Source organism: Nocardiopsis eucommiae (genome assembly GCF_965344335.1).
Lineage (GTDB): Bacteria > Actinomycetota > Actinomycetes > Streptosporangiales > Streptosporangiaceae > Nocardiopsis > Nocardiopsis eucommiae.
In genome coordinates, this window is sequence record NZ_CBDRIY010000027.1 from 1 (window position 1) to 55,285 (window position 55,285).

The 55,285-nt window shown below is 72.0% G+C and carries 56 protein-coding genes (1 of these 56 cut by a window edge); 24 read left to right on the plus strand and 32 right to left on the minus strand.

What is annotated here, in order from left to right; translation table 11 throughout:
• Positions 1-70 precede the first annotated feature (70 nt).
• The 3 genes from ACRWK8_RS17620 to amaB all read right to left on the minus strand — a co-directional run bounded on the left by ACRWK8_RS17620 (position 71) and on the right by amaB (position 2,768).
• Complete coding sequence (locus tag ACRWK8_RS17620) at positions 71-499, minus strand: organic hydroperoxide resistance protein (RefSeq protein WP_378740155.1); 429 nt, start codon at positions 497-499, stop codon at positions 71-73.
• 78 nt (positions 500-577) lie between these two features.
• Positions 578-1,063 carry a MarR family winged helix-turn-helix transcriptional regulator gene (locus tag ACRWK8_RS17625; RefSeq protein ID WP_431871589.1) on the minus strand — a complete coding sequence of 162 codons (486 nt, stop codon included), beginning with the start codon at positions 1,061-1,063 and terminating at the stop codon, positions 578-580.
• A 157-nt stretch (positions 1,064-1,220) separates the two neighbouring features.
• Positions 1,221-2,768, minus strand: coding sequence for an L-piperidine-6-carboxylate dehydrogenase (gene amaB, locus ACRWK8_RS17630; protein ID WP_378740151.1), 1,548 nt, complete (start codon positions 2,766-2,768; stop codon positions 1,221-1,223).
• 221 nt (positions 2,769-2,989) lie between these two features.
• On the opposite strand from amaB, the gene ACRWK8_RS17635 reads away from it, so the two are divergent.
• From ACRWK8_RS17635 to ACRWK8_RS17645, 3 genes are all read left to right on the plus strand, one after another.
• On the plus strand, positions 2,990-4,105 hold the full coding sequence (locus ACRWK8_RS17635) for a pyroglutamyl peptidase (protein ID WP_378740149.1): 1,116 nt from the start codon (positions 2,990-2,992) through the stop codon (positions 4,103-4,105).
• A 177-nt stretch (positions 4,106-4,282) separates the two neighbouring features.
• The gene (locus ACRWK8_RS17640) at positions 4,283-5,914 is read left to right on the plus strand and encodes a polysaccharide deacetylase family protein (RefSeq protein ID WP_431871592.1); all 1,632 of its coding nucleotides are present in this window, start codon (positions 4,283-4,285) and stop codon (positions 5,912-5,914) included.
• A 139-nt stretch (positions 5,915-6,053) separates the two neighbouring features.
• Entirely contained in the window at positions 6,054-6,782 is a 729-nt protein-coding gene (locus tag ACRWK8_RS17645; RefSeq protein ID WP_378740145.1) for a polysaccharide deacetylase family protein, read from the plus strand.
• Between the two features lie 5 nt (positions 6,783-6,787).
• On the opposite strand, the gene ACRWK8_RS17650 is transcribed toward ACRWK8_RS17645, so the two are convergent.
• Complete coding sequence (locus ACRWK8_RS17650; RefSeq protein WP_378740143.1) at positions 6,788-8,197, minus strand: aldehyde dehydrogenase family protein; 1,410 nt, start codon at positions 8,195-8,197, stop codon at positions 6,788-6,790.
• Positions 8,198-8,256: 59 nt separating this feature from the next.
• On the opposite strand from ACRWK8_RS17650, the gene ACRWK8_RS17655 reads away from it, so the two are divergent.
• Entirely contained in the window at positions 8,257-8,898 is a 642-nt protein-coding gene (locus ACRWK8_RS17655; protein ID WP_378740141.1) for a TetR/AcrR family transcriptional regulator, read from the plus strand.
• Positions 8,899-8,910: 12 nt separating this feature from the next.
• Here ACRWK8_RS17655 and ACRWK8_RS17660 read toward each other — a convergent pair whose 3' ends face one another.
• Positions 8,911-9,141 (minus strand): hypothetical protein, encoded by a 231-nt coding sequence (locus ACRWK8_RS17660; RefSeq protein ID WP_431871594.1) that lies wholly within the window; start codon positions 9,139-9,141, stop codon positions 8,911-8,913.
• A 421-nt stretch (positions 9,142-9,562) separates the two neighbouring features.
• Between ACRWK8_RS17660 and ACRWK8_RS17665 the strand changes: the two genes are divergently transcribed.
• The 3 genes from ACRWK8_RS17665 (at position 9,563) to ACRWK8_RS17675 (ending at position 12,968) form a co-directional block, all read left to right on the plus strand.
• Entirely contained in the window at positions 9,563-10,318 is a 756-nt protein-coding gene (locus ACRWK8_RS17665) for a VOC family protein (protein WP_431871596.1), read from the plus strand.
• 217 nt (positions 10,319-10,535) lie between these two features.
• Positions 10,536-11,807, plus strand: coding sequence for a glutaminase (locus ACRWK8_RS17670; protein ID WP_431871598.1), 1,272 nt, complete (start codon positions 10,536-10,538; stop codon positions 11,805-11,807).
• A gap of 90 nt (positions 11,808-11,897) precedes the next feature.
• Positions 11,898-12,968 carry an Rv2578c family radical SAM protein gene (locus ACRWK8_RS17675; protein ID WP_378740133.1) on the plus strand — a complete coding sequence of 357 codons (1,071 nt, stop codon included), beginning with the start codon at positions 11,898-11,900 and terminating at the stop codon, positions 12,966-12,968.
• A 150-nt stretch (positions 12,969-13,118) separates the two neighbouring features.
• On the opposite strand, the gene ACRWK8_RS17680 is transcribed toward ACRWK8_RS17675, so the two are convergent.
• On the minus strand, positions 13,119-14,363 hold the full coding sequence (locus tag ACRWK8_RS17680) for an MFS transporter (RefSeq protein WP_378740131.1): 1,245 nt from the start codon (positions 14,361-14,363) through the stop codon (positions 13,119-13,121).
• A 124-nt stretch (positions 14,364-14,487) separates the two neighbouring features.
• On the opposite strand from ACRWK8_RS17680, the gene ACRWK8_RS17685 reads away from it, so the two are divergent.
• Positions 14,488-15,024: a CGNR zinc finger domain-containing protein gene (locus ACRWK8_RS17685; protein ID WP_378740128.1), complete on the plus strand. Its 537-nt coding sequence runs from the start codon at positions 14,488-14,490 to the stop codon at positions 15,022-15,024.
• A gap of 95 nt (positions 15,025-15,119) precedes the next feature.
• On the opposite strand, the gene ACRWK8_RS17690 is transcribed toward ACRWK8_RS17685, so the two are convergent.
• The 10 genes from ACRWK8_RS17690 to ACRWK8_RS17735 form a co-directional block, all read right to left on the minus strand.
• A complete protein-coding gene (locus tag ACRWK8_RS17690) occupies positions 15,120-15,776 on the minus strand; it encodes a DNA alkylation repair protein (protein WP_431871689.1) in 657 nt (218 codons plus the stop codon).
• Positions 15,777-15,918: 142 nt separating this feature from the next.
• Entirely contained in the window at positions 15,919-16,452 is a 534-nt protein-coding gene (locus ACRWK8_RS17695) for a hypothetical protein (RefSeq protein ID WP_431871601.1), read from the minus strand.
• Between the two features lie 199 nt (positions 16,453-16,651).
• A complete protein-coding gene (locus ACRWK8_RS17700) occupies positions 16,652-17,587 on the minus strand; it encodes a sigma-70 family RNA polymerase sigma factor (protein ID WP_431871603.1) in 936 nt (311 codons plus the stop codon).
• A 10-nt stretch (positions 17,588-17,597) separates the two neighbouring features.
• Positions 17,598-18,785, minus strand: coding sequence for an NAD(P)/FAD-dependent oxidoreductase (locus ACRWK8_RS17705; RefSeq protein WP_431871605.1), 1,188 nt, complete (start codon positions 18,783-18,785; stop codon positions 17,598-17,600).
• A 100-nt stretch (positions 18,786-18,885) separates the two neighbouring features.
• Entirely contained in the window at positions 18,886-20,241 is a 1,356-nt protein-coding gene (locus tag ACRWK8_RS17710) for a hypothetical protein (protein WP_431871607.1), read from the minus strand.
• 372 nt (positions 20,242-20,613) lie between these two features.
• Positions 20,614-21,828: a fumarylacetoacetase gene (fahA, locus tag ACRWK8_RS17715; RefSeq protein WP_431871609.1), complete on the minus strand. Its 1,215-nt coding sequence runs from the start codon at positions 21,826-21,828 to the stop codon at positions 20,614-20,616.
• Positions 21,829-21,855: 27 nt separating this feature from the next.
• Positions 21,856-22,698, minus strand: a complete 843-nt coding sequence (locus tag ACRWK8_RS17720) for a hypothetical protein (RefSeq protein WP_431871611.1) — start codon at positions 22,696-22,698, stop codon at positions 21,856-21,858.
• The gene (locus ACRWK8_RS17725) at positions 22,695-23,912 is read right to left on the minus strand and encodes a homogentisate 1,2-dioxygenase (protein WP_378740115.1); all 1,218 of its coding nucleotides are present in this window, start codon (positions 23,910-23,912) and stop codon (positions 22,695-22,697) included. The genes ACRWK8_RS17720 and ACRWK8_RS17725 overlap by 4 nt, the downstream gene beginning before the upstream one ends.
• Before the next feature lie 44 nt (positions 23,913-23,956).
• Positions 23,957-25,597 carry an FAD-dependent monooxygenase gene (locus ACRWK8_RS17730; RefSeq protein ID WP_431871613.1) on the minus strand — a complete coding sequence of 547 codons (1,641 nt, stop codon included), beginning with the start codon at positions 25,595-25,597 and terminating at the stop codon, positions 23,957-23,959.
• A gap of 59 nt (positions 25,598-25,656) precedes the next feature.
• Entirely contained in the window at positions 25,657-26,619 is a 963-nt protein-coding gene (locus tag ACRWK8_RS17735; RefSeq protein ID WP_378740111.1) for an MBL fold metallo-hydrolase, read from the minus strand.
• A 207-nt stretch (positions 26,620-26,826) separates the two neighbouring features.
• On the opposite strand from ACRWK8_RS17735, the gene ACRWK8_RS17740 reads away from it, so the two are divergent.
• Genes ACRWK8_RS17740 through ACRWK8_RS17750 form a run of 3 tightly spaced genes read left to right on the plus strand, consistent with a single transcriptional unit; the run spans position 26,827 to position 29,288 of the window.
• The gene (locus tag ACRWK8_RS17740; protein ID WP_378740109.1) at positions 26,827-27,366 is read left to right on the plus strand and encodes a MarR family winged helix-turn-helix transcriptional regulator; all 540 of its coding nucleotides are present in this window, start codon (positions 26,827-26,829) and stop codon (positions 27,364-27,366) included.
• Positions 27,367-27,379: 13 nt separating this feature from the next.
• Positions 27,380-28,216 carry a phosphotransferase enzyme family protein gene (locus tag ACRWK8_RS17745; protein WP_431871616.1) on the plus strand — a complete coding sequence of 279 codons (837 nt, stop codon included), beginning with the start codon at positions 27,380-27,382 and terminating at the stop codon, positions 28,214-28,216.
• A 31-nt stretch (positions 28,217-28,247) separates the two neighbouring features.
• Positions 28,248-29,288 carry an aminotransferase class V-fold PLP-dependent enzyme gene (locus ACRWK8_RS17750; protein ID WP_431871618.1) on the plus strand — a complete coding sequence of 347 codons (1,041 nt, stop codon included), beginning with the start codon at positions 28,248-28,250 and terminating at the stop codon, positions 29,286-29,288.
• 55 nt (positions 29,289-29,343) lie between these two features.
• Here the strand turns inward: ACRWK8_RS17750 and ACRWK8_RS17755 are convergent, their stop codons facing one another.
• Entirely contained in the window at positions 29,344-29,799 is a 456-nt protein-coding gene (locus ACRWK8_RS17755; protein WP_378740101.1) for a nitroreductase family deazaflavin-dependent oxidoreductase, read from the minus strand.
• A 209-nt stretch (positions 29,800-30,008) separates the two neighbouring features.
• Complete coding sequence (locus tag ACRWK8_RS17760) at positions 30,009-30,635, minus strand: TetR/AcrR family transcriptional regulator (RefSeq protein ID WP_431871620.1); 627 nt, start codon at positions 30,633-30,635, stop codon at positions 30,009-30,011.
• 73 nt (positions 30,636-30,708) lie between these two features.
• Here ACRWK8_RS17760 and ACRWK8_RS17765 point away from each other — a divergent pair, with 73 nt between their 5' ends.
• Entirely contained in the window at positions 30,709-31,581 is an 873-nt protein-coding gene (locus ACRWK8_RS17765; protein WP_431871622.1) for a ketopantoate reductase family protein, read from the plus strand.
• Between the two features lie 89 nt (positions 31,582-31,670).
• On the opposite strand, the gene ACRWK8_RS17770 is transcribed toward ACRWK8_RS17765, so the two are convergent.
• The 3 genes from ACRWK8_RS17770 to ACRWK8_RS17780 all read right to left on the minus strand — a co-directional run bounded on the left by ACRWK8_RS17770 (position 31,671) and on the right by ACRWK8_RS17780 (position 34,184).
• Positions 31,671-31,973, minus strand: coding sequence for a hypothetical protein (locus ACRWK8_RS17770; RefSeq protein ID WP_378740095.1), 303 nt, complete (start codon positions 31,971-31,973; stop codon positions 31,671-31,673).
• Positions 31,974-32,063: 90 nt separating this feature from the next.
• On the minus strand, positions 32,064-32,813 hold the full coding sequence (locus tag ACRWK8_RS17775) for a metal-dependent hydrolase (RefSeq protein WP_431871624.1): 750 nt from the start codon (positions 32,811-32,813) through the stop codon (positions 32,064-32,066).
• An 87-nt stretch (positions 32,814-32,900) separates the two neighbouring features.
• Positions 32,901-34,184, minus strand: a complete 1,284-nt coding sequence (locus tag ACRWK8_RS17780) for a GNAT family N-acetyltransferase (RefSeq protein WP_378740091.1) — start codon at positions 34,182-34,184, stop codon at positions 32,901-32,903.
• A gap of 164 nt (positions 34,185-34,348) precedes the next feature.
• Here ACRWK8_RS17780 and ACRWK8_RS17785 point away from each other — a divergent pair, with 164 nt between their 5' ends.
• On the plus strand, positions 34,349-35,326 hold the full coding sequence (locus ACRWK8_RS17785) for an N-acetylglucosamine kinase (RefSeq protein WP_378740485.1): 978 nt from the start codon (positions 34,349-34,351) through the stop codon (positions 35,324-35,326).
• Positions 35,327-35,399: 73 nt separating this feature from the next.
• Positions 35,400-36,245, plus strand: a complete 846-nt coding sequence (locus ACRWK8_RS17790; RefSeq protein WP_378740088.1) for a siderophore-interacting protein — start codon at positions 35,400-35,402, stop codon at positions 36,243-36,245.
• Between the two features lie 7 nt (positions 36,246-36,252).
• Here the strand turns inward: ACRWK8_RS17790 and ACRWK8_RS17795 are convergent, their stop codons facing one another.
• Positions 36,253-37,611, minus strand: coding sequence for a dihydrolipoyl dehydrogenase family protein (locus tag ACRWK8_RS17795; RefSeq protein WP_378740086.1), 1,359 nt, complete (start codon positions 37,609-37,611; stop codon positions 36,253-36,255).
• 238 nt (positions 37,612-37,849) lie between these two features.
• Here ACRWK8_RS17795 and ACRWK8_RS17800 point away from each other — a divergent pair, with 238 nt between their 5' ends.
• Entirely contained in the window at positions 37,850-38,482 is a 633-nt protein-coding gene (locus ACRWK8_RS17800) for a trimeric intracellular cation channel family protein (protein WP_378740083.1), read from the plus strand.
• A 9-nt stretch (positions 38,483-38,491) separates the two neighbouring features.
• Here the strand turns inward: ACRWK8_RS17800 and ACRWK8_RS17805 are convergent, their stop codons facing one another.
• Both ACRWK8_RS17805 and ACRWK8_RS17810 read right to left on the minus strand, forming a co-directional pair.
• Positions 38,492-38,896, minus strand: coding sequence for a VOC family protein (locus ACRWK8_RS17805; protein WP_378740080.1), 405 nt, complete (start codon positions 38,894-38,896; stop codon positions 38,492-38,494).
• A 117-nt stretch (positions 38,897-39,013) separates the two neighbouring features.
• A complete protein-coding gene (locus ACRWK8_RS17810; protein WP_431871628.1) occupies positions 39,014-39,919 on the minus strand; it encodes a LysR family transcriptional regulator in 906 nt (301 codons plus the stop codon).
• A gap of 120 nt (positions 39,920-40,039) precedes the next feature.
• Here ACRWK8_RS17810 and ACRWK8_RS17815 point away from each other — a divergent pair, with 120 nt between their 5' ends.
• Positions 40,040-40,963, plus strand: a complete 924-nt coding sequence (locus ACRWK8_RS17815; protein WP_431871630.1) for a threonine/serine dehydratase — start codon at positions 40,040-40,042, stop codon at positions 40,961-40,963.
• A gap of 139 nt (positions 40,964-41,102) precedes the next feature.
• On the plus strand, positions 41,103-41,774 hold the full coding sequence (locus ACRWK8_RS17820; protein ID WP_378740071.1) for a lysophospholipid acyltransferase family protein: 672 nt from the start codon (positions 41,103-41,105) through the stop codon (positions 41,772-41,774).
• Between the two features lie 73 nt (positions 41,775-41,847).
• On the opposite strand, the gene ACRWK8_RS17825 is transcribed toward ACRWK8_RS17820, so the two are convergent.
• Positions 41,848-43,107, minus strand: coding sequence for an MFS transporter (locus tag ACRWK8_RS17825; RefSeq protein ID WP_431871632.1), 1,260 nt, complete (start codon positions 43,105-43,107; stop codon positions 41,848-41,850).
• Positions 43,108-43,182: 75 nt separating this feature from the next.
• Between ACRWK8_RS17825 and ACRWK8_RS17830 the strand changes: the two genes are divergently transcribed.
• The 3 genes from ACRWK8_RS17830 to ACRWK8_RS17840 all read left to right on the plus strand — a co-directional run bounded on the left by ACRWK8_RS17830 (position 43,183) and on the right by ACRWK8_RS17840 (position 44,870).
• Positions 43,183-44,112, plus strand: coding sequence for a LysR family transcriptional regulator (locus tag ACRWK8_RS17830; RefSeq protein WP_431871634.1), 930 nt, complete (start codon positions 43,183-43,185; stop codon positions 44,110-44,112).
• Between the two features lie 69 nt (positions 44,113-44,181).
• Complete coding sequence (locus ACRWK8_RS17835; RefSeq protein WP_378740065.1) at positions 44,182-44,475, plus strand: ArsR/SmtB family transcription factor; 294 nt, start codon at positions 44,182-44,184, stop codon at positions 44,473-44,475.
• Positions 44,472-44,870: a VOC family protein gene (locus ACRWK8_RS17840; RefSeq protein WP_431871637.1), complete on the plus strand. Its 399-nt coding sequence runs from the start codon at positions 44,472-44,474 to the stop codon at positions 44,868-44,870. Before ACRWK8_RS17835 ends, ACRWK8_RS17840 begins: the two co-directional genes overlap by 4 nt.
• Before the next feature lie 290 nt (positions 44,871-45,160).
• On the opposite strand, the gene ACRWK8_RS17845 is transcribed toward ACRWK8_RS17840, so the two are convergent.
• The 5 genes from ACRWK8_RS17845 to ACRWK8_RS17865 all read right to left on the minus strand — a co-directional run bounded on the left by ACRWK8_RS17845 (position 45,161) and on the right by ACRWK8_RS17865 (position 49,162).
• A complete protein-coding gene (locus tag ACRWK8_RS17845) occupies positions 45,161-45,685 on the minus strand; it encodes a copper chaperone PCu(A)C (protein WP_431871639.1) in 525 nt (174 codons plus the stop codon).
• Positions 45,686-45,714: 29 nt separating this feature from the next.
• Positions 45,715-46,947: a Dyp-type peroxidase gene (locus tag ACRWK8_RS17850; protein ID WP_431871641.1), complete on the minus strand. Its 1,233-nt coding sequence runs from the start codon at positions 46,945-46,947 to the stop codon at positions 45,715-45,717.
• Positions 46,944-47,549 carry an SCO family protein gene (locus tag ACRWK8_RS17855; RefSeq protein ID WP_352388501.1) on the minus strand — a complete coding sequence of 202 codons (606 nt, stop codon included), beginning with the start codon at positions 47,547-47,549 and terminating at the stop codon, positions 46,944-46,946. Before ACRWK8_RS17855 ends, ACRWK8_RS17850 begins: the two co-directional genes overlap by 4 nt.
• 62 nt (positions 47,550-47,611) lie before the next feature.
• Positions 47,612-48,178, minus strand: a complete 567-nt coding sequence (locus tag ACRWK8_RS17860) for an RNA polymerase sigma factor (protein ID WP_378740056.1) — start codon at positions 48,176-48,178, stop codon at positions 47,612-47,614.
• A gap of 417 nt (positions 48,179-48,595) precedes the next feature.
• Positions 48,596-49,162, minus strand: a complete 567-nt coding sequence (locus tag ACRWK8_RS17865) for a hypothetical protein (RefSeq protein WP_431871644.1) — start codon at positions 49,160-49,162, stop codon at positions 48,596-48,598.
• 120 nt (positions 49,163-49,282) lie between these two features.
• Between ACRWK8_RS17865 and ACRWK8_RS17870 the strand changes: the two genes are divergently transcribed.
• Positions 49,283-50,650, plus strand: coding sequence for a hypothetical protein (locus tag ACRWK8_RS17870; protein WP_431871646.1), 1,368 nt, complete (start codon positions 49,283-49,285; stop codon positions 50,648-50,650).
• A gap of 58 nt (positions 50,651-50,708) precedes the next feature.
• Positions 50,709-51,674, plus strand: coding sequence for an NAD-dependent epimerase/dehydratase family protein (locus ACRWK8_RS17875; protein ID WP_431871648.1), 966 nt, complete (start codon positions 50,709-50,711; stop codon positions 51,672-51,674).
• A gap of 147 nt (positions 51,675-51,821) precedes the next feature.
• Here the strand turns inward: ACRWK8_RS17875 and ACRWK8_RS17880 are convergent, their stop codons facing one another.
• Positions 51,822-54,053 carry an NACHT domain-containing protein gene (locus ACRWK8_RS17880; RefSeq protein WP_431871650.1) on the minus strand — a complete coding sequence of 744 codons (2,232 nt, stop codon included), beginning with the start codon at positions 54,051-54,053 and terminating at the stop codon, positions 51,822-51,824.
• Positions 54,054-54,174: 121 nt separating this feature from the next.
• Positions 54,175-54,474: a hypothetical protein gene (locus tag ACRWK8_RS17885; RefSeq protein WP_431871691.1), complete on the minus strand. Its 300-nt coding sequence runs from the start codon at positions 54,472-54,474 to the stop codon at positions 54,175-54,177.
• Between the two features lie 57 nt (positions 54,475-54,531).
• Between ACRWK8_RS17885 and ACRWK8_RS17890 the strand changes: the two genes are divergently transcribed.
• On the plus strand, positions 54,532-55,149 hold the full coding sequence (locus ACRWK8_RS17890; protein ID WP_431871693.1) for a hypothetical protein: 618 nt from the start codon (positions 54,532-54,534) through the stop codon (positions 55,147-55,149).
• A 71-nt stretch (positions 55,150-55,220) separates the two neighbouring features.
• Positions 55,221-55,285: the start of a GTP cyclohydrolase II gene (locus ACRWK8_RS17895; protein WP_431871652.1), read on the plus strand. Its footprint extends 577 nt past the window's final position; only the first 65 of its 642 coding nucleotides appear in the window; the start codon lies at positions 55,221-55,223; its stop codon lies beyond the right edge, outside the window.

The window sequence follows — 55,285 nt, forward strand, 5'->3', positions numbered from 1 at the left end:
GAACACGGGGGGGCCGGGCAGTGGGGGTAACCGCCCCCCGCTTCGTGTGACCCTGGTTCCCCTCGGGGCCTCAGGCGGTCTTCGTGGTGAGGGTGACCTCGATGTTGCCGCGCGTGGCGCGGGAGTAGGGGCACATCTGGTGGGCGGCCTCGACCAGCTTCTCGGCCTCGGCCTGCTCCAGGCCGGGGAGGGTGACGATGAGCTCGACCGCGATGTCCAGGCCCTCCTCGGACTTGCCGAGGCTCACCTTGGAGTCGATGGTGGAACCGTCGACCTTGGTCTTGGCCTGGCGGGCGACGTTCTTCAGGGCGCCGTGGAAGCAGGCGGCGTAGCCGACGGCGAAGAGCTGCTCGGGGTTGGTGCCGGGGCCGTCGTCGCCGCCCACGCCCGCGGGCACGGAGAGGTCGACGCTCAGACGGCCGTCGTCGGTCTTGCCCGAGCCCTTGCGGCCCTCTCCGGTGACACTGGCGTTGGCGGTGTAGAGAACGTTGTAGGCCATGTTCGATCCCTCTCTGTGGCCCGGCGACGCCGGGCCCACGTGTGGCGTTGTGGGGTGGTGAGGTGGTGCGGACGCGCCTCAGTTGCCCGGGTCCGGACCGGACGCGGTCGTCCGGCCCGCGGCTCCGGCCACTGAGCGCGTGACGTGGTCGAGCAGGCCCCGGAGCTCCTCGATCCTGCTCACCGGGAGGTCGGTGGCGCTCAGGACCTGGTCGGGGATCCCCCGGGCGAGTTCGCGCAGGCGGCCACCCTCGTCGGTGACGCTGACGTGCACGATCCGTTCGTCCTCGGGCCCGCGCCTGCGGGTGAGCAGGCCGGCGCCCTCCATCCTGCGCAGCAGGGGCGAGAGCGTGCCCGAGTCCAGGCTGAGCGCGATGCCGAGTTCCTTGACCGGCAGGGTCCCGCGTTCCCACAGCACCAGCATGACCAGGTACTGCGGGTAGGTGAGTCCCAGGTCGGCCAGGATCTCCCGGTAGAGACCGGTCAGGGCCCGGGAGGCCGTGTAGAGGGAGAAGCACAGCTGCCGGTCCAGGGCGAGGGGGTCGCCCCCGTCGGTCTCCGTCATGTTCGCTCCTCCCCTCGACGTCCCGATCACGGTAACAGTAAATGGTTGTGCACAACAGGGTTGCCCACAACTCTTTTGGAGCGAAGCGTCCACGGACGCGCAAGGCACGACGGGGCCCGGGTCCGCGGACCCGGGCCCCGTCCCGGCCGACGCGCTCCTACAGGAAGCGCACGCCCTGGGCCAGCGGCAGCTCACCGCCGTAGTTCACCGTGTTGGTCGCCCGGCGCATGTAGGCCTTCCAGGAGTCCGACCCCGACTCCCGACCCCCGCCGGTGTCCTTCTCCCCGCCGAAGGCCCCGCCGATCTCCGCGCCCGAGGTGCCGATGTTGACGTTGACGATGCCGCAGTCGGACCCGGCCGCCGAGAGGAAGCGCTCCGCCTCGGCCTGGTCCTGGGTGAAGATGGCCGACGACAGCCCCTGGGGAACCCCGTTGTGCAGCTCCACCGCCTCCTCCAGGGTGCGGTAGGTGAGGACGTACAGGATCGGCGCGAAGGTCTCCGTGCGCACGACCTCGGTCTGTGCGGGCATGCGCACCACCGCGGGCTCGACGTAGTAGGCGTCCTCGGCGTCCTTCTCCAGGCGCCGCTCACCGCCCACCAGCACGTCGCCGCCGTCCGCCCGGGCCTGCTCCAGCGCCTCGCGCATGGCCGTGTGTCCCCGCTCCCCCACCAGCGGCCCCACCAGGGTCGCCTCCTCGTAGGGGTCACCGATCCGTTCCCGCAGCTGCTGGTAGCCGTCCACCACGCGCTCGACGACCTGGTCGACCACGTCCTCGTGCACGATCAGGCGGCGCAGCGTGGTGCAGCGCTGTCCGGCGGTCCCGGCCGCCGAGAACACGCTGCCGCGCACGACCAGGTCCAGGTCGGCCGAGGGCGCCACGACGGCGGCGTTGTTGCCGCCCAGCTCCAGAAGGTACCGACCCATGCGGGCGGCCACCTTGGGCGCGACCGCCCGGCCCATGGCGGTCGAACCGGTCGCGGAGACCAGAGCCACCCGCTCGTCGTTGACCAGTACGTCCCCGACCTCGGCCCCGCCGAGGACCACCCGGTGGACGTCGGCGGGCGCCCCCACGTCGGCGGCGGCGCGCATGAGCAGGCCGTGACAGCCCAGCGCGGTCAGCGGGGTGAGCTCGGAGGGCTTCCACACCACGGTGTCACCGCACACCAGGGCCACGCAGGTGTTCCAGGACCACACGGCGACGGGGAAGTTGAAGGCGGTGATGACGCCGACCACGCCCAGCGGGTGCCAGGTCTCCATCAGCCGGTGGCCGGGCCGCTCCGAGGGCATGGTCCGCCCGTAGAGCTGACGTGACAGGCCCACGGCGAAGTCGCAGACGTCGATCATCTCCTGGACCTCGCCCAGGGCCTCGGAACGGATCTTGCCCGCCTCGAGGGTGACCAGCTCCGCGAGGTCGGCCTTGTGCTCGCGCAGCAGCTCACCGAGGCGGTGGACGAGCTGGCCGCGCACCGGGGCGGGGGTGTCCCGCCAGGCGGAGGTGAAGGAGCCGTGGACCTCGGCCACCGCGCGCTCGGCGGAGGCGGGGGTGTCGAACTCGACGGGGAACAGGGTTCCGCCGGTGATCGGAGTACGGGCCTGACCGGGCGCCCCGAGGGACTCGGGCAGGCGGGTCACGCCGCACCGTTCCAGGGCGGTCCGCGCGCGTCCGGCGAGGACCTCGGTGTCGGGGAGGGCACCAGTGTGCATGTGTGTTCTCTCTCCGTTGAGAGGGGAGGCGGTCATCACACACCTTGCCAACTCCGGGCCCGGCGGTCCACCCCCGGCGTCCGGCCCGCCGGGTGTCGCGCCGGGAACCCGCACCGGCCGCGGGGCCGGTGCGAGGCGGGTTCCGCTCCCGCACGGAGTGTCATGGGAGACCGTTAGAATCGCGGAGCCGCTCCCCCGTCCCCGACCCAGACAGCTGGCCCGTGCACCACGACACCACCCCCGAAGAGGCCCGCGCCGACCTTCCGGAGGCGCGCCAGATCCTGGCGCGTTCCGGTTTCGGCGCCGCCGATCCCCTGTTCGCCGCGGACCTGCGCGCGAGCACCGACCCCGGACAGGCCCGGGAGGTGGTCGCCTCCCACGCCTCCCGGCTGTGGACGGAGTCCACCCGCACCGGCCCCGACCCGGTCGACGACCGCCCCCTGTACTGGGCACGGCTGGTCCTGCGTGCGCGTCTGCGCGCTTGGGAGCCCTCCTTCCCCCTGTCCGAGGCGGAGCGGGCCGCGCTCCTCCACCTGTTCGAGACCGCCTCCCGGGGCATCACCGACCTCGACTTCCCGCCGGGCGACCGGTGGGTGCGCGTCGTCGTCACCGGTTTCGACCCCTTCCGCCTGGACACCGACCCCGGCTGCTCGAACCCCTCCGGGGCGGCCGCCCTGGACCTGCACGGGTGGACGTTCCCCGTGGGTGAGCGCACCGCCGTGGTGCGCGCCGCCGTGTTCCCGGTGCGCTGGGGCGACTTCGACGCCGGGATCGTGGAGGAGGCACTGGCCGACCAGTACGGGGTGGCCGACGCGGTGATCACGCTGAGCCGGGGACGTGACCGGTTCGACCTGGAGGTCTGGAACGGGGTGTGGCGCGGCGGGGGCGAGGACAACCTGGGGGTCTCCCGTACCGGACGCGCGCCGGTGGCCGGTCCCGGGGCCCCTGAGTGGACCCGCACCTCGCTGCCGGTGGAGCGGATCGTCGCCGACACGACCGGGCCGGACGCGATGGTCGTCAACACCGAGGTCACCGAGGTCCCCGAGGGTGGCGACACCCCGGTGACACGCCCGGGTGGGCCCACCGAGGGGTCGGCCGCCCGAAAGGGCGGCGGTGGCGACTACCTCTCCAACGAGATCGCCTACCGCAACACCCTGCTGAGGGACCGGGCGGGCTCGGTCGTGGCGGCCGGACACGTCCACCTGCCCAGGACCGAACGCCCCGAGGAGCACACCGACACCCTGGCCCGCACGCGGGCCCTCGTGGCGGTTGTGGCGGCCGAGGCCCGGGTGGCGTCGGCCGCCGAGCCGGGTTCGGAGGACCCCCGGGAGTCCTGAGGGGCGACCGAAGCGGGTGGTTCCGGGGGGCCGGAAGGGCCGTGGTGACACGCCCGAGCGCGGGCCGAGTCCACAAAACTGACTTTCCGGCCACAGAGGGGCATTTGATCACTCTGTGAGCACGTTCCGTCGCTCGCTGGTCATCTGGCGCACCTGTGGTTTCGATAAGGTCCCCACGTGGCTGACACCTCACTGAGACGAAAACTCACTGTCAGTGCCGCTCTGGGCCTGCTGTTGGTCCCGGGCTGCCACTCCGCGGAACAGAACCTGCCCTACGCCGAGGCGATCCAGTTCTCTCCGGACACACTGGAGAAGCTGGCCACGCGCACGGTGTCGGTACGGGTCGACCACAGCACGGTGAGCTACCGCTATCCCATCCTGGGCGAATCCCATCCGCTGACGACGGAGATCCGCACCGGGATGGCCGAACGCCAGACCGCGTTCCTGGAGGAGCTGCCCGATCACGGCAGCCCCGAACTGGTCCAGGACGTGGAGCTGCTGGCCGCCTCCGGGGACGTGATCGGAGCCAGGACCACCGCCGTCACCTCGGGAGTCCGCGGTGGCGGCACCGAGACCTCGACGCTCTGGTACGACTCCGGCGCCGGCGAGGTCCTGCCCTGGACCTCGCTCTTCCGGGACGAGGCCTCCCTGGAGGCCGCGCACCTGGCCGTGGCCCAGGTGCTCCAGGACGGCTACCAGATGACCGCCGACCAGGTGCCCGGGCTCCTGGGCGAGATCGCGATGCGAGCCGAGGCCGACCCGGACTCGGTCTCGGCCGAGGCCGACCCGGACTCGGTCTCGGCCGCGGCCTCCGAACCGGCCGGGGCCTCCGAGGAGGAGTCCGGATCCGGGGACCCGGAACCCGGTGGGACCGAGGAGACCGACGGGGCGGCGCTCTCGGTCGGGGACGCCGACCTGAGCGACCCGGAACAGGCCTGGGAGGCAGCCGAGCGCTGGGCCGCCTCGCCACTGGCCGACCTGGCCTTCAGCACGGCGGGCGGGCTGGCCGTGCGCATGGACCCGGCGGACGTTCCGAGCGCGGGCCGGGTCAGCGAGGTCCTGCTGCCGGTGGAGGCGGAGGAGACCGAGGAGGTCCTCTCCGAACTGGGGTACCACGCGCGCAGCGCGGCGGTGGCCGCCAACGCCGATCCCGAGGACTTCCCGCTCGACGGGACCCTGACCGCCGAGGGCAGCAGCCTGGACTGCGAGCGCCTCAAGTGCGTGGCGCTGACCTTCGACGACGGGCCCGGCGAGTACACCGACGAGCTCCTGGACCACCTGGCCGAGTACGACGCCAGGGCCACCTTCTACGTGATGGGCTCCCTCGTGAGCGAGTTCCCGGAGATCGTGGAGCGCACCCACGCCGAGGGCCACGAGATGGGCAACCACACGTGGAAGCACGACGACCTCACGACGCTCTCCGCCGAGGGGGTGGCCGAGGACCTGAAGCGCACGGACGAGGCGATCCAGGAGGTGACCGGGGTGGCACCGCCCACCCTGCGCCCGCCCTACGGCGCGATGAACGGCACCGTGAGCGATGCCACCGAGCATCCCATCATCCTGTGGGACGTGGACACGATGGACTGGCAGAACCGGGACACCGGCGCGGTGACCAAGCACGCGCTCGACGAGTCCAAGCCGGGCAGCGTGGTGCTGTTCCACGACATCCACAAGTCCACTGTCGACGCCATCCCGGACGTGCTGGAGGGAATGCACGCCGACGGGTTCCACTTCGTGACCGTGAGCGAGATCTTCGGTGAGGACGGCCTGAAGCCGGGCCAGTCCCACACGGACGCCCGGGTCGACTGACCCACCGGTCCGCACGGGCCCCGGTCGCCACGTGGCGACCGGGGCCCTCGGTCGTGGGGTGACGCGTCGTTCCTCACTCTCGGGCCCGGAGACACGCTGGATCTTGCCCGATATGCCCGTTTAGTCTAAATTTCGACGGGTGAACGTTACCTCTCTGATACATAGGGGCGCCGCAGGCGCCGCCGGGGGCCTCCTCCTCGCCTCCGGCCTGATGATCGGAGCCGCCACCCCGGTGACGGCCACCCCCGCCGAGGAGGCACCGGACTGCGACGCGGTGCGGTGTGTGGCCCTGACCTTCGACGACGGGCCCGGCGAGTACACCGACGCGCTCCTGGACATCCTGGCCGAGCACGACGCCAGGGCCACCTTCTACCTGCTCGGCTCACGCGTGGACGACCACCGTGAGGAGGTGCGGCGCATGGCCGAGGAAGGCCACGGGATCGGCAACCACACCTGGAAGCACGACGACCTCACCACGCTCTCCGCCGACCGGATCAGGGACGACCTCGCCCGCACCGACCGCGCCGTGGCCGAGGTCACCGGGGAGCGGCCCCGGAGCATGCGCCCGCCCTACGGGGCCCTCGACGACACCGCCCGCGAGGCGATCCCCCACCCCATGATGCTCTGGGACGTGGACACCCTGGACTGGCAGCACCGCGACGGCGACCGGATGCGCGAGATCGCCCTCGACGGGGTCCGGGACGGCAGCGTCGTCCTGTTCCACGACATCCACGAGACCACCGTGGAGGCGGTCCCCGAACTCCTGGACGACCTGGCCGAGCGGGGCTACCACTTCGTGACCGTCAGCGAGCTGTTCGGGGACCGCCTCGAACCGGGCACCGCGTACTCCGACGCCCGGACCGAGTAGCCCGTTCAGAGCATCCGGCGCAGGATGCGCTCCTTGACCTGGCTGATCGGCGCGTAGGCCACCCGCATGGTGTCCATGAGCAGCGACTTGTCCAGGACCGACTTGGTGTGCGAGAAGGTGTCGACGGAGGCCGCCGAGTGGTAGGCGCCCATCCCGCTCTCCCCCACCCCGCCGAAGGGCAGGTCCGGCACGGCCAGGTGCGCGATCGGCAGCCCGAAGCCCAGGGCGCCCGAGGACGTCTCGGTGGTCAGGCGTCGCTTGGTGGTCTCGGAGTCGGTGAACCCGTACAGCGCCAGCGGCTTGTCGCGTTCGTTGACGAAGCGGATCGCCGCGTCGAGGTCGGGTACCCGCAGAACCGGCAGGATCGGACCGAAGATCTCCTCGGCCATCACCGGCGCGTCCGGATCCACGTCACCCAGCACCGTGGGGGCGATGTAGAGGTCCTCGCGGTCGGTGTTCCCGCCCGCGACGACCTCGCCGCTCTCCAGCAGGGCGCTGAGCCGGTCGAAGTGGCGTTCGTTGACGATGCGACCGTAGTCCGCGCTCTTCGCCGGGTCGGAGCCGAACATCTCGGTGATGGCGGCGGCCAGCTCCTTCTGGAGCCTCTCCGCCGTGTCACCGATGGCCAGCACGTAGTCCGGGGCCACGCAGGTCTGTCCCGCGTTGGTGAACTTTCCCCAGGCCAGGCGCCGGGCCGTGGTGGCCAGGTCCACGCCGGGCTCGACCACCGCCGGGCTCTTGCCGCCCAGTTCCAGGGTGACCGGGGTCAGGTGTCGGACCGCCGCCGCCATGACGATCCGGGCCACGGCCGCGTTGCCGGTGTAGAAGATGTGGTCGAAGCGCTGCTCCAGGAGAGCGGTGCTCTCGGAGACTCCGCCCTCGACCACCGCGACCGCCTCGCCGTCCAGGTAACGGGGGATGAGGTCGGCGAGCACGGCCGAGGTCGCCGGGGAGAGCTCGGACGGCTTGAGCACGGCCGCGTTGCCCGCCGCGAGGGCGCCGACCAGCGGCGACAGGGCCAGGTTGACCGGGTAGTTCCAGGGGCTGATGATCAGGACCGCGCCCAGGGGTTCGCGGACGAGGCGGGCCCGGGCCGGGGCCAGGGCCAGGGGGACCGACACCCGCTGCGGCCGCAGCCACGAGGCCAGGTGTCTCAGGGTGTGGTCGATCTCGTTGACCACGAAACCGATCTCGGTCGTGTGCGCCTCCACGGGGGGTTTGCCCAGGTCGGAGCTGAGCGCCTTCTCCAGAGTGGCGCGCTCCTCCGTGAGCATGCGACGCATCGCGCGCAGCTGGGCGCGACGCCAGGAGAGCGGCTTGGTGCGGCCGCTGTCGAAGGTGGCGCGCAGCCGGGCCACGATCTGGGGGATCTCGGTGATGAGGGTGAGCGGTTCGGAGGCGTTGGTGTGAGCCATGGCCCCAGAGTAAACGAAAACGTTTCGTTTCCAAGAGCCCCGTCACATACGATTCGAGTATGACGACGGACCATCTGCCGGACACGTCCGCCGGGACCGCCCCACGGGGCCGACCCCGCGACGCCAACCGGGACCGCGCGCTGATGGACGCCACCCTCACCGAACTCCAACTGCACGGCTACAGCGGGCTGACCACCGCAGCCGTCGCACGTCGGGCGGGTGTCTCCACCGCCACCCTGTACCGCCGCTGGCGCTCCAAGGAGGACCTGGTGGTGGGCGCCGCCCGGGCCTGGGCGGAGAACCTGGGCCCCGACCACGACCACGGGAGCCTCACCGCCGACCTCGGTGTGTTGCTCGGGGACAAGGCCGCCGCGCTGGAGGGCACCTCCGGCCGTCTGCTGCGCGCCGTCCTGGGCGAGGCCGCCCACAACCGGGCCCTGGCCGACGTGCTCTTCGACGCCTTCGTGATCCCGCTCCAGGGCAGGGTGCTCGCCCTGCTCGACCGGGCGGTGGAGCGAGGGGAGATCCCGGAGGTGGAGGATCCCCTGGTGGTCGCGGAGCTGATCATCGGGCCCATGGTCAGCCACACCTTCCTGGTCCCGCCGGAGGCGGGCGGCGGGACCGCCGCCACCCCGGGCGCGGACATCGCCGGGCGACTGCTCCCCTACCTCCTCAGAGCCCTGGGCGCCCGCACCGACTGACGTCCGGACGGGTCAGCCCACGGCCCTCCTCACGAGGTCGGCGATGGTCAGTTCCGCCCGCTCGTCCAGCGCGGTGACCGCGTAGGCCGTGGGCCACAGGCCTCCCTCGTCATCGAGGCGGGCCTCCGTGGTGAACCCGAGACTGGAGTAGCGCTCCTTGTCCACCTGCCCGCTGCGGAAGAAGCACACGACCTTGCCCTTCCTCGCGTACGCGGGCTGTCCGTACCACAGCTTGGGTGACAACTCCGGCGCGTGGGCGGCGAGCGATCGCGTGGATCCGCTCGGCCACCGCCCGGTCGGCCGGCTCCATGTCCTCTATTTTCGCGAGCACGTCGAGCTCGGCCGTGGCCGCCTTGTTGCCGCGCCCGCGTTCGGCCTCCTTCCGCAGTTCGGCGGCGCGCTGCCTCATGGCGGAGCGCTCCTGTTCGGAGAAGCCTCCCGGCCCCTCGCGGGTGTCCTGCGTCATGGGTGTCTCCTCTGGTCACGGTGCCTCGGGGCCCTCCAGGCTAGCCAGGCCGGATCCCGGGTGCTTCTCGATTCCTGACAGGCTCTCCGTGCCGTGTCGGTCAGGATTCGAGAAGCCCGCGCCCTGACTCGCGGCCTAACGTGGTCGGGGTCGGGGCCCGGAGGCCGCCGATCCACCCACCGAACGAAGGGCCGCGCGATGGCGCTCTCACTGGACACCGTCACCGTCGAGGCATCACGGGCGGAGGACGCGCGCGCCTTCCACGCGGCCGTGTTCACCGAGGGGGCGACGGCCGACTCCCCCGTCGTGGACCTCAACGGCACCGGTCGGCTCTCCTTCGAGGCGACCGGCTCGAACACCACGGGCTTCCGTGGCTGTGTACTGAGCGTGATCGTCGAACGCCCCGCCGAGGTCCAGACCCTGGTGGAGAGGGCCACCGCCCACGGTGCCGAAGTGGTCAAACCTCCGAGGAAGGAACTCTTCGGCGAGTACACCGCCGTCTTCCGGGCACCGGACGGGACCCTCTGGAAGCTCGCCGCCGCCACGAAGAAGAACCGCGGAGCCGTCCCCGAGCCTCCGGAACCCGTCGAGACCGCCGTCTACCTCGGCGTCACCAGCCCCAAGGCCTCCCGGGGCTTCTACGAGGCTCTGGGCATGGAGACCCGCCACGACTACGGTGACAAATTCGTCGACTTCACCACGGCGACCGGCACGTCCCGTCTGGGCCTGCTGCGGCGGGCCGCACTGGCCAAGGACGTCGGTGTCGACGAGCACGGCACGGGCCCGACCGGAGTCGTCCTCACCCACACCGCGGCCTCGTGCGCCGACCTCGACGCACTCCTGTCCCGCGCCGAAACAGCGGGCGCGGCCGTCACCGTCCCCGAACCGAACACGCGCACCGGTGGCTTCACCGACCCCGACGGGCACCGCTGGCGGATCACCGCCGTGGTGTGAGGAAGTGGGCCATGGGTCCAGCGGTGCGTCGACCGTCTGGCCAGCCGGTCGTCCAACACCCACGGCGTCCGCGCGAGGGCCTGGACGCGCGCGTGAACCCCCCGTTCACGCCCGGGCACCTGGTCCGGAACACGCAGGGTTGTCGCCGGTGTGGCCTGGGGAGGAGTCGGGACGCGACGCACATCGCGGCACCGACCGAAAGACGGGGGAACCCTTGTTGCGCTCACCGATCCTCGACTACCTCGACGCCATCGTCGAGAGCACCGGCCACGTCGTCTCCGGCGCCCCGGCCGACTACATCCCGGAACTGGCCGCCGCCGATCCGGACCGGGTGGCGGTGGCGCTGTGCACGGTGAACGGAACCGTCTACGCGAGCGGGGACGCGGACCACGAGTTCAGCATCCAGTCGATGTCCAAACCCTTCGCCTACGCGCTGGCGATCGAGGACCACGGCCTGGAGTACGTCCTGGACCGCGTCGGGGTGGAACCCAGCGGCGAGGCCTTCAACGAACTCTCCCTGGACCCGGAGACCGGCAGACCCCGCAACCCGATGATCAACGCGGGGGCGATCGCCACCCACACGCTCGTCCGCGACGACCAGCGCCCCGCCGTGGACCGTGTCCTGGACCTCTTCTCCGACCTCGCCCAACGGCCGGTGCGGATCGACGAGCGACTGGCCGCCTCCGAGCTGGAGACCGGGGACCGCAACCTCGGCCTGGCCTACCTCCTGCACGCCTCCGGCCGCCTGGGCCAGGATCCCGCCGCCGCCGTCGCCGGGTACGTCCGACAGTGCTCGGCCAACGTCACCGTGCGCGACCTGGCGCTCATGGCCTGCACGCTGGCCAACGGCGGCGTGCAGCCCAACACCGGCCAGCGGCTGTTCAGCAGGCGTACCACCCGGCACCTGATGAGCGTGATGGCCTCCTGCGGCATGTACGACGCGGCCGGGGACTGGCTCACCAGCGTGGGCATCCCCGCCAAGAGCGGCGTGGCCGGGGGGATCCTCGGGGTGCTCCCCGGCCAGGTGGGGGTGGCGGTGTTCTCCCCGCGCCTGGACGCCCACGGCAACAGCGCGCGCGGCGTGGTCATGATGGAGAAGCTGTCGGAGGACCTGGGCCTGCACCTGATGGAGTCCGGCAGACCCGCGCGCTCGTCCCTGCGCGAGACCCGCAAGGAGGTCGTCGACGGGGAGCCGGCGACGGTCTACGTGCTGCAGGGCGACATGGTGCTGAGCAGCATCGAGGCCCTGGTGCACGAACTGGTCGGGAACACGCCCTCGACGCACCTGGTGGTGTTCGACATGAGCCGGGTCGACGAGGTGCTGCCGGTGGCCCGCCGCACGTCCGCCGCGATGGCCGCCAAGCTCATCGACTCGGGGCACCGGATCATCCTGGTGGACCCGGAGGAGACCGTCCCGGACTTCCAGGACAGCCGGGGCCGCGCGGTGGAGCGGTGGAGCCCCGAGCGTCTGGCCCGCAGCCAGCTCTAGAGGGGGCACGCGGCGTCGCGCCGCGAGGCGTCATCCCCAGCCACGCCGCCGCACTGGACAGACATTCGAAAACATGTTCGAATTGACCCCATGCGCTGGGAGAACCTCCGAGAGGGAACCAAGGACACCGGGCAGCAGACACTGTTCGAAGCCGCCACACCGCCGCCCACGCGCGGCACCGGACGGGCCGGTCTGGGCGCGCCCGCGCCCGGACCGGTCCTCGCGGGCCAGGACGGCGAGGCGGTCGCCATCGAGATCCAGGCCCGCACCATCATCAACCGGGTACCGGGTGACGACCCCATGTTCCGGTGGACCATCAACCCCTACCGGGGCTGCTCGCACGCCTGCGTGTACTGCTTCGCCAGACGCACGCACGAGTACCTCGACCTCGACAGCGGCCGCGACTTCGACACCCGCATCCTGGTCAAGGTCAACGCCGCCGAACGCCTGCGCGCCGAACTCGCCCGCCCCTCCTGGCGCGGTGAGCACATCGCGATGGGCACCAACACCGACCCCTACCAGCGGGCCGAGGGGCGCTACCGGCTGATGCCGGAGATCATCGCGGCACTCCGGGACACCGCCAACCCCTTCTCGATCCTCACCAAGGGAACCCTGGTCCTGCGTGACCTCCCCCTCCTGGAACAGGCCGCGCGGGTCACCCGGGTCGGCATGGCGGTCTCGGTCGGCTCCGTGGACACGCGGGTCTGGCGCACCGTGGAGCCGGGGACCCCGAGCCCCCGTGCCCGGCTGGGCGTGGTACGCGCGCTGAGCGAGCGCGGGATGGAGTGCTCGGTGCTCATGGCCCCGATCCTGCCCGGGCTGACCGACTCCGCCGAGCAGATCGAGGAGACCGTCGCCGCCGTCGCGGAGGCCGGGGCCACCCGTCTCTCCCCGATCGTCCTGCACCTGCGCCCGGGCGCGCGTGAGTGGTACCGCGCCTGGTTGGCACGGGAGCACCCGCGCCTGCTACCGCTCTACCGCGAGCTCTACGGGCGGGGCTCCTACGCCTCGGACTCCTACCAGCGGATCGTCACCACGGCCGTTCGTGAGATCGCGGCCAGGTACGGCCTGAACAGACCCGGGTCTCCCCGGGACGCGGGTCGTGAGAAGCCCACGGAGGACGAACAGCTGAGCATCGAGCTCCCCGTGGCGGGGGGCTGAACGCGGGGGCGTCCACGCCGCCCCTCCCCTCCGGCCCACGGCGGCCGGTGGCCTCGTGACGCCTCCGCCATCCCACCGACCCAGCCTGTGCGGGGCCGTGACCGGGCGCCCGCGTAGGGGGCCGGCACGGCCCGGAGTCGGGTCACGGGGTCAGTGTCGGGGAACGGCGGCCAGGGCGGCGGGGGTGACCACGCGCAGGAAGGGGATCACCGTCAGCAGGGCCGCCACCGCGAAGACCGCGAAGGCCGCCCGCACGCCGACCACCTCCGCGAGCAGGCCCACCAGGGCGGCGCCCAACGGCATCGCGCCCCAGCCGAACAGGCGGAACACGGCGCTGAACCGGCCCAGCATCGCGCCGGGGACCATCCGCTGGCTGAGGGTGCGCGTGTTGACGGTCCACAGTGTGCCTCCCATGCCGCCGAGGAACGCGGCCGCGCCCACCACCCACACATGGGAGGTCAGCACGGGGGCGGCCATCATCGCGGCGGTGCCCAGCAGGTCCGCGAACATCGCCCAGCGACGCCCCAGCAACCTGTTCACCCACCCCACGGTGAGCGCCCCGACGATGCCGCCGGCACCGAGGGCACTCATCAGGGCACCGTACTCGGCGGCGCTCAGGTCCAGCAGATCCGTGGCCACCAGAGGCATCAGCGCCAGCCACGCGCCCCAGCAGGCGCAGAGCACGGTGAGCAGCAGGGCCATGCCGCGCAGCAGGGGCTCCCGCCACAGGTAGGCCAGCCCCTCACCGATGCGCGCGTGTACCGAGCCGATCGGCCGCTCGCCCACGGGGTTCGGTGCGAAGCGTCCCACCAGGAACAGCAGCACCAGCATGCCGACCACGTACGCGGCACCGGTGGCCCCCAGGGCCAGGCCCGCGCCCACCGCCACCAGCACACCGCCGACGAAGGGACCGGTGAACTCCCCGCACGCGGTCTCGGCTCCGGCCATCCACGCGTTGGCGCGCTCGCGCCCCGGGGGCGTCACCGCGGAGGGGACCAGGGCGACCGACGCCGTGGTCGCCACGACCTCGGCCACCCCCATCAGCGCGGCCCCGGCGTAGAGCAGCGGGAGGGAGAGCGCGCCCGTGAGCAGTGCGGCGGCCAGTCCAGCCATCGTGGCCACCCGGACGAGGTTGGCCGTCAGGAGCAGCGCCCGCCGGTCGAAGCGGTCCACCAGTACGCCGACGTGCAGCGAGGTGAGCAGCCAGGGCAGCGTGAGCACGGTCGCGACCGCCGCGATCATCCCGGGCGACGTGGTCAGGGTCGTGGCGACCAGGGGCAGGGCCACCTTGAGCACGCCGTCAGCGAGGTTGGTGAGCGCGGTGAAGGCGACCAGCACGCCGGTGTTGCGCGTGTCGGTCCGGTCATCGGGTCGCGCGGCGCGGAGCTGCGTCATGACTAACCACCTTAAGCCGTTTGGTGGATAGTAGCCTGGAATGGCCGAGGCCGACAGTGGGTTGGACCCAGAGCGGAGCGAGTAACCCCTAACCTTGGGTCACCAGTTACTCCCGGGAGGGGACATGGAACGACCACCCGCCGCCGAGCGCGTCGAGCTGTTCACCAACACCTTCGACCTGGAGAGCGGCCGGGACGAGCTGTCCACTCCGGAGGAGCTGACGCACTGGCTGCGTGAGCACGGACTGGTCGGTGGCGGGACCCGCGCCGACGCGGCTGACCACCGGGCGTTCCTGGACCTGCGTGCCGGGTTGCGCGCCGCACTGGACGGCACCGCGGCGGACCCCCACGCGCTCGCCCGGGCCGACACGGTTCTGGCCGAACTCCCGCTCCTGGCCAGTCTCGACAGGACCCTCGTCCCCGACCCGGAGCTCTCCCCCGCGCGGAGGGCGTGCGCCGTGCTGGCCCTGGACTGGGTGCGCCTGGTGACGACCGGGGAGGTGGTGCGGCTCAAGCGGTGCGCCGAGCACACCTGCCTGTGGGTGTTCTGGGACGGCTCGAAGAACCAGAGCCGCCGCTGGTGCTCGATGCGGGTGTGTGGGAACCGGACCAAGTCACGGCGTCACACCGCGAAGGAACGCAGAGCGCGCGAGGACGGCTGAGGAGCCACTCCCCCGGGAGGCGAGGCGTCGCTTGGTGGCTTCGGTGGTGAAACGAACCGTCACCTTTACGACGTAGATTCACATCGGACCCGGGATCACGCTCCCGTGTTCGCCTCCTCCGCCCGGCGCACCATCTCCTCGATCCACACCGGCGCGAACGGGGTCAGGCAGCCCGGCGGGGTCGGATAGTCCTTGAGCACCTCCAGGCGCTCCCCGATCCCCACAGCCCGTTCGCGGTACTCGGCGTGGTCGATGCCGATCCGCGCCAGGCAGTTGTTCATCTCCCACTGCAGGCGGTCCGGGGCGGAGGCCATCTCCCCCTCGATAGTGTCCAGCAGGGCCGCCAGGTCCAGACCCTCGGGTCGTTTCCCCACCCGCTCCGTGGTCAGGGCCCACCCCGCGCTCGCGACCACCGGATCCGGATCGTCGAACCAGGCCAGGCGCAGCTCCTCGGCGTGCGGCCCCTTCTTGACCACGTAGTTCACCAGCCAGTCGTGCACCTTGGGGGTGCGCGCCTCGCGCAGCATCGCGTCCAGGTCGTCGCGTCCGAACTCCCGGGGCCGACAGACGAGGAGGGCGAGCAGCCTCGCGGCACCGTCCCCGGTCGCCCAGAGCTCAAGCGCCAGGTCGTGGCGCTTCCCGAGCCGTTTGGCCACGGCCCTCAGCTTGGTGAGGTTCACCCCGTGGTCGTCGCCGTGCCTCTCGTTGACCGCACGGACCCGGGCGTCCTCCAGCCCGGCCAGCTCGGTCATCACCTCGGTCACCGTCGTCTCGGCCACTGCGGCCTCCCCTCCCCCACTCGACGCGTCCAATCTACGCCGCAGGTCAGACCACTCCTGGCGGCTGGCTCAGGACGAGGCGGGAGCAGCACGGAGGTAGGATCACCTCGTTCCGTCACCCCCCGTGCGACTTCCCCTGGTCACCGAAGACGTCCTGGTACCGGAAGGTCCGTTCGCGGGTCCCACCCCCGAGATCGTCGTCACGCTGGAAGGTGAGAAGGAACGTGTGGGAAATGTCAGCGGCCACTGAGTCCTGCGAATCGTCCGCCGAAACCTTTCTCTCCGGGAGTTTCACGGACGGAGGATGAAACTCGAACTCCAGCCAGCCGCCCTTTTTCAGGTCCTTGATCTCGAAGTCGCCCACAGCAAGATCTGTGGCACGCCTGTCGATGGTGACCTTGTGCGCGACTTCTTCACCGTGGTTGGTGATTCGACCCCGCCTGGTACCGCGGGCGTTGGAGGAGCACGCTCCTTGGTCAGCAGGGGTGATCTGGAGATCCACATGACAGATGCGCGCGACTGCCGTGGCGCGTTTCTCTGCTCTGACGGCCAGAGCGTGAGCCCGTAGGGAAAGACACAGAGAGACGACCGCGGCCAGTACGGATACAGCCGCTAAGACTGCGGAGAACGTGGCGATTTCACTATTCATGCGAGAACAGTAGCGCTCGGGCAGTCAGCGCCCACGCCTGATTCCAGCTTCGACCCGACCCCGTGGGGGTCACCAGTAAACGAGCTGCGAGAACGCGAGGTGTCATCGCCGCGTGATCTCCGAGTCGAAGCAGCACGGCAACGGCCACCCTGTCACGCCTGACGCGTCGTCGCCCGTCGGGACGGGCCCGGAGCCGGGTTCACCACGCCGCGACGAGCGGATCGCCGTGGTCCTCCCTCAGCCACGCCTCCGTGAACCTGCCGAGCCGGTCCGCCGAGGCGGTGCCGACCAACTCCGCGATCCGGTCTTCCCGTACGCCCAGCACCAGAACGCCCACGATCCGGTCCCCCAGAGCGATCACCATGGCGGGGGAACCGTTGACCACGCCTGAGTGGATCGACGGGGAGCCCCCGACCAGGCGCCGCTTGGCGTCGGTGGGCCGGAAGCCGGCGCGCAGCACGGAGGCGACCCTCTCGGCCCCCTCGTGTCGGCGCACCCCGCCGGAGCCCCCGGCTCCGTCGCTCACCACGGTGACGTCGTGGGTGAGCAGCCGGACCAGCCGTTCGGTCCGCCCCGAGGAGGCGGCCTCCACGAAGGCCTCCACCACGCGCCGGGCGGCGGCACGGTCGACCTCGCGGGCCTTCCGCCCGGCGCTGATCCGGCGTCGCGCCCGATGAGCGTGCTGCTGGCTCGCCGACTCGCTGATGTCGAGGATCGCGGCGATCTCCGCATGGCTGTGAGAGAAGGCCTCCCTCAGGACGTAGACGCCCCGTTCCACCGGGGTGAGCCGCTCCATGAGCAGCAGAACCGCCAGGCTCACCGAGTCGCGCTGTTCGGCGGTCTCGTCGGGGCCCAGCATCGGGTCACCGTCCCACAGGGGCTCGGGAAGCCAGTCCCCCGCCGCCCGTTCCCGCCGCGCCCGGGCCGACCGCAACCGGTCCAGGGCCAGGTGGGTGACGACCTTGGTGAGCCAGGCCTCGGGGACCTCGACGCTGTCGCGGTGGGCGCCCTCCCAACGCAGGAAGGCGTCCTGGACGGTGTCCTCGGCGTCGGCGGCGGAGCCGAGCAGACGGTACGCCAACGAGGCCAGCCGGTCCCGATTGGCCTCGAAGCACGCCACTGCCGCGCTGTCCATACGGGTCACGTTAGTCGGCGGCCGCCGCGGCTGTCCTGACCGGGGCGGTCAGGCGGAACCCGCGCACCGGCAGACCGTAGGTGGGACGGCCCATCGTCCAGGCGACCGTGGAGAGCACGAACCCCTTGAGGAACGTGGCGCCCCGGCCTCCCAGGAAGGACGCCTTCGCCCGCGACCGCTCGTCGACGAGTTGGAAGATCGCGTCGTCACGGCCCAGGCTGACACAGTTGCCCAGGTAGGCGAGCGGGGTGCGCCTGGACCGGTGTCCGGTGAGGTCCTCGATGATCGCGGCGGTGGCCCGCATGCGGGAGAATCCGGCCGAAGCGCAGGACATCGGGAGCGGCAGGCCGTTGTCACCGACGGCCAGAACGCTGTCACCGGCGGCGTAGACCTCGGGGTGGGAGACCGATCGCATCCCCTCGTCCACGATCATCCGGCCCAGCTCGTTCACGGCCAGTCCGCCGCGCGCGGCGATCGGGTGGGCCGCGAACCCCGCCGCCCACACGATCGCCTCGGCGTCCAGTGTCTCGCCCGTCTCGGTGGTCGCTCGTCCGGGTTCGACGCGGGTGACCGCGCTGCGCTCACGCACCGTGACCCCCAGCCGTTCGAAGGCCGTCAGAGTGTGGGACCGGGCCTTCTCCCCCAGCCATCCGCCCAGCTCACCGCTGGTGGCAAGGGTGACCCGCAGCCCGGGGTGAGCCTGGGCGATCTCGGTGGCCGTCTCGATGCCGGTGAGGTTGCCCCCGACGACCAGTACCCGCCCCCTCCCGTCCAGTTCACGGAGCCGGTCGCGCACCCGCGACGCGGCCCCCTCGTCGGCGACGTGCAGGGTGTGCTCGGCGGCCCCGGACACCCCACCGTGGTCGACGGTGCTGCCCAGCGCGTACAGGAGGGTGTCGTACCCCAGTTCCTCGGCACCGGCCGCCGCCTCCAACGACACCGTCCTCCGGTCGGCGTCGACCGAGGTGACCCGTGCGACCCTCAGCCGGATCCCGGTGCCCGCGAACATCTCGGCGAGTCCCCGACTCCCGGTGTCGCGACCGGCGGCGACCTGGTGCAGGCGCATGCGCTCGACGAAGTGGGGGGAGGCGTTGACGACGGTGATGTCCACGTCGTCGGAGTGCAGACGGCGGGCGAGGACCCCGGCTCCGGCCGCTCCGGCGTACCCGGCCCCGAGAACGATGACGCGGTGTCGCATGATCTTGCTCCTGTCCGTTCGTGTACCCCTTGAACGGGACGGCCTCCGCATCCCTGACAGCTCCGCGATGTGATCTGGTTCACTTCGCACCTTCGACGGGTCAGCGTGCCACGGACCGCCGTTCACAGTGAGAACGGTCGAGGCGTTCGCGTGCGTGGTCGATGAGGGCCCTGCTCCTGGGGGAGATTCCGGAGCCGAAGACCCCACGGTGGCCGTCATGCGGCGACGGAGCCGAGGAAGGGCCACCTCTGCGCAGGGAGGCTGCCATCCGCTCCCGTAGCTCCGGGTCCAGGGTCGCCTGCTCCACCGCCGGGGAGGGTGCGGCGGGTTGCGGCTTCGGCTCGTGCACGATTTCGTCGGGGACCGAGCGGCAGGGCCGACCGCAGATCACGCAGGTGCCGCCGGGGGTGTTGCGCACGGCAGGATGGTGGGGGCAGGTCCCGGCGGACCGCCCTCGGGAATCCACCAGGAACCGCGCAGGGTGGGCGAACGGGTCGGTGTCGTCCCCCACCGGCCACGAGGGAGGCGCCACCTCCGCCCGGGCGATCCCTCGGCCCAGTGCACCGTCCAGGTAGGCGCGTGCGGCCCGCATGTCGCACAGCCGCCGCATCAGCGCGGGGAAGGGGCGCCGCAGGCGTTCCGCTCCCGCCAACAGCGCCCTGACGTCGGCCACGCGCAGCCCTTGGCGCAGGAGTCTCTCCGCCGACCCCGCCAACCGGTTCCGATCCGTCTCCGGGTCTGCCAGAAGCGCACCGGGAATGTGGTCGATCAACTCGAACACTTCACCGCTGGGGCTTTGTCGCTTTTGTTCGCCTGTATTCGAGGCGCCACGGACGGAATCGCCCGCCTCCCCATCAGAACTGTCCCCAGGGGAACAGTCTGTGGGTCGATCTGACCTGGGGGCGGGCTCAATCTGACCTGGGGTACGGCACCCCCTCAACGACGGCCGGGTGTGCGGAGTGAGGGGCTCCTCCCCCAACCGGGCACGACAGGCGTTGATCTCCTCCAGCACGAGGTCGGGATAGTCCTCGGCGGGAACGAGGAGCTCCAGGACACACGGCAGGTGATGGGAGGAGCGCCCCCGGGCGATGTCCCGGTCGAAGAACACAATGGTTTCCGAGCGGTCCAGCTTGCGGACCACACCGGCCTCGACCAGGTCGTCGATGGCGCGTTTGAGACTGCTGACGCTGAGGACACCCCCGGAGCGTTGGGCCAGGTTCTCCAGCAGGAAGTAGCACCACCGCCCGTCGGCGTCCACCACGTCCGCGATGGCCATGAGGGCGGGTAACGAGCGCAGCGTGGGCAGCACTCCCCTGCGGAAGACCTGCTGGACCCAGATGGCGAGGATGAACCCGATCCCCTTGAGCGCGCCCCGTGGACGCTTGCGGGGCGGAACGAATCCGGCCGGGTTGCGGGATTCGGATGTGCCGGAGGAGGGAGAGGCGCTAGACTCCATGGTGAGTCGCCTTCCTTGTTAGAGGGGTGGGGTGGCTCAGTCGACCAACCTGTTTGTGCAGGCGTCGGCCACGACCCGACCAGGTGTTGTCGCACCGGTCGGGTCTTTTCTTTTCGGGAACCAATCTAGTGAGTCGAACAGGCGTTCGTGGGGCTTTCTCTCAAATCCACAGGTGCGAGACGAAGAATAACCCGCACGCGCAGAATGCGGACATCACACCCTTGTGGCACTTTGAACCAGGATCTCCCGGTACAAATGGAGTTTCTCCATAAGAAGGACCCCACCCCGATGTTCGGGGCGGGGCCTCTCCCGCGAAGTACGGCACGGAAGAACCGACCGAGCTCGCCGCTCCGCGTCAGCTACCGATCGTGCCTACCTCGCCGGGAGGATGCGGCCGGTGACCTCACCGAAGTCGATCCTCGCCCCGTCCGGTCCGGGCGCGGTGGCGGAGATGGTGACCTCGTCCCCGTCCTCCAGGAAGGTGCGCTCGGTGCCGTCGGGCAGCCGCAGGGGTTCCTTCCCCGACCACGTGAGTTCCAGGAAGCACCCGCGCTGGGACACCTCGGGGCCGCTCACGGTCCCCGACGCGTAGACGTCGCCGGTCCGCAGGGAGGCGCCGTTGACGGTCATGTGCGCGAGCTGCTGCGCGGCGGTCCAGTACATCTCGGAGAACGGCGGCGTGGAGACCAGGTGTCCGTTGAGCCGCACCTCCAGGCGCAGGTCCAGGCCCCAGGACCGGGAGCCCCTCAGGTAGGGCAGCGGCGCGGGGTCCTGGGCGGGCTGCTCGACCCTGGCCGACTCCAGGGCGGCGACGGGCACGACCCACGGGGAGACCGACGTGGCGAACGACTTGCCGAGGAACGGGCCGAGCGGCACGTACTCCCAGGCCTGGAGGTCGCGGGAGGACCAGTCGTTGAGCAGGAACACCCCGAACACGTGGTCCGCGAAGTCGTCCACCGCCACGCGCTCGCCCATGGGGCTGGGCGTACCGACGACGAAGCCGACCTCGGCCTCGATGTCCAGGCGCGCCGACGGCCCGAACACCGGAGTGGGTTCGGTCGGGGGCTTGCGCTGGCCGGTGGGGCGGACGACGTCGGTCCCGGAGACCACGATGGTGCCCGACCGCCCGTGGTAGCCGATGGGCAGGTGCCTCCAGTTAGGGGTGAGCGGCTCCTGGTCCGGACGGAACATGCGGCCCACGTTGGTGGCGTGGTGCTCCGAGGCGTAGAAGTCCACGTAGTCGGCGACAGTGAACGGCAGGTGCAGGGTCACCGTGGCGCGGTCCACCAGGTGGGGACGCACGGCGGCCTCGTGCGCGGAGTCGGTGATCCACGAGGTGAGCGCGGCGCGGACCCGGTCCCACACGGGACGTCCGGCGGCCAGGAGCGGGTCCAGGTTCGGCCCGGAGACGGCCGTGGCGAAGGGGGCGTCGAGGGCGCGGGCGGCGGCACCGAGGTCCAGGACGTGGCCGCCGACGGCCACGCCCACGCGGGTGGTGGGGTCGTCCGCCGTGGAGAACACGCCGTAGGGCAGGGTGGCGGGGCCGAACTGCGTGTCCGGGGCGATGTCGAGCCAGCTGTCGGGCATGGAGGTGCTTTCTGCGAGTGGGTGTGGTCAGGCGTGGAGCGCCCCGAGGACCACGAGGTCCTCCAGGGGTTCCGTGATGCTGCACGTGCCGAAGGAGCGGAAGTGCGACCGGACCCGGGCGGCCTCGTCGGGGGTGAGCCCCCCGGCGCGCGCGGCCAGGGCGGGACCGTCCCGTTCGGCGAGGACCTTGGCGGTCGCGGCCTCGTCCCCTCCGGTGAGCAGGGTGTGGGTGGCCAGGAGCACGTTGAGGAAGCCGTGCTGTTCGAAGCCCTCCACGGTGGTGTGGCGGACCGCGTGGTGGAGCCCGGCCGTGCACTTGAAGGGCACTCCGGAGGTGACGGCGGCGCCCAGCAGGGCGGCGAGTTCGACCTCGTCGGGGTGGGCCTCGGGGGTGAGTCCCCCGGTGCGGAACTTGGCGTGGGCTCCGGTACCGGCGAGGGCCGCGACGTCGGCGGCGGCGTCCGCGCCCCGGGCGACCTCCACGTAGCCGTCGACCCCGGGGCCCAGGGCATCGGCCACCGTGGCGGCGGTGCGGCCCGCCTGCCCGGGCGGGGACGCGACCTCGACCCCGGCCAGGCGCAGCGCCGGGTCGGAGCGGACGGCCTCGACCGCGACCGGGACGCCGTCGGCCCCGCCGGGGACGGTGACCACCACCGCGAGCGGGCCGTGGTCGCCGTCGTCCCGGGAGAGGACCGTGCGCAGTTCGGCCAGGCGCGCGTCCGCCACCAGGAACGGACCCACGTAGGGCGCCCGTCGGGAGTCCCGGTGCGCCCGGTGGGCGGGGATCGCCTCGCCCATGGGCGCGTTGCCGGGCGGGAACAGCGCGGCGTCGTCGAACAGGCCCCGGTAGAGGGTCCGGAGGTCGCTCACGCCTGCTCCCGCCGCGCGCGCCGGCCCTTGGCCCAGGTCCAGGCGTAGCTGCCGTCGTCGACGGCGACACCGCCCTCCCCCAGGTCCAGCGGACGGAAGGTGTCGACCATGACCGCGAGCTCGTCGAAGGCCTCCGCGCCCACGCTGCGCTCGTAGGCACCGGGCTGCGGGCCGTGGGAGTGGCCGCCGGGGTGCAGGGAGATGGAGCCCTGACCGATCCCGGAGCCCCTGCGGGCCTCGTAGTCGCCGCCGCAGTAGAACATGACCTCGTCGGAGTCCACGTTGGAGTGGTAGTACGGCACCGGGATGGCGCCCGGGTGGTAGTCCACCTTGCGCGGGACGAAGTTGCAGATGACGAAGTTGTGGCCCTCGAACACCTGGTGGACGGGCGGCGGCTGGTGGACGCGGCCGGTGATGGGCTGGAAGTCCGCGACGTTGAACACGTACGGGTAGAGGCAGCCGTCCCAGCCCACGACGTCGAAGGGGTGGGTGGGGTAGGTGTAGCGCGTGCCGGAGATCCCGCCCGGGCCGTCGCCCCGGTGCTTGATGAGCACGTCCACGTTCTCGCCCTCGACCAGGAGGGGCCCCTCGGGGCCGCGCAGGTCGCGCTCGCAGTAGGGAGCGTGCTCCAGGAGCTGGCCGTAGCGGGACAGATAGCGCTTGGGCGGGGCGATGTGACTGTTGGCCTCGACCACGTAGGCGCGCAGGGGTTCGTCTCCGGTGGGCACCCAGCGGTGCGTGGTGGCGCGCGGCAGGATGACGTAGTCTCCCCCGCCGACCTCCAGCAGGCCGAAGACCGTCTCGACCCGGGCGGTGCCGGACTCGACGTACACGCACTCGTCACCGATGCCGTTGCGGTAGAGCTCCGAGGGAGCTCCGGCGACCACGTAGGAGATGCGCACGTCACCGTTGCCCAGAACCAGACGGCGGGACTCGACGACGTCGTTGGTCCGCCACTCCTCGCCCCCGAACAGGTCGTGGAGCTTGAGGTGGCGCGGCACCATCGGGGCGTTGCGGCGCAGGGACTGGTCGGGGACCTCCCACTCGGAGGCGTCGACGATCGCCGACGGGATGGCCCGGTGGTACAGCAGCGAGGAGTCGGCGGAGAAGCCCTCCTCCCCCATCAGCTCCTCGTAGTACAGCCCGCCGTCGGGGTTGTGGTGCTGGGTGTGGCGGGTGCGGGGCACCTCACCGACCTTGCGGTAGTACGCCATGTCCGCTCTTCCTCCTTGGTTGGGTGGTCCGTCGGGAGCCGCGTCTAGACGGGGACGGTGTCGGTGGCCGGGTGGCCGAGGGCCGTGCGGACCGCCGACCGGACGGCGTCGGTGTCGTCACCGGGGACGACGGCGGCGACGTGGGCGTCGGGCCGCACCAGCCAGACCTGTCCGGGCAGGGGTTCCAGGGCTCGGCGCAGGGCTCCGGTGGGGTCGATCTCGTCGATGCGCAGGGTGGCGACGGGAGCCCGGGTGGCGCCGGTGGCGGCGGCGTGTACAGCGGTCCGCGCGGCACCCTCACCGAGCAGCAGTGTGAGACCCTCCCGCAGGAGGGGGCGCAGGCGGGTGATCTCGGGGCGGCCGGGCACGGTCACGGGGGCGTCGGGGAGGATCACGCCGGGGCAGGGCGCGGGGGTGCGTCCGCGCGGCGGACGGCCGCCGAAGGGGCGTTCGGGGCAGGCGGTGGTCAGCGCGGAGTCGGTGTACCAGAACGGTTCGGCCAGGCGTCCGGAGTCCACGTTCGGGTGGGCCTCTGGGTCGGTGACCGCGCGTTCGAGGACGCTGACGCGTCGCTCGTGCTCGGCGTCGTCCCGGGGGACGAGGAAGCGCATGGTGGCGCTGGTGACGTCGGCGTTCTCCAGCGCGGCCGCGTGGCGTTCGGTGTGGTAGCTCTCCAGGAGGTCCTCCCCCGCCCACCCGTCGCGGACGTAGGCGAGCTTCCAGGCGGCGTTCTCGGCGTCCTGGACCCCGGAGTTGAGGCCGCGTGCTCCGAAGGGCGCGACCAGGTGGGCGTTGTCCCCGGCCAGCAGGACGCGTCCGGCGCGCATGCGGTCGGTGACCCGGGTGTGGAAGCGGTAGACCGAGTGCCACACGATCTCGTAGGGGGTGTCCCCGATGATCTGCCGGATGCGGGTGTCCAGGCGCCCGCTGGACTCCTCGGCCGCCAGGTCGAAGTCGGAGGGGACCTGCCAGTCGATACGGAAGACCGAGTCGGGGCAGGGGTGGATGAGGACCTGGCGGCCGGGGTTCCACTCGGGGTCGAAGTAGAACCGGCGTTCACGGGCCCAGTCACCGAGGTCGGCGCGGATGTCGCAGATGAGGAAGCGGTCGTCGAAGCTGGTGCCGGTGAAGTCCAGCCCCAGGTCGTGGCGGACCACGCCGCCGTGGGCCCCCAGGCAGGACAGGGCGTGGGTGCCGCGCAGGCGTACCGGCCCGCTCGCAGTGGCGCACTCGACGGTGACCCCGTCGGCGTCCTGGCCGATCCCGGTGACCTCGTGCCCCCAGCTGATCCGCACTCCCGCCTCGGTGAGGAGCTCGTCCAGGACCTCCTCGGTGCGGGACTGGGAGATGTTGACGAAGGAGGGCAGGGAGGAGGCGCCGGGGTCGGGCAGGCGCACGCTGAACAGTTCGTGTCCGCGGTAGAAGGTGCGGGCCGTGTCCCAGGTCAGGCCCTCCTCGATGATCCGTCCGCCGCCGAGCCAGTCCCAGACGTCGAGGACGTCGCGTTGCTGGCAGATGGCCTTGGAGCCGACGGCGTCGCGCTCGGGGCGGGCGTCCACGACCTGTACGGGGACCCCACGGCGGGCGAGGAGCAGGGCCGCGGTCTGTCCGACCGGCCCCGCGCCGAGCACCAGCACGGGGTCGGTGCCGGTGTCGGCCGGGGTGCGGGGCGCGGGGGGTCGCATGGTGGGCTCCGTTCGTGGGGCGCCCCGTACGGGCGCGGTGGAGGGGGAGGGGTGTCGGGTCAGCCCTGGAGCTGGGCCCAGACCTCGCGGTCGCGCTCGGCGGTCCAGATGACGGGGCGCTCGACACCGGAGAACTCGTCCCACAGGCGGGAGACGTCGAAGGGCAGGCAGTGCTCGAAGATCGGCCAGTGGCCGTAGTCGTCGACCAGGGCGGCGTGGGTGGCGGTGAAGGCCTCCTTGAGGGTGCCGCCGCGCTCGTGGACGGTGCCGACCTCGCGGATCATCACGTTCAGGAAGGTGCGGGTCTGCTCGATGGCGGCGTCGACCTCCTCGCGGCCCCGGCTGACGGCGCCGCGCCCGCCGACGAGCATCTCGGCGCCGAGGGCCTTGACCCGGTCGAGGGTGGCCCCGGCCCAGTCCCGGTGGAAGGCGTCGCCCGTGTACAGGGCGGCCTGGGCCTCGACGAGGTCTCCGGCGAAGAGGATCTTCTGCTTGGGCAGCCAGGCGACGATGTCGCCCTCGGTGTGGCCCCGGCCGAAGTACTCCAGGACCAGCTCGCCCCGGTCGCCGCCGAGGTCGATGGTGGTGCGGTCCGCGAAGGTCTGGGTGGGCCAGGTGAGTCCGGGTACGGAGTCGGCGTCCTTGGCCAGGCGGGGCATCCGGCCGAACTCGCTGGCCCAGTCCTCCTTGCCGCGCTCGCGGATGAGCTCGTGGGTGAGTTCGTGGGTGAGGATCACCGTGGCGTCGAAGGCGCTGGCGCCCAGGACGCGGACCGCGTGGTAGTGGGAGAGCACCAGGTAGCGGACGGGCTTGTCGGTGTGCTCGCGGAGCTGGGCGAGCCACTCCTTGGCGGCGGTGGGGGTGGCCAGGGCCTCGAAGGCCACCACGAAGTCCTCGCCCTCGATGGCGCCCACGTTGGGGTCCCCCTCGGCGGTGAGGGCGTAGACGCCGTCGGCCAGGACCTCCAGGGTCTGCTCCTTGGCCTCGGTGTCGGCGGATGAGGCGAACGGCTTGGCTGCCATGGTCGAAGGGCCCTTCACTCGTCACGGGCGACTGCCGCCCAAATGATCAAACATTTGATGAAACAGACCATAACGTGCTCCACGCCACAGGACCAAGAGGCCCACGACCACCGCGCTGGTGATGCAGATCACTCCCCCAGGCTACCCACCGTGCTCCCGCTGTCACGGACGACGGGACCGAACCCGCCCGGTACTAGGCTGGTCGGCGTGACTCACGACACGGCACCCCCTGACGAGCTCACCTTCTGGTCGTTCGTGGACTACGCGGTGCACAAGGCCGAACGCGAGCTGCCCTCGGTCAACGCCGAGGCCATGCGCATGGTGCTGACCCTCAACCGGGCGACGAGCATGGTCGTCTACGACCTGGAGTCCTCCGTCCACCGCCCCCGGGGGTGGACCTGGCCGGGGTTCCGCGTGCTCTTCGCCCTGTGGCTGGCGGGGCCCATGGAGGCCAAGACCACCGCCGAGATCTCCGGCATGAGCCGCGCCGCGCTGTCCGCCCTGCTCAACACCCTCGAACGCGACGGACTCCTGAGCCGCGAACGCGCCACGCACGACCGCCGCGCCCTCCAGCTCAGCCTCACCGACGAGGGGTACGGGGCGATCCTGGGTGTCTTCCGCGCCCACAACCGCAGGGAGAGCGCCTGGGCCGAGGCGCTCGAACCCGAGGAGCGCCGCGAGCTGGTCCGGCTGCTCAACAAACTGATGGCCGGGTCCACCGACGCCCAGGCCAAGTTCCGCAACTGAGGGAGGGGTCCCGATGCGCGACTGGGAACGCGCGGTGGCCTCGGCCACCGCCGTCGCGACGTCCCTCGGCCTGAGAACCGACGACGCGATCGTCCTCCACCGCTCGAACAGGCTCACCCTGCGCCTGTCGCCCTGCGACGTCCTGGCCCGGGTGGCCCCCGTGGGGCACGGCGCGGCACGGTTCGAGGTCGGACTCGCCCTGCGGCTCGCCGCCACCGGGAGCCCCGTGGCCGCGCTCGACCCCCGCGTGGCACCGGACGTCCACGAACGCGACGGCTTCGAGGTCACGCTGTGGACCCACCACGCGGGACCTCCGGAGGTCCCGGCACCCGACTACGCCGACGCGCTCGCCCGACTGCACCTCGGTATGCGCGCCCTCGACCTCCCCACGCCCCACTTCACGGACCGCGTCGACCAGGCCCGACGGCTCGTGACCGACCCCGACCGCACGCCGGAACTGGCCGCCCCGGACCGGACGCTGCTCGCGGACACGCTGGACGAGCTCGAACAGGCCATCACCGGTCGCCGTGCACCGGACCAGCTCCTGCACGGAGAGCCGCACCCCGGCAACCTGCTCGCCACTGAGCGGGGGCCGCTCTTCGTGGACCTGGAGACCTGCTGCCGGGGGCCGGTGGAGTTCGACCTCGCGCACGCCCCCGACGAGGTCGCCGCCCACTACCCGGCCGCAGACCCGGACCTCCTGCGCCTGTGCCGCCTCCTCGTGCTGGCGATGATCACGACCTGGCGCTGGGACCGGGACGACCGGTTCCCCGACGGGCGCCGGGTGGGCACCGCGTGGCTCGATCGCCTACGGACCGAAAGAGTCCAATCCCGGCGAAATGGCCCTTGAAGCGGCCCGGGGCTCCTGTGAGCATGCGGACATGGACCAGACCGCACGCACCCGCCTCACGCAGGCCCAGAGCCACTTCTCCCCCGAGGGCACCTACCTCAACACCGCCACCCACGGCCTGTTGTCCCACCGGGCCCGGCTGGACCTGGAACGGAACCTCCGGGAGCTGTCCGCCGGGCGGTTCTCCCCCGGTTCCGTCGACGGCGTCGTGGACGCCGCCCGCGCCAGCTACGCACGGCTCACCGGTGTCGACGCCGACCGGGTCGCGGTGGGCACGCACACGTCACAGTTCGTCGGGACGGTCGCGGCGAGCCTGCCACCCGGCGCGGAGGTCCTGCTCGCCGAGGGAGAGTTCACCTCGGTCGTCTTCCCCCTCATGGCCCGCGGCCTCCGGGTCCGTGAGGTGCCCCTGGACCGTCTGCCCGACGAGGTCGGCCCGGGGACCGCGCTGGTGGCGGTCGCCGCCGTGCAGTCCGCGACGGGGCGGATCGCCCCGCTCCGGGGCCTGAGCGCCGCGTGCGCCGACCACGGCGCCCGACTGCTGCTCGACACCAGCCAGTCGGCGGGATGGCTGGCGACCCCGGTGGCGGACTACGTCGTGTGCAGCACCTACAAGTGGCTGCTGGGTCCGCGCGGCGCGGCCTTCCTGACCGGGACCGACGAGGCCCTGGCCGAGCTCTCCCCGCTCGCGCCCGGCTGGTACGCGGGTGCCGATCCGTGGAACTCGCTCTACGGGGGGCCGCTCCGCCTGGCAGAGGGAGCGCGCCGCCTGGACATGGCCCCGGTGTGGCCCGCGTGGATCGGGCTGGCCCCCGGTCTCGAACTGCTCGGGGAGGTCGGACTGGAGACGGTCCACGCGCACGACGTCGCCCTGGCCGACCGGTTCCGGAACGCGATGGGTGTGGAGGCCACGGGCTCGGCGATCGTGTCCCTCGCCGTTCCGGACGGGACCGCCGAACGCCTCCAGGAGGCCGGGATCCTCGCCGCCCTCCGCGACGGTCGGCTGAGAGTGGGATTCCACCTGTACAACACCGAGGAGGACGTGGACCGTCTGGTCGGGGCACTGACCTAGGGCGCGCTCGGCGAGGGGACGGGCCGGTCCTCTCGCGGAGGACCGGCCGGCGCGCTCAGGCGCGTTCCACCACGAACACGGGGATGACCCGGTCCGTCTTCTCCTGGTAGTCCGCGTAGGGCGGGTAGGCCTCCACGGCCCGGTCCCACCACAGCTGCCGCTCCTCGCCCCGCACCTCCCGGGCGCGGGCGGCGAAGGGGGTGGGGCCGTCCTGGAGCGCGACCTCGTCGGGGGCTTCGCGCAGGTTGCCCACCCACGCGGGGTCATCGGGCGCGCCTCCCTGGGAGCCGATCACCGCGTAGGCGCCGTCGTGCTCCACCCGCATGAGGGCGGACTTGCGGACCTTGCCGCTGCTGCGCCCGCGCGTGGTCAGGATGATCACCGGCATGCCGGTGTCCATGAGCGTGTTGCCCTCCCGACCCCCGGTGCGCTCGTACAGCTCCACCTGGTCTCGGACGAACTTGGACGAACTCGGCTCGTACTCGCCCTGGAGTACGCCACTGGCGGTCATCGCTCTCCCCGGTGTTCGGCTACGGAGTCCCTCCCGATCGTGCCATGAAGGCTCCGCCCGGTGGAGCCCGACTCGCCTTCCCACGCATGGCCCCCTCATGACCCCTGGCCAGAGAAGCGAACCCCGGAACGCGAACGGGAACGCCGCCGAGGAGCGGGGTCACCGCCTCGCCACCCGGGCACACCGCCAGCGTCCGTCCCGGGTCGTCGTCAGGTCCGGGTCGGAGGAGCGCTCATCGCCGCCGCGAGGAAGCTGATCGCCCAGCGCCGGGCCGCCTCGCCCGGCCCCGGGGAGCCGCAGCCGGGCGTGGCCTGCTGGTGGACCTCCAGGCCGTCGACGGCCGTCACCGCGAGGATCCCCCGCAACCGGAACCGCAGTTCCTCGGGGGAGAGGCCGGGCAGTGCGCGCGCGAAGGCGGCGAGGTAACGCTCGCGGACCGAGCCCTCGGCCGAGCCGGTCCAGCCGCGCACCTCCTCGGCGGGATCGCTGAGGATCGTCACGATCAGCCGGGAGGTCCGGGCGCCCGCGTCACCGGCCCGCATCCCGTCCATCATCGGCCCCGCGAACGCCTCCACGAGATCGGTGACCGGTGGGTCGGGGGTCCGGGCGAGCAGTCGGTCGAGCCCGGCGCACTGGGCGGCGTTGATGGGCTCGATCACGCGGCGGGCGACCGCCGCCATCAGCTCCGCCTTCGAGCCGAAGTGGTAGCCGACGGCGGCCAGGTTGGCTCCCGCGCGTGTGGTGATCGCGCGAACCGAGGTGCCGCGGTAGCCGTGCTCGGCGAAGAGGTGCTCGGCCGCGTCGAGGATCTGGGTACGAGTGTCCGGGGTTGCCACACGAGCGACTATACATATGTTTGAATCAAACGAACGTTTGATTGAATCAAGCGCGTGAGGAAAGAGGACTCCCATGAAGCTGCTCGTGTACGGCGCCGGGGTGTGCGGCAGCCAGTTCGCCGTTCGTATGCACCAGGCTGGCCACGACGTCGCGCTCCTCGCCCGGGGCGAACGCCTGACAGCCCTGCGACGACACGGCGTGCGGCTCGCCGAGGAGGACGCCTCAGTGATCGAACAGGTGCCGGTACCGGTGGTCGAGCACCCGGAGGGCGCGTACGACCTGATCACCGTCTTCGTCCGCGCCCACCAGGTGGACGGGGTGATGGAATCGCTCGCCGACGTCCCGGGGGACGTGCTCTCCCTGCTCAACTGGGCGGGCGGACCGGAGGCGCTGAGCGCGGGGATCGGCCGCGAGCGCTTGCTGCTGGGCTTCCCGACGACCGGCGGCACGATGGACGGCGACGTGGTCCGCCACCGCAGGGGCACGATCCTCACCCGCCGGGTCCCGATACCGGTCGGCGAGCCCGACGGCCGCACCACGCCGAGGCTGGAACGGGTAGTTAAGACTTTCCGCGCCGCCGGGATCAACGCCAGGGCCGAGCCCCGGATGGACGCCTGGCTCAGGACGCACGCCGCGTCCTCGGTTCCCCTGGAGCGAGCGGCCTACGCGGCGGGCGGCCCGGAGGCGCTGGCCGACGACCCGGAGGCGGTCCGCGCGATGGTGCACGCCATGCGGCGGAACCTCGCCTCGCTGGAGACACCGACGGTACCTCGCGCCTTCACGGCGTTGAGGGCCCTGCCGGACGCGCTCCTCGTGCCCGTGTTCCAGCGCTTCCTGAGGAGCCCGACGGCCGTGCACAGCGGACTCAGCGACTCCTCGACCGCCACGGTGGCCGAACTCGAACGGCTGACCGAGCAGCTCCGAGGCCCTGCGGGAGCCCGCTGAGCGGCCACAGTGCTCTCCCACTCGCGTCCGGCTCGCCCTTCACCCCGGGTCCCCGCCGCGCCGGGCGCGACAGGGTCGCCGCACATCTCCTACCGCACCAGTGTGTCGACGGCTTCGGTGTACTCCTCCGCCCGGTCGGGACACATGTGCTCCACCGACACCACCAGCGCGGCGGCGTCACCACCCTCGCGCAGGAACCCCGTGGCCCAGGTGGTCGCGTCATCGGCGGCGCACGCCGGGGCGAACGCCTCGGTGACCACGTCCATGTCCCCGGTCACGGTCGCCCCGATCTCGTCGAGGGCGGCCGCGTGAGCGGCCTGGTCGTACTCGTGCTCGGGTGTACACGCGGCCAGCAGGACGACCACGCCGGCGGCCAGCAGCACACGAGACATGGAGTTCTCCGTTCGTAGGTCTGCACCCTACGACGCGGCCACAGGGACCCGGGGTTGCCTCGGCGCCTGGCCCACGACCGGATTCCGGGTTCAGGATCCCGCGGGGGCGACGGGCACGGCCACCAGCAGCATCAGCGGCGCCGCGAGGAGCGACGCCCATCTGATCCCGACCTCCACCGGGGACCTGCCCGTGTGGAACGCCAGCGGCGACCGGAACATCCACCACCGCTTCCCGTTGACCCTGAAGGGCCACGCCAGCGGCACCCCCGACCGGGTCAGCCAGTCCCCCAGGACGTGCGTCAGAGCCCCCACGGCCACCGTCACCCCGATCAGCCACGGAGCTCCGCCCGGGGCGTACACCGCCGTCGTCGCGCACACCAGGGCGAGGAGCGCCACCGTGATCCCGCGCCCGCGCTTGCGCCCCTTCAGCGACCGGGCGACCGTGCCCGTCCCCAGGGCCGCCATCGCGAACACCACCACGGCGGTCCCGAGGGGCGCGACGGCGGCGACCAGGAATCCGAGCAGACCGAACACGAGCACCGCGGGAACCGTGTGGGTGAGGTGGCGGTGTCCGCCGTCCTTGCCCGCCTCCAGCTCGTGACGGGTGCCCGTAGCGGTGTACACGCGCCGGGAGAGGGCCCGCAGGCCCACCGACGTCCTCTCCGACAGCAGTCCCAGGGACCGGCCGACGGACGACCCCGGCTCGTCCAGGTCGGGGAGGAGCGCGGCGCCCGCGCCGACAGCGGCGCACACGAGGACGTCGGTGACCTCGGTACCGGCGAGCGCGCCGACCGCCGCTCCGGCGAGCACACCGGTCGCGGCGTGCGAAGAGCCCATCATGGAAGACCTCCGGGGGTAGGGGGAACTCTCCCGCCAGCTTCCCAGGACCTCCGGCGGGCGGGTGCCCCGCGGGGCACCCGCCCGGGTCTAGAAGATGACCCCGCAGAAGGGGGCGTCGATCCGGTGCAGGGCCCTGTCCAGGCGGGCCACGGTGCCCGGGGTGTGCTCGGTGATCAGCCCCGCGCGCTGGAATCCGGTGACTGTGGTCTGGCCCAGGTACGCGGCACCGAGGTGGGACACGTCCAGGGACAGGTCGGGCGCGTCGTCGGTGAGCTCCACCCGGGCGCCGTCCGTGTCGGCCTTGATCCGCCACCGTCCGGCGTTCCACGGCGCGTGGCGGTCGGTGACGGCCACGACCCCCGCGAAGGGCGCGGCGTAGGGGCGCTCGGAGAGGGCCCCGGCCAGGTCCACCAGGCGCACCCACAGGGACGGGAAGTGCCTGGCCACCGCCCGGCCCCGGTCCGGGAGGAGGTGGTGGAGCGGGCAGTCGGCGGGCAGGAACGGGAAGAACACCTTCGCGACCAGGTCCCGGCTGAACAGGTGGTCGAACAGGGCGGCCCAGGCGGCGGGGGTGGTGGCGGTGATCTCCTGGACGTGCGCCTCGCCCTGGGCGCCGTCGTCCTCCCATTGGGCCTTGACCCGGTACAGGGCGTAGCCGAGGGGACCGTCCGCGTTGCCCACGACGGCCGCCACCAGCGGGCCCTTGTCGCCGCGGCGGGAGGGTCCGTCGAACAGCGCCCGGTCCCACCAGGGCTTCGTGCGGCGGAACTGGCCGACCTGCACCGCGCAGACGGCCTCGTGCACGGTTTCGAGGTCGGTCCGGACCCGTTCCGGTTCGCGCAGGACCACGCGCAGGCCCGGGTCGCGGGGTGCGTCGGCGCGCAGGGCGCCGTAGGGCCGGTTGAGGGTCGTGTCCAGTTCCGTGCAGGCGTTCCCGTAGCCGAACCGCTCGTAGATGGAGCCCTCGGAGGCCCACAGGGCGGCGTAGCGCACGCCCGCGGCGTGGACGTCCGCGAGCTGGCGGCGCATGAGGGAGCTGAGCACTCCCCTGCGACGGTGGGTGGGCCACACTCCGACGCCGGTCACCCCGGCCACGGGGACACGGCCGGAGGGCATCGTCATGTCGAAGGGGAAGTGGTTGGCGGTGCCGATGACCTCGCCCTCGGCCTCGTCCACGGCGATCAGGGCCCGCTCGTAGCCGACCTCGTCGTGCAGCGGTCTCATCCGCGCCAACAGGCCGTCGACGTCCTCGGGGAACAGGAGGCTCTGGCCGAAGACCCTGGCGGCCTGGGCGAACTCCTCCGCGTCGGTGTGGCGCACGGTCCAGCCCTGCTTCGGCGGGTCGAAGTCCGCGTTCTTGGTGTCGGTCATACGGTCAGACTTACCAGTGACGACGAAGCGGCGGCCACTGGTTTTGGACGTGGCCTGGGCCTCCCTTCGGGCGGGCCGGGTGAGTAAGCCGGGTCCGGGTGGGGCACGCTCTGGTCGTGACGACACGACGAATCCCCTCCCCCTCCCCCACGCTGGTCGTCGGGGTGGACGCGGGAGGCACCACCACCCGTGCCCTGGTGACCACACTGTCCGGTGAACGTCGGGGTGAGGCCCGGTCCGGCGGCGCCAACCCCAACACTCACGGCCCCGAGGTGGCCGCGGAGCGGCTGACCGAGGCGATCGGCGCCGCGTTGGACCGGGCGGGGCCCGGTGCGCGCGACGCCGTGGCGGCCACCGTGGTCGGCCTGGCCGGGTACTCCGGGCTGCGCGACGCGAGCGTGCGCGCCCGGCTCGACAAGGCGTTGGCCAAGGCCGGGCTGAGCCCCACGGGTGAGGAGTTCTCCGGCGACGACACGGTGGCCTTCGCCTCGGGGACGTCCGAGCGCGACGGCACGATCCTCATCGCGGGGACCGGGGCGATCGCCACCCGGATCGAGGACCGCGAGCGCGGCAGGTCGGCGGACGGCATGGGCTGGCTGATCGGTGACGAGGGTTCGGCGTTCTGGATCGGGCACCAGGCGGCCCGGGAGACCGCGCGCCAGCTGAGCCGCGGTGGTGACCTGAGTCCTCTGGCCCGGATGGTGGCCAAGCGGGTCATCCCGGGTCAGCGGCCCGCCGGCCCCGAGCGGTGGCCCGAGGAGCACGCCCGCAACTTCGCACGGACCCTCACGTCGGCCCCGCCGATCCGTCTCGCGGCGCTGGCTCCGCTGGTCTCGGACGCGTTCGGGCAGGACCCGGCGGCCGTGGTGATCGTGAACGCCGCCGCGGGCCACCTGGCGCAGTCAGTGCACCAGGTGCGGCAGCCCGGGGAGCACCTGCCGGTGGTCCTCTCGGGTGGTGTCCTCACCGGGTCCGCTCCGGTGCGGGAGGCGCTCACCCACAAACTCACCATGGGAACGGGTGCCCCGGTGCTCATGGCCGGGAGCACGTCGGGCGGGGCCGCCTGGCTGGCGGCCCTGCGCGCGGGAGCGGACGAGCGCGACGTGGACCTGCACGGCGTGTTCACGGAGGGCTCCTCCTGAGGTCGCCCCGGTTTGCCCGGCACCACCACGGCCCCCTAGTGTTAGGTAAACCTAACCTCATGAAGGGGGAGTCGTGACGGAGCGGCAGCAGCGTCCGAGGAGGACCGTGCACACCGGTCGGGTCGAGCGTGTGGAGCGCCTGACCCCGCACATGGTCCGGGTGGTCCTGGGCGGCGAGGGGTTGTCCGGCTTCGCCACGGACGGCTCGACGGACAGCTACGTGAAACTGCTGTTCCCACCCCCTGCGCAGGACGACCCCGAGGACTTCGACCTCGACGCGGTCCGCGCCGAGCGCCCCCGTTCGGAGTGGCCGGTCACCCGGACCTTCACCGTGCGCTCCTGGGACGCGGGTGAGCTGACCATCGACTTCGTGTACCACGGTGAGGTCGGCCTGGCCGGGGTCTGGGCCGCCGCCGCCCGGCCCGGCGACCGCCTGCGCCTCCTCGGCCCCGGCGGCGGCTTCGCTCCGGACGCCGGGGCCGACTGGCACCTGCTGGCCGGGGACGAGAGCGCCCTGCCCGCCATCGCGGCGAGCGTCGAGGCGCTCCCCGAAGGGCGCCCCGCACACGTGTTCGTCGAGGTCGACGACCCGGCCGAGGAGCAGCACCTCACCGACCGTCCGGACGTGCGGGTGACCTGGCTGCACCGGCACGGCGGAGTCCCGGGGTCCCTGCTGGTCCCGGCGGTGCGTTCCCTGGAGTTCCCGTCCGGGGAGGTGCGGGCCTTCGTGCACGGTGAGGCGAACTTCGTCCGTGACCTGCGCCGCCTGCTGCGCGTCGAGCTCGGCCTGCCCAAGGAGCACCTGTCGGTCTCCGGGTACTGGCGGCTGGGCCGGGACGAGGACGGCTGGCAGGCCTCCAAGCCGGAGTGGAACCGGAGCGTGGAGGCCGAGGAGGCCGCCGCCCTCGGCTCCTCCTGAACCCCGATCACGCGTCCAGGGCGTCCAACGCGATCAGGTAGCCCTCGTTGAAGGTCGGGAACTGGGGGACGGAGTCGCGCAGGTCGGTGATCGGCAGCTCCAGCCGGATCGCCAGGGCCGCCGTGTGGATCCACTCCGAGGCCTGCGCGCCGAAGGCCCAGGCCCCCACCAGCACCCCCCGGCCGCGGTCGGCCACCAGCCCCAGGGATCCGCGCGGGTCGGTCTCCATGGTCCAGGGCCGGGCGAGCGCCGAGGTGAGGTCCGTCTCGGAGGTGGCCACGTCCAGGCCCGCCTCCCGGGCCTGATCCGAGGTCAGCCCCACGGCGGCGATCTCCGGGTAGGAGAAGACCACCCGGGGGACGCCGGTGTAGTCGGCCCTCCGGTCGTCGCCGAGGATGTTCGCGCTGACCACACGGCCCTGGTACTTGGCCACGTGGGTGAACATCGACCGGGCCGTGACGTCCCCGACCGCCCACAGGCCGGGGGCGACCCGGCAGTGGTCGTCGACCGGCAGGGCGCCGCGCTCCGGCTCGACTCCGAGTTCGGCCAGTCCGAGCTGGTCCCCCCGGGGAACCCGCCCGGTGGCCAGGACCATCACGTCGGCCCGGACCCGTTCGCCGCCGGACAGCACCGCCAGGACACCGTCACCGTCCCTGCTCACCGAGTTCACCTGGCTGCTCAGGTGGACGGTGGTCCCGTCCCGCTCGAACTGGTCGCTGATCAGCTCGCACAGCCGCGGCTCCTCGCGGTCCAGCAGCCGGGGCCCGCGCTGGACGACGGTGACCCGGGTGCCCACGCGCGCCAGGAACTGGCCCAGCTCGACGCCGACCGCGCTGCCCCCGACCACCAGCGCGGTCCGGGGGATCTCCGTGAGGGTGGTGGCCTCGCGGTTGGTCCACAGGACGTCCGGGCCCAACTGCTCCAGCCCCTCGATCGGCGGGACCAGCACACCGGAGCCCGTGGCGACCACCACGTGGTCGGCGGTGTACTCGGAGGTGCCGACCGCCACGCGCCACGGGTCGCGGCCCACCACCCGCGCGTCGCCGCGCAGCACCAGGGCGCCGCGCTCCTCGTAACCCTCGGCCTGCTGGGAGTCGTCCAGGTGCCGAATCATCTGGTCGCGGTAGGAGCGCAGCTCGGGCCACTCCAGGGCGGCCTCACCGACCCCGGCGGCCCCGGCGGCCTCCGCGCGCACCTCGGGCGAGCGCAGCAGGGTCTTGGTGGGGACGCAGGCCCAGTAGGCGCACTCGCCGCCGACGAGGTCGCGTTCGACCACCGCCACCCGCCGTCCCGCGCTCAGCAGACGGTCGGCGACCGTCTCACCGCCCGGCCCCATGCCGATCACGATCGCGTCCAGGTGTTCCATGTGTCTCGCTCCGCCCGTGGTCCGGTGGTCCACCCCCGATGGTGTCCGGCGTCGGCTGGACACCGGGGAACCGACACGCGTGACGGTTCCCCGGTCGGCGCCGTCTCACTCCCCTCCCGCCCGTTCGCGCCGTCGGATCCGCGAGGGCTCGCCCCCGACCGTCCCGGGAACGTGATGGAATAGCCGGTCAGTGGACCCCTCCACACTCCGTCGCTTCGCACAAGGGACCCCCACGGCCATGTCCACGCTCGACCTGCTCCTCCTCCTGGACCTCCTCGGCATCTTCGCCTTCGCGTTGGACGGGTCGCTGACGGCGATCCGCACCGCGCGGGTGGACATCGTCGGGGTCATGGTGCTGGGGATGGTGACCGCCCTCGGCGGCGGCATCCTCCGCGACGTCCTGCTGGGTGAGACCCCGGCCACCTTCCAGGACTGGCGGTACCTGGTGACGGCGCTGGCCGGGGGGACACTGGCGTTCTTCCTCAGCCGTCAGCTGACCCATCTGAACAAGCCGATCCTGGTGTTCGACGCCGCCGGGCTCAGCCTGTTCGCCGTGATCGGGGCGACCAAGGCGCTGGAGTTCGGCTTCGGCCCGCTCCAGGCCGTCCTGTTGGGCGTCATCACCGGGGTGGGCGGTGGCACCATCCGGGACGTGCTGCTCAGCCGGGTCCCGACGGTGCTCAGCGCCAACTCGCACCTGTACGCCATCCCGGCGATGATCGGGGCGTTGTTCGTGGTGGTCGTGGACCTGACGGGGTTCGGCCCCGGCTGGATCGCGGTGATCGGCGCGCTCCTGTGCTTCACCCTGCGTGTCCTCGCCCTCCGCTACCGCTGGAACGCCCCGAACCCGCCCGGGGCGCCACCCCTGTAGGACCCCCGGTCAGGGCTCGACGGTGATCTGCCACATGTGACCGTCCGGGTCGGCGCACGTGCCCGAGTAGCCCCAGGGCTGCCGCTCAGCCGGGCTGACCACCTCTCCCCCGGCCTCGCGGACACGGTCCAGGAGCTCGTCGGCGGCTGCCTCGGTCGTGAACGACCTGGTCAGCAGGCACTCACTGGTGCCGGGAGGGGCGACCCGACGGGTCTCGCCCAAGACCCAGGCGAGTCCGTCCGCGGGGACGAGAGTCAGCACGGCGTGGTCGTTGACCCGGAGCCGCAGCGGTTCGGGCACGCCGTCCTCGGCGGGCTCGCCCAGGGCCTCGAAGCCGAAGGCGTCCCGGTAGAAGACCATCGCCCGCCACCGGTCGGCGATGGGGAGGGCGATCTCGAAGGGTGCCGTGGTCATGGAGGTCCTTTCCGTCGGGGCCGGGCCCCGGGGTCGTCGTGTTTGGTCGCCCGTACCGACCTCCGGTGTCGGCGGAACTCATCGGTCCCGGGCGTGACTTCCGAGCGGAGAGTCGGATCAGGTCCGGAGACTTCGGGCGGCGGTGCGGCGCAGGGTGGCGACCATGTCGGGGACCGGCTCCGGTGGGCGGAGCCGGTGCACGGTGTAGATCTCCCTGGCCAGCGACGTGCCGCGCAGGGGTCGACTGACCCACCCTCCCCCGTGCGCCGCGTCGAGGATGCTCTGGGGGATGAGTGCGATCCCCACCCCGGCGGTGATGAGCGCCAGGGAGACCTCGTAGTCGCGAGTCTCGTAGGCGACGGTCAGGCGCACCCCCGCGGCCTCGGCGGCGGTGTCCAGGCTGATCCGGTTGTGGATGCCGGGCCCGCCGCAGATCCACTCCTCGTCGGCCAGGTCCACCAGGGAGGGATCGGCGTCGGTGACGGGGTGGCCGGTGGGCGCCACCACCATGAGCGGGTCCACCAGGAGGCGTTCACGGCGCAGGCCGCCGGCACGGGGCAGCGGCACGCCCGGGTAGCGGTGGGTGATGAGCAGGTCGAGGTCGCCGGAGGTGACCAGGCCGAGGCCGTCGGGCGGTTCGATGTCCGACAGCGAGAGCCGCACGTGGGGGTGTTCGTGGCCGAAGGCGGCGAGCGCCCCCGGGAGCAGGACCTTGCCCGCGCTGGCGAAGGCGCCCAGGGACAGGCGGTCGGCGCGGTGGCCCGCGACGGCGCGGACGGCGGCCTCGGCGTCGCGGAGTTCGCCCAGGACCCGTTCGCCGTGTTCGAGCAGGACCTCCCCGGCCCTGGTCAGGGTCGCTCCGGTGCGGCCGCGCTCCACCAGGCGGCAGCCGACCTCGCGCTCCAGTTTGGTGAGCTGCTGGGACAGGGCGGGCGGGGTGAAGGAGAGTCGGTCGGCGGCGGCCGCGATCGACCCGGCGTGGGCGACCTCCACGAGCACGCGCAGACGGTTGGCGTCCAGCACGGGACCACCCCTTCCAGGCACGACACGGTCATTCAGAACAATGCCTGACACAAAGGTCTGCTTCATGTTCTTTAGCAGACCCAACTTTGAGTTCATGGTCAGTAGCGGCACAGTGGAAACATGAGCACCACGACCGCGCCCGCCGTACCCACGGCCACCGACGTCCGCGCAGCAGCCGAGCGCATCGCACCGTACGCCCGACGGACCCCGGTCATGCGCGCCGAGATCGACGGGCGTCCCCTCACCCTGAAGCTGGAGCACCTCCAGCGCACGGGCGCGTTCAAGCTCCGTGGCGCCCTCAACGCCCTGCTGGGCGGCGCTCCCACCGACCGGGTGATCACCGCCTCCGGCGGCAACCACGGCCTCGGTGTGGCCACCGCCGCGAGCATGCTGGGGGTGCACGCGACGGTGTACGTGCCCGAGACGGTTCCCGAGGCCAAGGCAGCGCCGCTGATGGACACCGGAGCGGAGATCGTCCGGGTCGGTGAGGAGTTCGCGGTGGCCGCCGAGGCGGCGCTGGCCCGCGCGGAGTCCGAGGGCGTCCGCTACCTGCACGCCTACGACGACGCCCTGGTGGTCGCGGGCCAGGGCACCCTCGGCCTGGAGATCGCCGCCGACGCGCCCGAGTGCGACACGATCGCGGTCGCGGTCGGTGGCGGTGGGCTGATCGCCGGGGTCCGCCTGGGCGCCGGGGGTCGGCGGGTGGTCGGGGTCGAGCCCGAGGGATGCCGGAGCCTGGGCGCCGCGCTGGAGGCCGGACACCCGGTCCGCACCCCGGTGGACTCGGTCGCCTCGTCGGCGCTGGGCGCCGCCACCATCGGCCGGGTGCCCTTCGAGGTCCTGCGCGCCAACCCGGTCACGACGACACTGGTCAGCGACGCAGAGATCATCAGCGCGCAGACCCGCCTGTGGCAGGATTTCCGCATCGCCGCCGAGCCCGCCGCGGCCGTTCCCTTCGCCGCGTGGCTGGCCGGGCGCGTGCCCGGCGACAACCCCTGCCTGGTGGTGTGCGGGGCCAACGCCGACTGGCGTCCGCACGGCTGACCCTCCCCCGCCCGACGGCCCCGACCTCCCCGTTTCCCCGGTACGTGACGTGCGGCACTCCGTGTGCGGCAGGTCATCATTACCGGTGAGTCACCCTTACATTGAGGTCGGCTCCGTCCGACAACACTAGGGAGAACACGTGCTCTACGGTGCGTTGCGGCATACCGCGGCGGTCCTCGCCCGGACCCTGTGCCGACCGACCATCGAGGGCCGTGAGAACGTCCCCACCACGGGAGCGGTCCTGCTCGCCAGCAACCACCTGTCGTTCGTGGACAGCGTCGTCATCCCCCTGTCGGTCACCCAGCGCCCCGTGCGGTTCCTCGCCAAGTCCGACTACTTCGAGGGCACCGGGATCAAGGGGCGCGTCACCAGGACAGTCTTCGGGTCCCTGGGCGCCATGCCGGTCCAGCGCGGCAACGCCCGCGACGCCATGATGTCGCTGGAGATGATGCTGGACCGTCTCAACGAGGGTGAGGCCTGCGTGGTCTACCCCGAGGGCACCCGTTCCCGGGACGGTCGCCTGTACCGGGGCCGTACCGGCGTCGCACACCTGGCCCTGGAGTCCAAGGCCCCCATCGTGCCGGTCGCGGTCTCGGGCACCCAGCAGGTGCAGCCCATCGGCGCCAACATGCCGCGCCCCCGCCCCTTCACCGTGCGCTTCGGCGCGCCGATGGACTTCTCGACCGGCTTCGACAGCATGGCCCCCGGCAAGGCCCGCCGGGTGATCACCGACGAGGTCATGGACGCGATCCACGCGCTGTCCGGCCAGGAACGGGCCCACGAGTACAACAGTTTCGGCGGCGACGAGTAGGACGAGTAGGACGAGCCGGTGCGGCCGGGGCGGGGACCGTCCGCACCCGCCCCGTCACCGCGTCGTCAGGACCTCAGCCGCGTCGCGGCTCGCCCTCCCGGTGGTGGGCACCGCGCGGGTCGGGGCCCGGACCCAGCAGCCCGACGGCCAGGGAGACCCAGGCCAGGGCCGCCGCGCCCCACAGCAGCCAGGTGACGCCCGCGAACTCCACCACGCCGCCGCCGACCAGCGCGCCCAGCGCGATGGAGGCGGTGAACACCCCCACGTACAGCCCGGTGACGTGCTCGACGCGGTCGGGCGCCGCACGGGTCATCCAGATCTGCCCGGCCACCGACACCCCTCCGTAGGCCAGACCCCACAGAGCGATGCCGGCACCGGCGGCCAGGGGGACCGTGCCGAGCAGGGCCAGCAGGGCGACGGCGGCCCCGACACCGACCGCCAGGCCCAGGACGGTGGCCCGGGTGCGGCGGGCGGCGACCGCTCCGGCGGCGAAGTTACCGAGCAGGCCGAACACGCCGTACACCAGCAGGAGCAGGGCGATGACCGAGGGGTCCAGTCCGGCGCGGTCCTCCAGGACCGGGCGCACGTAGGTGTAGGCGGCGAAGTGCGCGGTGACCAGCAGGACGATCACGCCCAGACCAACCAGGACCGGCGGGGTGAACAGGGTCGGGGCGCCGCCCGCCGTGGGGCGCGCCGCGGCGGGCCGGGGCAGGCGGGGCAGGAACAGCGGCAGCGCGACCGCCAGGACCACGGCGGCCACCGCGAGGACGGTGAAGGCGGACCGCCAGCCGAGGGCGTTCCCGATGACGGCGCCCAGGGGTACCCCGGCCACGGAGGCGGCGGCGACCCCGCTGACCGCGAAGGACACCGCCAGGGCCGCTCGGGCCGGAGTGACGAGGCGGATCGCCACCGCCGCCGCCAATCCCCAGACCGCGCCCATGCCGATCCCGAGGATCACGCGGGCCGTGACGAGCGCGGCGAAGCCCGGGGCGAGGGAGGTCAGGGCGTTGCCGAGGGCGAGCACCACCATGGCCGCCGCCAGCACCGCGCGTCGGTCGAGGGAGCCGAGCAGGCGCGGGACCAGCGGTGCGGCGACGGCGGCGACCAGGCCGGTGACGGTGAGGCTGGAACCGGCCGCCCCCGCCGTGATGCCCAGCCCCTCCGCCATGGGTGTGAGGACGCCGACCGGCAGCATCTCGGAGGTGACGACCACGAAGGTGCTCAGGGACAGCACGGCGACCGCCGCCCACCGCCGGACGGCGGTGCGCTCCGCGGCGGACGGTTCGGTCGGTGCGGAGGTGGGTGTCGTCGGTGACGACGCGGTGGAACTCATGGGACCAGCCAAGCGGCCGCCGGGACGGTGAACAACGGCGATCCGCTCAGCGATCGTTGAGCTAGGCTCAACGCTATGGCTAACACGGGCGCGACCGTGGACGGCGCGTTGAACCAGGTCCACGTCCAGCAGATCGAGTGTCTGATCGTGCTGGCGGAGGAGCTGCACTTCGGCCGGACCGCCGAACGGTTGGGCTTCTCCCCCAGTCGGGCCAGCCAGCTCGTCTCCGCGCTCGAACGCCGCATCGGGGCACGCCTGGTGGAGCGCACCAGCAGGCGAGTGTCGCTCACCCGGTTCGGCGCGCAGTTCGTGGAGGAGGTGCGGCCCGCCTACGAGAACCTGGCCGCCACGTTCCTACGCGCCCGGGATCGGGCGATGCGCGGATCGTTGCGGGAGCTGCGGATCGGCTTCAACGGCAGCGTCCACGTCCAGGTGGCCGAGGCGTTCCGGCTGCTGCGTGCCGAGCACGGGGTGACGGTCGCGCTGAGCGAGATCCCACTGGGGTCACCGTTCTCGGACGTGGTGGCGGGCCGTCTGGACGCGACGCTGGTGGAACTGCCCGTCCACGAGGCGGGGCTGACCGTGGGATTCCGGTTCCCCCCGCAGGACCGTTTCCTCGCGGTGGCCGCCGACCATCCGTCGGCGGACGGGGGCCGCCTGCACGTGGAGGACCTGGCCGGGTTCGACCTGTTGCGCCCGGCCGGTGAGGCACCGGACTACTGGAGGGCGGCCCAGGTGCCGCCCACCACCCCGGCGGGCGCGCCGATCCGTTCCGGGACGGGCGTGAGCACCGTGCAGGAGGGGCTGGCCCTGGTGGCCGCCGGGGAGCACGCCATGCTCGTGTGCCGCCCCCTGGCCGAGGAGATCACCCGGGCCGACCTGCGTTGCCTCGCGGTGGAGGGGCTGACCGAACCGTCCCGGCTGGGACTGCTCTGGCGCACCGACCGCACGACGCCGCAACTGACCGCCCTGGCGGACCTCCTGGCCGGGGTCTACGGACCCTGAGGTTCAATTCATTACCAAACACCAGTTCACGACTTGATAGGCAAGTCTCAGCTTGCCTATAGTGACCCGGTGTCCGACGAACTGTTCAAGGCCCTGGCCGACCCGACCCGCCGCGTCATCCTGGACGAACTCCACGAGCGGTCCGGACAGACCCTGTTCGAACTCTGCGCCCGGCTGGCCACCAGGCACCGGCTCGGCATCTCGCGCCAGGCGGTCTCCCAGCACCTCGCGGTCCTGGAGAAGGCGGATCTGGTCCGGAGCAGACGCGAGGGGCGCTACAAGTTCCACGACATGAACCCGGAGCCGCTCGGACTCATCGTCGAGCGGTGGCCGGGACCGAACCCACGGGAGAGCGACTCATGAGAATCCACATCAACAGCGTCTTCGTGGACAGCCAGGTCAAGGCCCTGGACTTCTACACGAACGTGTTGGGCTTCGTGAAGAAACACGACGTGCCGCTGGGCGGGCCCGAGGGCGAGAACCGCTGGCTGACCGTGGTCTCCCCGGAGGATCCCGAGGGCGCCGAGCTGCTGCTGGAGCCCTCGGGGCACCCCGCCGTGGCTCCCTACCGCGAGGCGCTGAACAACGACGGCATCCCCGCGACCCAGTTCCAGGTGGACGACGTCCAGGCCGAGTACGAGCGACTGCGCGCACTGGGGGTCACCTTCACCCAGGAACCGCTGACCATGGGCCCGGTCACCACCGCCGTACTGGACGACACCTGCGGCAACCTCATCCAGATCGTCAATCCCGTCTAGGGAGTGTTTTTTGGATGCTTTCGCCGGTGGCGGCGGAGCCGCCATCGATGCGAGCGGCCGCCAGGCCATCTCTCGCAAGACGAGGAGCGAGAGCGCCCCTACTGTGCGCGGCTACGCAAGCTCCGCAGCTTCGCACAGCGGGGGCCCGCCCGGGGTTGGCTGTCCGAGCTTCATCAGCGCGGCGAGAGGCAGCCTGGCCACGCGAGCGCGGAATGATCCAAAAAGCACGACCTAGTCCCGCGAGGACGGGGCACCGCCCGCGCGCCCGGGCGACCGGACGCGCGGACCCGTCAGTGGTGGGCGCCGTGGTCCGCCTCGTCCGGGGTCGGCCCGGTCATCTCCTGCACGGGGACGTCCAGTGCGACCTCGGTTCCACTGGCGAAGCCCAGAGTGACGGTCACCGAGTCACCCACGGCGAGGGGTTCGGGGATGTCGTTGACCATGACGTGGTAGCCGCCGTCGACGAAGGTGGTGGTGCCTCCGGCGGGGACGGGGATCTCGTCGAGGGTCCTCATGACGGCCGCGCCCGACTCCGTGGTCTCGGTCGTGCACAGCTCGGCCTCGGGCGAGGCGTCCGTGCGCACCTCGACCACGGCGTCGGCCGCCGAGGCGTCGGTGTTGGTGATCGCCAGGTAGACCACGCCCACCTCCGGGTTGGCGGGTTCGGGGATCCAGGCGTCCTCGACGATGATCGCGTCGGCCTCGGCGCCGCCCCGTTCGGGCCTCTCCACGGCGGCCTCCCGGACGGAGGTGCCCGCCGAGCAGCCCGTGGCGAGCAGGGCCAGGGCCAGCAGTGTCGCGGTGTGTGTCTTCATGATCGTGTCCTGTGTGTCGGTCGGCCGGGTCACCAGAGGGCGGCGGCCGGAGGGGTGTCGAGGGCGGGTGGCACCGCGAAGACGGCGCTCCCCTCATGGCGGACGAAGGCGTTGAGGGCGTCGCCGCCCCGGTCGAGCTCCTCCTGCACGGCGGTGAACCCGGCGCGCGGATCGGCCTGCCAGGCGGTGAACAACAGCCCGGCCTCGCGGTGGCCGTCCTTCCAGCCCAGGTCGTAGTTGAATCCGCGCCGCAGCATGCGGGCACCGAGGGTGCGTTCCGGGCTGGCGAGGCGGATGTGGGCGTCGTCGGGGATGACGGGACTCCCGTCGGCGTCCCGGGCGGCGAGGTCGGGGAGGTCGTCCTCGCGGTCGCCGCCCAACGGCGCCCCGTCCGACAGACGGCGACCGATCACCCGTTCCCGTTCTCCGGGGGCCAGGTCGAACCAGTCGTCCAGCAGCATGCGCACGCGCCGCACCACCACGTAGGTGCCGCCGTCCATCCAGGCCGTGGCGGGCTCGGGGTGCGCGGCCAGGACCTGGGGGCCGAACCGCGCCTCCGAGGGTGCGGGATTGACCGTGCCGTCGACCTGGCCCATGAGGTTGCGCGGGGTGGCCGAGGCGTCCTCGGCCGTGGCGGCGGCGCGCTGGAATCCCGGCAGGGACCAGCGCACGGTGGCCTCCTCCCGGACCATGCCGAGCAGGTGCTCCACCGCGGCGCTGACCACGAGCGGGTCCTCGGCTCCCACGTGCAGCATCAGGTCACCCCCGCACAGCGCGGGGTCGAGCCGGTCCGTGGCGAAGTCCGGCAGGTCCTCCAGGGGCGCGGGGCGCCGGTCGCCCAGCCCGGCCCGGTCGAGGAGGGCGCCGCCGAGCCCGAGGGTGACCCCCAGGGAGGCGGGTCGCAGACCCTCCGTGGGCGCGCCGGGCGCGAGCGCGGCCAGACCGCCCTCGTGCAGGTCCCGGGCGCGCTCTCCCCAGACGGCCAGGACCTCGCGGGCCCGGGCGGAGACCTCCGCCGGTTCCTCGGCCCGCAGGTCCACCGCGACCACGTGGACGTGGGCCGGGGTGGGCGTGAGCAGCGCGGGTGGGCGCCCCTCCTCGGGGCCGCTCCGGGACAGCGTCAGGATCCGGGCGGGGTCCTCCTCCTCGGGAACGCGCGCCGCACCCGCGCCCAGCAGCCCCCCGGTGGTCAGGCCCACCGCCCCGGCGGCGCCCAGGCCCGTGAACAGGCCGCGCCGGGACACCCCGGTTCCGGAGCTCACAGGAGTTCCGACCGCAGCACCGGCAGGAGCGCGGCGATGTCGTCCGCGCCCACGCCCTCGTCGAACATGCCCGCCGCCTCGCCGCCCGGGGTGAGCACCAGGACGCGGCCGCCGTGCGAGACCAGGTACTCGCCCTCGGTGACCTCGGGCGCCTCGATCGGAACACCGTAGTCCAGGGCGGCCTGGACGGTGTCGTCCACGTCCCCGCGCACCCCCTGGAAGTCCGGGTCGAACCGGTCCAGCCAGGAGCGCAGCTGTTCGTCGGTGTCCCGCTCGGGGTCGCTGCTCACCATCACCACGTCGAACGGGTCCGCGTCCGCCCCGGCCTGGTCGAGGGCGAGGTTGATCTCGGCCATGGTCATGGGGCACACGTCCGGGCAGCTCGTGTAGCCGAAGAACAGCAGGGTGAGCCGGTCGTCGGCCACGTCGGTGAACCCCCAGGGCTCTCCGTCGACGGTGGCGAGCTCGATGTCCGAGGCGGCCATGGGTTGGTCGGAGAGGTCGAGGTAGTGCTCGGCCTCGGCCAGGTCGGGCCCTCCGCAGGCCGTGACGGCCAGCAGCACTGCGGCGGCGACCGCCAGGGGCCGGATCGGGTGTCTCATCGGGTGCTTCCTCACAGGACGGAGTTTCCAGGGGTGACGTGGGGGGCGGTGGGGCGCGGCGTTCACGCCGCCTCCCGCACCAGGCGGGCCAGGTCGCGGCGGCACCGGGCCACACGCGAGCGGACCGTGCCGATCGGGACGCCGGTCAGCGCCGCGGCCTCGGCGTAGGGCACGCGGTGGACCTGGGTGAGGACGAAGGCGGTGCGCCGGTCCTCGGGCAGGTCCTCCAGCAGGGAGGCCAGGGCCAGGTACTCGTCGAACCGCCCCGGTTCCGCCGACCGGGGGCCGAGCGCGCGCTCCCAGTCGTCGACCGGTTCCGTGCGGGGTGACCGCTCGCGGCTGCGGTAGCGGTCGGCGACGGTGTGCCGGGCCACGGACAGCAGCCAGGCGCGTACCGGGGACCGCCCCTCGTACCCGGGGAGTCCGCGCAGGGCCCGGTGGAAGGTCTCCTGGGTGAGGTCCTCGACCCAGGCGGGTTCCACCCGGCGGGCGATGTAGCGGGCCACGTCGGCTCGGGTCAGGGAGAACAGGGCGTCCATCGCTCCGGGGACGCCGGCCCCGGCGCGCTCGGCGAGTCGGGCCAGGTCGGAAGGTGTGTGGGCCGCATCGGGCCCCTCACTCCATGTCATGGGGATCAGGCTTTCTGTCACCGCCCGCGCGGCCGCGCCGCCGTCGGTGCGGCGGTGGACCACGGGGTGTCCTGGGCAGGGGGTACCGGGGCGGTGTCCTCGTGGATGCCTCCGCCGGTGGCGGCGGACCCACCACCGATGCGAGCGGCCGCCGGGCGATCCCTCGCGGGACGAGGAACACGGCTGCCCCTCCGGTGCGCTGCCGGGCGAGCTCCGCGGCCCCGCACGGCGAGGACGGCCCGGGTTGGGCCGTCCGAGCTTCGTCGGCGCGGCGAGAGCAGCCCGGCACCGCGAGGACGCCGTGCCGCAGGCGTCCTGAGGGTGGTGGCGGGCGACGGTGGGGAGGAACGATCCAGAAGACACGGCCTGGGTGCGGCCTGACAAAACCAGGGGCGTCCCGGTTCGGAGGAACTCCGGTCAGGCGGCCAGGACCGGCGGTGGGCCTCGCAGCACACGCGAGTGGCGCAGATAGGGCGGCCGCGTGCGGGGGCGCTGGTCGGTGGCGGCGAACCGGGCGGAGGGCGTCGCCCGCGCCGTCGGGACGGCGCCGATCACCAACAGCAGCGGGATCAGTGAAAGCGCCATGAAGGCCAGGAAGGCGAACAGGGCGTTCTCACCCAGGTGCAACCACCAGGCGCTGACCAGGGCCATCGCCACGTGCATCGAGATCATCGCCCACGCGGGCATCGGGTCCTGAACGAGCACCGCACCGGAGTGGTCCGTGTGCGCGGCGCCCTGGGCGTACGAGAAGGTCACGTGCAGGGCGAGCTGGCCCCACAGCATCCACGCGGTGAGCATCCCCGGGCCGTACCTTCGGCCCGCCAGCACCCACGCGACGGCGAAGACCACGACGACGCCCAGCAGGAGGCCGCCCACGGGGACGTCGTGCCCCGAGCTGACGGCGTGGCCGATCGCGGACAGGCTCGCGCACACCAGGGTGAACACCCCGGCGCGCAGCGGTCGGCACTGTTCGCTCTCGGTCATGACCCTCACATCGTCGCACCTCCCGCCGCGTGTCCGTCACGGGGGTGGGATCACGGGAACCCGCCGCCACGCCCTCCGTTATGCTCGCATGCGTCCCCCGTGTGAGAACAGAGGTCGCCCGTGTCCTTCTCCCCGCTCGCCCTGCTGCACGAGTGGAACGCCCGTGCCGACGCCGCGCCGCTGCGCGAGTTCCTGCTGGTGGGGGCGGTGATGGATCTCTCCGCTGTGGAGGAGGACCTCGTTCCTGCCGCCCAGGATCGGGGCGCGGCCGTCACCGTGCTCGGCACCGCCGCCGAGGAGGCCTCGGTGGTGCGCCCGGACCGCACGTACGCGCTGATCGAGCGCTCCGTCCCGGACCTGGCCCTGCTCCTGGGTGACGAGCACGTCGTGGCCGCCTTCGGGTCCGGTTCCGCCACCGACGAGGACCGCGTCTGGACGGTGCTGCGCGGCGGCCCCGACGGGGTTCCGTGGGCACTCGCGGAACTGGGCGCCTGGCTCTCCTCCTGCGCGACCGGGCTCACGCTGCCCGCGTCCCTGGCCGCGCGGCTGACCTCCCTGGCAAACCGGCTGGAGGACCTGCTGCTCACCAACCCGACGGAGTCGGCCGCCCGGGTGGTGCACAACCTGGACGCGCCGCTCCTCTCCCACCTGCCCGAGGGGCCGGTCGACGAGCTCACCCTGCACGCTCCGCTGCGCGGGTACGACGCCCCGGCTTTGGCCGCGCTCACCCGACGGCTCTCCCCGGCCCGCGTGCGTCTGGGCGTTCCCGGGGCCTGGCCGGAACAGGACCGGGAGGACGCCGTCCGGGCCCTGGCCGACGCGGGGGTGGAGGCGACCGCGTACCCCGTCGCCGCCGGGTTCCCCGAGCACGGCGGCCTCGTCGAGTGGCACCGGGGCGACCAGCGTTCCGCCCTCACCTGCGGAGCGAACCTGGCCGCGCTCACCTCCGCCGCCGCCACGGGAGCCAACCTGGAACTGGGCCTGATCGTCCCGGCCGTCCCCTCCCCCGAACCGGCCGAGACGGCCGCGCCCGAGGACGGCGGCCACCTCGCCGGGGTTGCCTCCGAGGTGTTGGCCTCGGGCTGGAGTCTGGAGTACGACTCGGGCACGCACCGGGTCCGGGGCGCGTTCACCAACCCCGTCCCGGTCGCGGCGCGGGTGGTCGAACTGCTGGAGGAGCACGCGGACCCCGTCATCGTGCACGCCGAGGGGCCCAAGGGCTGGGCGCTGATCGTGTGGAGGCGGCCCACGCTCCTGCTGGCCTCCGCTCCCCGGGGCAGCGCCTGGCGCCTGTACCGGGTGGACCCGCCCGCAACCCCGGCCTCTCGGCTGGGCGGCGGTGAGGGGCTGTCGCGCGTGGGTCTGACCCGGACCAGCGCGCCGCTGCACCGGGTCCCGCACCGGGACGTGATCGCCTTCCTGGAGTCCCTGGGCACGGACCACATCGCCCTGCTGGAGTCCGTCGGCCACCTCACCAGGCCCCTCTGACCGGTTCACCGGCCCGTCGTCCGAGCTGCGGGCGGGGTGGGCGTTAGGCTCTGGGCCCATGCGGATTCTCGTGTTGGGCGGAACCTCGTTCGTCGGCCGGGCGATCGTCGACGACGCGCTGCGGAGCGGGCACGAGGTCACCCTCTTCGCCCGGGGGCGGACCGTCCCGGGGCTCCGTTCCCAGCCCGTTCTCCTGCGCGGTGACCGCCGGAACGGCGACTACGCCGCGCTGGCCGAGGGCACCTGGGATGCGGTCGTCGACGTCGGCGGGTCCGTGCCCCGGCACGTGCGGCAGGCCGGCGAGACGCTGGGCGACCGGGTGGGCCGGTACCTGTTCGTGTCCAGCCACGCCGTCTACGCCCCGGGTGCCGGGCCGGGGGCGGACGAGTCGGCCCCCCTCCGTGCCCCCGAGTGGGACACGGAGGAGGTCGGCCCGGACACCCGAGGTCCGCTCGGGGTCGCCTGCGAACAGGAGCTGACGTCCCGGTACGGCGGGCGCGCCACCGTCGTGCGGCCGGGGATACTGGCCGGACCGTACGACGGGGGCGACCAGTTCACGTACTGGGTGCGCCGGGCGGCGCGCGGGGGCAGGGTCGTCCTGCCCGCCGATCCCGGGCAGCCGGTCCAGCTGTTGGACGTGCGCGACCTGGCCCGACTCGTGGTGCGGCTGGTCGAGGAGGACCGTGGGGGCGTGTTCAACGCCATGGGTCCCGCCGAGCCCCTGACCCTGATGGGGATGCTGCGTGCCTGCGCCCGGGCGGCCGGGAGCGAGGTCGAACCGGTCCTGGTGCCGCCGGAGACGATCAAGGCCCGCTTCCCGCTGGTGCGGCCCGACCCGGTGTGGGAACAGACCTTCCAGCGTGACTTCGGCCGGGCGAGGGAGGCCGGCCTGCCCTCGACCCCGCTGGTCACCACCGCCGCCGACGTGCTGGCCTGGGACCGTGAACGGGGCGAACCGCCGCTGGGTGTGGGGCCCACCGAGGAGGTCGAACGCGTCCTGCTCTCCTACGTGCAGGGCGCCTGACCGACGTCGGCGCCGGTCTCACTCTCCGAGCGATCCCAGACCTCGCACGAGGCAGACTTTCCGCGAGGTCGTCGCGGAGGGGTTCTCCCAGATGTCCCGTCCCGGGGCCGGGTCACCAGGGGACCCGGCCTTCCCGCTCGCCCGCAGTCACTCGGCGGTTCGGTTCCTCAGCGGGTCCACAAGCCGCCGTAGCCTTCGGGAGAGGCTCCGCTCCGCCTGACGACTCTCGTAGTGCTTCGCGAGGAATCGCTCCAACTCCGAATGCCGGAACCTGTAGGTGGAGCCGAGCGGGCGCAGAAGGTTGCACTCGACCATGTGATCAAGGAACCGGAACAGACGCAGGGGGGTGCGCCCGCGAATCCACAGGTAGATGGAGAAGGCGAACACCGGGAACCAGGCACGCCGGTGCACCTCGACCAACGTCACGATCAGGAGGAGTGGCACAAGGAAGGATTTTCCGACCAGGTACGTCACCACCAAGGCGAGCACCGCGTGCCGAACGAAGCCGTCGTGCACTACGCCTTCCGGGACGTCGACCAGACCCGTACTGATCAGATCCTCCGCGGAAACGGACGCGAACATCAGGAACACCGCGCTGAGGAAGAAGGTACCGGCCGGAACGGAGGAGGCGTACACACTCGATCTCAGATCCTCCTTCAGGGCCTCCCGTGGACTGGTCACCCCCCTGGCTTCGATCTTGTTCGTGAAAAGGTCCAGGAAGAGGATCACGGCGAGCGTCGGAGTCCATATCCCGTGGACCACCCCCGGAAAGGCCAAATCCTCAGGCCAGAAACCGAGCAGGGGAGCAACCAAGAAAGCCAGCAGCACCCCTCGATACCAAGTCGGCCTCAGCGATCTCCCTTGCCGGAACGCGAAGCGAAGACTCCTGGGGTTCCGATCGGGGCTTACGAGCGCTCTGAGGACGAAAAAAGAAATCCCTAGAAGAGACCATAATGGGTAAACCTGGTACAGCGAGGCCGCTTCCCCGGAGACAGTCCAACCACGCAGGAGGACGGCGTCGATGAGCAGGCAGTAGAGAACCGAGAGGGCAACCGACAGTGCAGTCGTCGCTTCACTCCGGGTGAAGGTCTCCCCACCATGAAGTCTCCACCACCTGAGAGCGGACCCCTGATCCACGGAAATGGTCGCCAGGAATGCGAGATAGCGGAGAGCCCACTCTTCCGAATAGGGCATCCTCCTTCGGGGCCGTCTGAGCCAGGATGATCTCCGTGACGACCTGGGGATCCAGGCCCGCAACTCGTGCCGGACCAGCCCCTCGTAGAGATGGTCCGACACGGAGGCCTGATCCGGGAATCTCTGTGTGTCGAACAGTTCACCAGGGTCGGATCCACGGTGATCATAGGTCATCCGCAGGAGCCACAGCCGCATGGGCGTCCGAAGGAAGCCACGGACGGGAGAATCCCTGGACTCCTGAAACCTCTCGATGAAGGACCGCCATTTCTCGGATTCCTCGGAGGTACGGGCGATCGACGTCCTCAGGTATCCGACGCACTCCTCCTCCCCTGGCGCTTCGGCGACGAGGAGCAGGGCGTTCCTTAACTCTTCGGACGTCGGGGTGTCCCAGTACTTCCTCGGCTGGGACGTGAGCACGAACCTCGCTCCCGCTTCCACGCTCAGGTACGAGATCACCCTGCGCCGGTAGGCCTCGGTGAGGTCCTCGAAGCCGTCCAGAAGCAGGATCAGTTCGCCGTTCCGGAGAAGCGACAGGAACAGTTGCTGACTGAGGTTCCCGGCGACACCCTTGGGCAGCTCCTTGCGAACGGTCCGCGCCAGCGCCGAGGGGATCTCGTCAACGAAGGTGAGCTCGGCCTCCTTCGCCGTGAATTCCACGGATCCGAGGGGGATGGAGACAGGAATAGGCGGCAGGGTTCCACTCTCTGGAGCCGTGTTCCTCCTGCGCAGCATCGCGTGGGAGATCAGTGTGGAGAAGGAACTCTTGCCCATCCCCGGTTCGCCCAGGAGCACCACGCGTTGTTCGTCCAGGTCGTGGTCCATGGCGGAGACGAATCGCTCGGCCGCGTCGCTGCTCACCTGGAGTCGGTCCGCATCATCGATGACGTCTCCGCGTACACGGAACCCCGTGGTGCGGGGGATCCAACGCACCGGAATCATGTCGCTCCGCGTGATGTCCAGGTGGTGGCGTGCGCGTTGGACCAGATCGTGTTCGCGCTCCACCAAGGCCGACCGAACCCGTTCGACCAATCTCCGTGCGCGATTCAGGGACAGGGAGTTCCCGCCGAACGACCAATGGTGCGCGGTGACCGACAGATCACCACCGACCTGGACAGCCGTCCCGGAGTTGTCACGCATCCGATTGTGCGTCTGTGTGGGCCGCGAGTGGTCAGCGTCGTCCAGCATGCGGAAAACCCTAGTCGCGGCCGTCGCTCGGCGGGATGTCGTCTCGCCCTTTCACCGCACCGATCACGGGCGGGCCCACGCGGTGCCGTGACGGAACCGGTCACCATGGGCGAGGCGCGGGCTAGGGATCCGTCGGGTCCGGCCCCGGCTCGCGGACGAGGTGGCCGGTACCGGCCACCGGTCGGAGTCGTCCGATCCGGGCCCGGAGCCGGGTGAGTCCCGCGCGCACCGCGCCGACCGGGCCGCGCGAGGGCGCGGACACGGGCCCGGGATCGCCCGCGGGGCCGCGAGCTGCGCGGTCGACCTCCGCCACGCGCTCGTGGAGCCGGTCCCTGACCTGCTCGGGGGTGTAGGCGCGACGCTCCCGTTCGGCCCGCGCGATCGCCACTCCGGTGGCCGCCACACCCACGAAGGCGGCCACACCCAAGGCCTTCCACCACTTCATGCTCATAGGCTAGTGCCTGTGGCAGACACGAGCATGGACCTGGAGACGGCGGTCGATCTGACCAGAACCGGTGACGTGTGGGTGTTCCGGGGCACGAGCGTGCCGGACCGGGCCATCCAGCTCACCACCAACAGCCCCGTCAACCACGTCGGCATGGCCATCGTGGTGGACGACCTCCCCCCGTTGATGTGGCACGCGGAGCTGGGCAGGTCCCTGGTGGACATGTGGACCGGCGTCCACCAGCGCGGGGTCCAGCTGCACGACCTGCGTGACGCCGTCCTGGTGTGGGGCCGCCGCTACGGGCAGCGGGCCTGGCTGCGCCAGCTGGACCCGGTGGCCGACCGCGCCATGGAGGACGCCGCGCTGCGGGTGGTCGCCCGGCTCGACGGCACCCCCTTCCCCTCGACCGCGCAGCTGGCCGGACGGTGGGCGCTGGGCCGGATGCCGTTCCGGGGCAGGGCGCGCGAACGCCGGTTGGAGACCGCCTACTGCGCGGAGGTCATGGCGCTGACCTACGAGGAGATGGGGCTGCTGGCCCCGGGCAGGCGGCCCGGCTACTACGATCCGGGGCGGTTCTGGAGCGGGGACTCCCTGGAGCTGGAGGGCGGCTTCGCGCTGGGTGGCGAGATCCGGGTGGACCTGCCGGAATAGTCGTCCGGCCCGTGTATCCGACCGGTGGGATGGGCACGCACCTGTCAGGTCGCATCCGCATCGGAGGACACATGACGGAGCACTCTCTTGACGGCGCGGAGGTCGCCGAGTCCGACCTGGTGGTGCGCAGGGGCAC

Excerpts from the sequence above, each read along its gene's own strand:
- ACRWK8_RS17865 (WP_431871644.1), bottom strand. The coding sequence starts at position 49,162 with ATGACCGAGAGCGAACAGTGCCGACCGCTGCGCGCCGGGGTGTTCACC.
- ACRWK8_RS17705 (WP_431871605.1), bottom strand. The coding sequence starts at position 18,785 with ATGCGACACCGCGTCATCGTTCTCGGGGCCGGGTACGCCGGAGCGGCC.
- ACRWK8_RS17855 (WP_352388501.1), bottom strand. The coding sequence starts at position 47,549 with ATGAGACACCCGATCCGGCCCCTGGCGGTCGCCGCCGCAGTGCTGCTG.
- ACRWK8_RS17765 (WP_431871622.1), top strand. The coding sequence starts at position 30,709 with ATGAAGCTGCTCGTGTACGGCGCCGGGGTGTGCGGCAGCCAGTTCGCC.
- ACRWK8_RS17650 (WP_378740143.1), bottom strand. The coding sequence starts at position 8,197 with ATGGCTCACACCAACGCCTCCGAACCGCTCACCCTCATCACCGAGATC.
- ACRWK8_RS17755 (WP_378740101.1), bottom strand. The coding sequence starts at position 29,799 with ATGACCGCCAGTGGCGTACTCCAGGGCGAGTACGAGCCGAGTTCGTCC.
- ACRWK8_RS17800 (WP_378740083.1), top strand. The coding sequence starts at position 37,850 with ATGTCCACGCTCGACCTGCTCCTCCTCCTGGACCTCCTCGGCATCTTC.
- ACRWK8_RS17770 (WP_378740095.1), bottom strand. The coding sequence starts at position 31,973 with ATGTCTCGTGTGCTGCTGGCCGCCGGCGTGGTCGTCCTGCTGGCCGCG.
- ACRWK8_RS17805 (WP_378740080.1), bottom strand. The coding sequence starts at position 38,896 with ATGACCACGGCACCCTTCGAGATCGCCCTCCCCATCGCCGACCGGTGG.
- ACRWK8_RS17795 (WP_378740086.1), bottom strand. The coding sequence starts at position 37,611 with ATGGAACACCTGGACGCGATCGTGATCGGCATGGGGCCGGGCGGTGAG.
- ACRWK8_RS17675 (WP_378740133.1), top strand. The coding sequence starts at position 11,898 with ATGCGCTGGGAGAACCTCCGAGAGGGAACCAAGGACACCGGGCAGCAG.
- ACRWK8_RS17620 (WP_378740155.1), bottom strand. The coding sequence starts at position 499 with ATGGCCTACAACGTTCTCTACACCGCCAACGCCAGTGTCACCGGAGAG.
- ACRWK8_RS17840 (WP_431871637.1), top strand. The coding sequence starts at position 44,472 with ATGAGAATCCACATCAACAGCGTCTTCGTGGACAGCCAGGTCAAGGCC.
- ACRWK8_RS17890 (WP_431871693.1), top strand. The coding sequence starts at position 54,532 with ATGGACCTGGAGACGGCGGTCGATCTGACCAGAACCGGTGACGTGTGG.
- ACRWK8_RS17745 (WP_431871616.1), top strand. The coding sequence starts at position 27,380 with ATGCGCGACTGGGAACGCGCGGTGGCCTCGGCCACCGCCGTCGCGACG.
- ACRWK8_RS17780 (WP_378740091.1), bottom strand. The coding sequence starts at position 34,184 with ATGACCGACACCAAGAACGCGGACTTCGACCCGCCGAAGCAGGGCTGG.
- ACRWK8_RS17700 (WP_431871603.1), bottom strand. The coding sequence starts at position 17,587 with ATGGACAGCGCGGCAGTGGCGTGCTTCGAGGCCAATCGGGACCGGCTG.
- ACRWK8_RS17735 (WP_378740111.1), bottom strand. The coding sequence starts at position 26,619 with ATGGCAGCCAAGCCGTTCGCCTCATCCGCCGACACCGAGGCCAAGGAG.
- ACRWK8_RS17625 (WP_431871589.1), bottom strand. The coding sequence starts at position 1,063 with ATGACGGAGACCGACGGGGGCGACCCCCTCGCCCTGGACCGGCAGCTG.
- fahA (WP_431871609.1), bottom strand. The coding sequence starts at position 21,828 with ATGCCCGACAGCTGGCTCGACATCGCCCCGGACACGCAGTTCGGCCCC.
- ACRWK8_RS17825 (WP_431871632.1), bottom strand. The coding sequence starts at position 43,107 with ATGAGTTCCACCGCGTCGTCACCGACGACACCCACCTCCGCACCGACC.
- ACRWK8_RS17845 (WP_431871639.1), bottom strand. The coding sequence starts at position 45,685 with ATGAAGACACACACCGCGACACTGCTGGCCCTGGCCCTGCTCGCCACG.
- ACRWK8_RS17860 (WP_378740056.1), bottom strand. The coding sequence starts at position 48,178 with ATGACATGGAGTGAGGGGCCCGATGCGGCCCACACACCTTCCGACCTG.
- ACRWK8_RS17695 (WP_431871601.1), bottom strand. The coding sequence starts at position 16,452 with ATGAATAGTGAAATCGCCACGTTCTCCGCAGTCTTAGCGGCTGTATCC.
- ACRWK8_RS17830 (WP_431871634.1), top strand. The coding sequence starts at position 43,183 with ATGGCTAACACGGGCGCGACCGTGGACGGCGCGTTGAACCAGGTCCAC.
- ACRWK8_RS17815 (WP_431871630.1), top strand. The coding sequence starts at position 40,040 with ATGAGCACCACGACCGCGCCCGCCGTACCCACGGCCACCGACGTCCGC.
- ACRWK8_RS17725 (WP_378740115.1), bottom strand. The coding sequence starts at position 23,912 with ATGGCGTACTACCGCAAGGTCGGTGAGGTGCCCCGCACCCGCCACACC.
- ACRWK8_RS17875 (WP_431871648.1), top strand. The coding sequence starts at position 50,709 with ATGCGGATTCTCGTGTTGGGCGGAACCTCGTTCGTCGGCCGGGCGATC.
- ACRWK8_RS17710 (WP_431871607.1), bottom strand. The coding sequence starts at position 20,241 with ATGGAGTCTAGCGCCTCTCCCTCCTCCGGCACATCCGAATCCCGCAAC.
- ACRWK8_RS17730 (WP_431871613.1), bottom strand. The coding sequence starts at position 25,597 with ATGCGACCCCCCGCGCCCCGCACCCCGGCCGACACCGGCACCGACCCC.
- ACRWK8_RS17690 (WP_431871689.1), bottom strand. The coding sequence starts at position 15,776 with ATGACCGAGCTGGCCGGGCTGGAGGACGCCCGGGTCCGTGCGGTCAAC.
- ACRWK8_RS17775 (WP_431871624.1), bottom strand. The coding sequence starts at position 32,813 with ATGATGGGCTCTTCGCACGCCGCGACCGGTGTGCTCGCCGGAGCGGCG.
- ACRWK8_RS17685 (WP_378740128.1), top strand. The coding sequence starts at position 14,488 with ATGGAACGACCACCCGCCGCCGAGCGCGTCGAGCTGTTCACCAACACC.
- ACRWK8_RS17750 (WP_431871618.1), top strand. The coding sequence starts at position 28,248 with ATGGACCAGACCGCACGCACCCGCCTCACGCAGGCCCAGAGCCACTTC.
- ACRWK8_RS17680 (WP_378740131.1), bottom strand. The coding sequence starts at position 14,363 with ATGACGCAGCTCCGCGCCGCGCGACCCGATGACCGGACCGACACGCGC.
- ACRWK8_RS17880 (WP_431871650.1), bottom strand. The coding sequence starts at position 54,053 with ATGCTGGACGACGCTGACCACTCGCGGCCCACACAGACGCACAATCGG.
- ACRWK8_RS17665 (WP_431871596.1), top strand. The coding sequence starts at position 9,563 with ATGGCGCTCTCACTGGACACCGTCACCGTCGAGGCATCACGGGCGGAG.
- ACRWK8_RS17655 (WP_378740141.1), top strand. The coding sequence starts at position 8,257 with ATGACGACGGACCATCTGCCGGACACGTCCGCCGGGACCGCCCCACGG.
- amaB (WP_378740151.1), bottom strand. The coding sequence starts at position 2,768 with ATGCACACTGGTGCCCTCCCCGACACCGAGGTCCTCGCCGGACGCGCG.